Source organism: Mucilaginibacter sp., assembly GCF_036568825.1.
Lineage (GTDB): Bacteria > Bacteroidota > Bacteroidia > Sphingobacteriales > Sphingobacteriaceae > Mucilaginibacter.
Genome location: NZ_DATCRU010000055.1, coordinates 1 through 50,260 on the forward strand (window position 1 = coordinate 1; position 50,260 = coordinate 50,260).

The 50,260-nt window shown below is 43.7% G+C and carries 37 protein-coding genes; 21 read left to right on the forward strand and 16 right to left on the reverse strand.

Annotated features, from left to right (window positions below; translation table 11 throughout):
• From VIM89_RS10305 to VIM89_RS10355, 11 genes are all read left to right on the forward strand, one after another.
• Positions 1 to 1,079, forward strand: a 1,079-nt coding sequence (locus VIM89_RS10305) for an alpha-D-ribose 1-methylphosphonate 5-triphosphate diphosphatase (RefSeq protein WP_488156063.1), incomplete at its 5' end; no start/stop codon positions are given.
• Positions 1,066 to 1,884 carry a hypothetical protein gene (locus VIM89_RS10310; RefSeq protein ID WP_488156064.1) on the forward strand — a complete coding sequence of 273 codons (819 nt, stop codon included), beginning with the start codon at positions 1,066 to 1,068 and terminating at the stop codon, positions 1,882 to 1,884. The genes VIM89_RS10305 and VIM89_RS10310, both read left to right, overlap by 14 nt.
• Before the next feature lie 19 nt (positions 1,885 to 1,903).
• Positions 1,904 to 2,578, forward strand: coding sequence for an LbetaH domain-containing protein (locus tag VIM89_RS10315; RefSeq protein WP_488156065.1), 675 nt, complete (start codon positions 1,904 to 1,906; stop codon positions 2,576 to 2,578).
• 1 nt (position 2,579) lies between these two features.
• Positions 2,580 to 3,497, forward strand: coding sequence for a phosphate/phosphite/phosphonate ABC transporter substrate-binding protein (locus tag VIM89_RS10320; RefSeq protein ID WP_488156066.1), 918 nt, complete (start codon positions 2,580 to 2,582; stop codon positions 3,495 to 3,497).
• A gap of 3 nt (positions 3,498 to 3,500) precedes the next feature.
• A complete protein-coding gene (locus tag VIM89_RS10325) occupies positions 3,501 to 4,442 on the forward strand; it encodes a phosphate/phosphite/phosphonate ABC transporter substrate-binding protein (protein WP_488156067.1) in 942 nt (313 codons plus the stop codon).
• Positions 4,443 to 4,447: 5 nt separating this feature from the next.
• Entirely contained in the window at positions 4,448 to 5,377 is a 930-nt protein-coding gene (locus tag VIM89_RS10330) for a phosphate/phosphite/phosphonate ABC transporter substrate-binding protein (RefSeq protein ID WP_488156068.1), read from the forward strand.
• A gap of 7 nt (positions 5,378 to 5,384) precedes the next feature.
• A complete protein-coding gene (locus VIM89_RS10335) occupies positions 5,385 to 6,314 on the forward strand; it encodes a phosphate/phosphite/phosphonate ABC transporter substrate-binding protein (RefSeq protein WP_488156069.1) in 930 nt (309 codons plus the stop codon).
• Positions 6,315 to 6,325: 11 nt separating this feature from the next.
• Positions 6,326 to 7,138 (forward strand): phosphonate ABC transporter ATP-binding protein, encoded by an 813-nt coding sequence (gene phnC / locus VIM89_RS10340; protein WP_488156070.1) that lies wholly within the window; start codon positions 6,326 to 6,328, stop codon positions 7,136 to 7,138.
• Positions 7,135 to 7,797 (forward strand): PhnE/PtxC family ABC transporter permease, encoded by a 663-nt coding sequence (locus VIM89_RS10345; protein WP_488156071.1) that lies wholly within the window; start codon positions 7,135 to 7,137, stop codon positions 7,795 to 7,797. The genes phnC and VIM89_RS10345 overlap by 4 nt, the downstream gene beginning before the upstream one ends.
• Positions 7,798 to 7,817: 20 nt before the next feature.
• Positions 7,818 to 8,531, forward strand: coding sequence for a phosphonate ABC transporter, permease protein PhnE (gene phnE, locus VIM89_RS10350; protein WP_488156099.1), 714 nt, complete (start codon positions 7,818 to 7,820; stop codon positions 8,529 to 8,531).
• 56 nt (positions 8,532 to 8,587) lie between these two features.
• Positions 8,588 to 9,250 (forward strand): LbetaH domain-containing protein, encoded by a 663-nt coding sequence (locus tag VIM89_RS10355; RefSeq protein ID WP_488156072.1) that lies wholly within the window; start codon positions 8,588 to 8,590, stop codon positions 9,248 to 9,250.
• Positions 9,251 to 9,273: 23 nt separating this feature from the next.
• Here VIM89_RS10355 and VIM89_RS10360 read toward each other — a convergent pair whose 3' ends face one another.
• Both VIM89_RS10360 and VIM89_RS10365 read right to left on the reverse strand, forming a co-directional pair.
• Complete coding sequence (locus VIM89_RS10360; RefSeq protein WP_488156073.1) at positions 9,274 to 9,552, reverse strand: hypothetical protein; 279 nt, start codon at positions 9,550 to 9,552, stop codon at positions 9,274 to 9,276.
• On the reverse strand, positions 9,512 to 10,282 hold the full coding sequence (locus tag VIM89_RS10365; protein ID WP_488156074.1) for a hypothetical protein: 771 nt from the start codon (positions 10,280 to 10,282) through the stop codon (positions 9,512 to 9,514). Before VIM89_RS10365 ends, VIM89_RS10360 begins: the two co-directional genes overlap by 41 nt.
• Before the next feature lie 140 nt (positions 10,283 to 10,422).
• Here VIM89_RS10365 and VIM89_RS10370 point away from each other — a divergent pair, with 140 nt between their 5' ends.
• The 6 genes from VIM89_RS10370 (at position 10,423) to VIM89_RS10395 (ending at position 26,896) form a co-directional block, all read left to right on the forward strand.
• Positions 10,423 to 11,619, forward strand: a complete 1,197-nt coding sequence (locus tag VIM89_RS10370) for an alpha-D-ribose 1-methylphosphonate 5-triphosphate diphosphatase (RefSeq protein WP_488156075.1) — start codon at positions 10,423 to 10,425, stop codon at positions 11,617 to 11,619.
• Between the two features lie 5 nt (positions 11,620 to 11,624).
• A complete protein-coding gene (locus VIM89_RS10375; protein ID WP_488156076.1) occupies positions 11,625 to 12,383 on the forward strand; it encodes a metallophosphoesterase family protein in 759 nt (252 codons plus the stop codon).
• A 10-nt stretch (positions 12,384 to 12,393) separates the two neighbouring features.
• Positions 12,394 to 13,062 carry an O-methyltransferase gene (locus VIM89_RS10380; RefSeq protein ID WP_488156077.1) on the forward strand — a complete coding sequence of 223 codons (669 nt, stop codon included), beginning with the start codon at positions 12,394 to 12,396 and terminating at the stop codon, positions 13,060 to 13,062.
• Positions 13,063 to 13,561: 499 nt separating this feature from the next.
• On the forward strand, positions 13,562 to 23,203 hold the full coding sequence (locus VIM89_RS10385; RefSeq protein ID WP_488156078.1) for an MBG domain-containing protein: 9,642 nt from the start codon (positions 13,562 to 13,564) through the stop codon (positions 23,201 to 23,203).
• 77 nt (positions 23,204 to 23,280) lie between these two features.
• Positions 23,281 to 26,268 carry a ligand-binding sensor domain-containing protein gene (locus tag VIM89_RS10390; protein ID WP_488156079.1) on the forward strand — a complete coding sequence of 996 codons (2,988 nt, stop codon included), beginning with the start codon at positions 23,281 to 23,283 and terminating at the stop codon, positions 26,266 to 26,268.
• Between the two features lies 1 nt (position 26,269).
• A complete protein-coding gene (locus VIM89_RS10395; protein ID WP_488156080.1) occupies positions 26,270 to 26,896 on the forward strand; it encodes a response regulator transcription factor in 627 nt (208 codons plus the stop codon).
• Positions 26,897 to 27,344: 448 nt separating this feature from the next.
• Here the strand turns inward: VIM89_RS10395 and VIM89_RS10400 are convergent, their stop codons facing one another.
• The 8 genes from VIM89_RS10400 to VIM89_RS10435 form a co-directional block, all read right to left on the reverse strand.
• Positions 27,345 to 28,832 carry a SusD/RagB family nutrient-binding outer membrane lipoprotein gene (locus VIM89_RS10400; RefSeq protein WP_488156081.1) on the reverse strand — a complete coding sequence of 496 codons (1,488 nt, stop codon included), beginning with the start codon at positions 28,830 to 28,832 and terminating at the stop codon, positions 27,345 to 27,347.
• Positions 28,833 to 28,843: 11 nt separating this feature from the next.
• Positions 28,844 to 32,068: a SusC/RagA family TonB-linked outer membrane protein gene (locus tag VIM89_RS10405; protein WP_488156082.1), complete on the reverse strand. Its 3,225-nt coding sequence runs from the start codon at positions 32,066 to 32,068 to the stop codon at positions 28,844 to 28,846.
• Positions 32,069 to 32,547: 479 nt separating this feature from the next.
• Positions 32,548 to 32,919: a VOC family protein gene (locus VIM89_RS10410; RefSeq protein WP_488156083.1), complete on the reverse strand. Its 372-nt coding sequence runs from the start codon at positions 32,917 to 32,919 to the stop codon at positions 32,548 to 32,550.
• Positions 32,920 to 33,097: 178 nt separating this feature from the next.
• Positions 33,098 to 33,967 carry a helix-turn-helix domain-containing protein gene (locus VIM89_RS10415; protein ID WP_488156084.1) on the reverse strand — a complete coding sequence of 290 codons (870 nt, stop codon included), beginning with the start codon at positions 33,965 to 33,967 and terminating at the stop codon, positions 33,098 to 33,100.
• Positions 33,967 to 34,338 carry a VOC family protein gene (locus VIM89_RS10420; protein WP_488156085.1) on the reverse strand — a complete coding sequence of 124 codons (372 nt, stop codon included), beginning with the start codon at positions 34,336 to 34,338 and terminating at the stop codon, positions 33,967 to 33,969. The genes VIM89_RS10415 and VIM89_RS10420 overlap by 1 nt, the downstream gene beginning before the upstream one ends.
• A gap of 260 nt (positions 34,339 to 34,598) precedes the next feature.
• Positions 34,599 to 35,072 (reverse strand): hypothetical protein, encoded by a 474-nt coding sequence (locus VIM89_RS10425; RefSeq protein ID WP_488156086.1) that lies wholly within the window; start codon positions 35,070 to 35,072, stop codon positions 34,599 to 34,601.
• Positions 35,073 to 35,188: 116 nt separating this feature from the next.
• Positions 35,189 to 35,899: a LytR/AlgR family response regulator transcription factor gene (locus VIM89_RS10430; RefSeq protein ID WP_488156087.1), complete on the reverse strand. Its 711-nt coding sequence runs from the start codon at positions 35,897 to 35,899 to the stop codon at positions 35,189 to 35,191.
• On the reverse strand, positions 35,871 to 36,995 hold the full coding sequence (locus VIM89_RS10435) for a sensor histidine kinase (protein WP_488156088.1): 1,125 nt from the start codon (positions 36,993 to 36,995) through the stop codon (positions 35,871 to 35,873). The genes VIM89_RS10430 and VIM89_RS10435 overlap by 29 nt, the downstream gene beginning before the upstream one ends.
• A gap of 196 nt (positions 36,996 to 37,191) precedes the next feature.
• On the opposite strand from VIM89_RS10435, the gene VIM89_RS10440 reads away from it, so the two are divergent.
• Positions 37,192 to 39,630 carry an outer membrane beta-barrel protein gene (locus VIM89_RS10440; protein ID WP_488156089.1) on the forward strand — a complete coding sequence of 813 codons (2,439 nt, stop codon included), beginning with the start codon at positions 37,192 to 37,194 and terminating at the stop codon, positions 39,628 to 39,630.
• Positions 39,631 to 39,633: 3 nt separating this feature from the next.
• On the opposite strand, the gene VIM89_RS10445 is transcribed toward VIM89_RS10440, so the two are convergent.
• The 6 genes from VIM89_RS10445 to VIM89_RS10470 all read right to left on the reverse strand — a co-directional run bounded on the left by VIM89_RS10445 (position 39,634) and on the right by VIM89_RS10470 (position 47,045).
• Positions 39,634 to 43,269 (reverse strand): hypothetical protein, encoded by a 3,636-nt coding sequence (locus VIM89_RS10445; RefSeq protein ID WP_488156090.1) that lies wholly within the window; start codon positions 43,267 to 43,269, stop codon positions 39,634 to 39,636.
• A 149-nt stretch (positions 43,270 to 43,418) separates the two neighbouring features.
• Positions 43,419 to 44,309 carry an ABC transporter ATP-binding protein gene (locus VIM89_RS10450; protein ID WP_488156091.1) on the reverse strand — a complete coding sequence of 297 codons (891 nt, stop codon included), beginning with the start codon at positions 44,307 to 44,309 and terminating at the stop codon, positions 43,419 to 43,421.
• A 2-nt stretch (positions 44,310 to 44,311) separates the two neighbouring features.
• Positions 44,312 to 45,049: a hypothetical protein gene (locus VIM89_RS10455; RefSeq protein WP_488156092.1), complete on the reverse strand. Its 738-nt coding sequence runs from the start codon at positions 45,047 to 45,049 to the stop codon at positions 44,312 to 44,314.
• Entirely contained in the window at positions 45,033 to 45,440 is a 408-nt protein-coding gene (locus VIM89_RS10460; RefSeq protein WP_488156093.1) for a GntR family transcriptional regulator, read from the reverse strand. Before VIM89_RS10460 ends, VIM89_RS10455 begins: the two co-directional genes overlap by 17 nt.
• 2 nt (positions 45,441 to 45,442) lie before the next feature.
• Positions 45,443 to 46,204: a hypothetical protein gene (locus VIM89_RS10465; RefSeq protein ID WP_488156094.1), complete on the reverse strand. Its 762-nt coding sequence runs from the start codon at positions 46,202 to 46,204 to the stop codon at positions 45,443 to 45,445.
• Positions 46,197 to 47,045, reverse strand: coding sequence for an ABC transporter ATP-binding protein (locus tag VIM89_RS10470; protein ID WP_488156095.1), 849 nt, complete (start codon positions 47,043 to 47,045; stop codon positions 46,197 to 46,199). The genes VIM89_RS10465 and VIM89_RS10470 overlap by 8 nt, the downstream gene beginning before the upstream one ends.
• Positions 47,046 to 47,207: 162 nt before the next feature.
• On the opposite strand from VIM89_RS10470, the gene VIM89_RS10475 reads away from it, so the two are divergent.
• The 3 genes from VIM89_RS10475 to VIM89_RS10485 form a co-directional block, all read left to right on the forward strand.
• Positions 47,208 to 48,944 (forward strand): GMC oxidoreductase, encoded by a 1,737-nt coding sequence (locus VIM89_RS10475; protein WP_488156096.1) that lies wholly within the window; start codon positions 47,208 to 47,210, stop codon positions 48,942 to 48,944.
• Between the two features lie 2 nt (positions 48,945 to 48,946).
• Positions 48,947 to 49,819: a sugar phosphate isomerase/epimerase family protein gene (locus VIM89_RS10480; RefSeq protein ID WP_488156097.1), complete on the forward strand. Its 873-nt coding sequence runs from the start codon at positions 48,947 to 48,949 to the stop codon at positions 49,817 to 49,819.
• 23 nt (positions 49,820 to 49,842) lie between these two features.
• Positions 49,843 to 50,260: sugar phosphate isomerase/epimerase family protein (locus tag VIM89_RS10485; RefSeq protein ID WP_488156098.1), on the forward strand; the 418-nt coding region annotated here is incomplete at its 3' end.

Genomic DNA, 50,260 nt, shown 5'->3' on the forward strand with positions numbered 1-50,260 from the left:
GTACAGGTTCGATTCTGATGCCTGGCATTATCGATATCCATACCGATGCGTTGGAGGCAGAAATAGTTCCCCGTCCGGGCGCTGATATTCCTGTTGCCGTAGCTTTACGCGAACTGGAGCGGAAAATGAGCGGATGTGGATTTACCACGGTTTATCATTCGATCCATTTGGGCTACAGCACAGCCGAAGAACATTCACGCAGCAAGATCAGCCGCAAGGAGGTATTTGAAGAAGTTGCCCGTTTGGCACAAGGGTCGACTTTGATCAACAACAAGATACACCTACGATTCGAGCTGACCGGCATACACGCCTATGAAACCTGTTTTGAATTGATGGACCAGGGCTGCATCACCATGCTCTCCGTAATGGACCACACGCCGGGCCAGGGACAGATCAGCAAGGAGCACGCGATAAAATTTTTCCAGTCACTGGGCAAAACCGAGGAAGAAGCTATCCAACAAATGAACGACCGCTTATCAGCGCCTATTATAGAGGGGCAAAAGCTGGAAGCCATGATCGCGCATGCCCAAAAGCTGCATATCCCGGTTGCGTCGCATGATGATGATACGGTTGAAAAAGTAAATTACATGCACAGCCTGGGAGTTGACATTTGCGAGTTCCCGATTAACATGGAAACTGCCGAACGTGCGACTGAGATAGGCATGCACGTGGTAGGCGGTGCGTCAAATGTGTTGCGCGGCGGGTCACTTTCGGGCAACCTGGTTGTAAAGGACGCGATCATGAACAATGTACTGGATACCTTATGTTCCGACTATTATCCACCAGCTATTTTGCATTCGGTTTTTAAATTACATTTTGAAAATGGTATGCCATTAAATGTTGCAGTGAACCTGGCTACCTTAAACCCTGCCAGGGCCGCTGAGATCGATCATTATACCGGCAGCATCGAAAAAGGCAAGGAAGCCGACCTGATATTGGTAAAGCTGGAAGACAACCTGCCAATGGTAACGCACACCATTGTTAAAGGGCAGGTAGTGGCACATGCTACATTTAAAATTAACGAACTAAAAAGTTTAAAGCATAATGATAACTTATCAGTGATCAATGAGTTACAGTAAATTGACTTTAATAAAAGAGGATATGACTGAGGACATGTCCTTCGATGAGTATAACGCGAGGCAGTTATACGAGATATCACCCGAAAGAAACCACGACAGGGCTTTTCGCACCAAAGCTGCGGGTAAATTCTTTTACAGCGACGGCGTGTGGACGCCCGGCGAATACGAGGGTTTTGCAGTTGTATCGATGTTAAATGAAAACCCTGGGAACGAACCCCTGGCAGCGCGCCTGGTAGAAGTGCAGAAAGAACTGCAATACCATTTATTGCCGCGTTATGCTTTTTACTATTTGCCTTCCGAAAGCTTTCATCAAACTATAGCCAATACTTTGTCTGATGATCGTTTCAAAAAGCATATTCTTGAGCAGGGAATCGAAGGCAAATATCCTCTTATGGTAGCCGATGCTTTCAGGAAAATACCTCTGCCGCTTGAAGATGAGCCAATCCGGATGAAAATGGCCGGTCTGAGTATTTTCGGTACTGCAATAGGTATATTGGGTACAATTGAAAACGAAAGCGATTACAGCCGGATCACTGATTTCAGAAATGCATTTTATGCAAATAAAGCCCTGGCCAAACTGGATGTAAGAATGACACGTCCATTTATCGGCCACATTACCCTGGCTTATATTGAGCACTCCCCAAATAAAAATCAAAAGGAATACCTGTCAGTAGTGATCAGCGAGATCAATGAGGCATTGGAAAAAGAGGAGAATTACTTCTATATCTCACAAACCGGTCTCAGGAGATACCATCACCTGGCTGAGTTTATAATGAAGGACAATTATCCCACCCATTTAATATAAACGCTTAATTCTTCGTACCATGCAACATTACGAAAGCTTCCCCGAGGTAACCGAAGAAAAAACTGGGGAAGTATTAACAGCTGAGAAAAAGCCCCAACTGGGCGAAAAACCATATATCCATCCTTCATGCCATATCAAAGACAGCTCTATAGGCCCCTGGACGGCTTTAGGCGCTGATACCTGGCTTGTAGAATCCACTTTCGGGGATTACAGTTACACCGCTGGCAATGTACAGATCATTTATTCAGAGGTCGGTAAATATTGCTCCATAGCAAACAGTGTGCGTATCAATCCCGGCAATCATCCGCAATGGCGTGTTACGCAGCATCATATGACCTATCGCCGTGTGCACTATGGCCTGGGTGAAGAGGACGATGCCGAATTTTTCCAATGGCGGCGCGATCATAAATGTATTGTAGGCCATGACGTATGGATCGGGCACGGCGCTACCATTATGCCAGGCGTGAAGATAGGTACAGGTGCTATCATCGGCTCAGGCGCAGTAGTGACCAAGGATGTCGGCCCCTACGAAATAGCAGTGGGCGTTGCAGCCAAAGTGATCAAAAAACGCTTTGATGATAAGGTGATCGAAAAATTGCTGGCCAGCGAATGGTGGGAATGGGACAGGGAAAAACTGGAAGAAAACTTCAATGACCTGCTGGACCTGGATGTCTTCCTTAACAAATATTGTTAATATGCATAGCACAAGAAAAACATTAATTGTACTTACGGCCATCCTGGGCCTGTTCCTCAGCAGCTGCGGCAGCAAAGGCTCGGTTGACAGCAACGGTATGCCCAAAACCCTGGAGGTTGCCGTTATACAGGCCGAAGGCTTCCAGCAATTCACTGCCGCGCGCGAAAAAATATATCAGTTCCTCGGAAAAAAGCTTGGAATGAAGGTAGAGATGATCACTTCGACAGATTATAATGGTGTGATTGAGGCGCTGAAAGCACACAAAGTGCATATGGCAGACATCCCTCCTTTTGCTTATGTGCTTGCGACACGCTCTATGAAACTCACCCCGATCGTAACATTGGGTATTGGCGGCAAGCCTTCTACTTACAGCAGTGTAATCATTGTGAATGGTCACAGCAACCTGAAAAGCATGGATGATGTAAAAGCGAATTCAAAAAAACTGACTTTTTGCTTTGTTGAACCGGCTTCTACATCCGGTCACCTTATACCAAGAGCTTATCTGAATACCATTGGCCTCAATCCCGACACTGCATTTAAACAAGTGATCTTTGCCGGCAACCATGCTGCATCAGTCATGGCAGTAAAATCGGAAAAGATAGATGTTGGCTGCACCACCGACCTTGTTTTCGGTATCATGACCAAGGCCAACATGCTAAAAGATGGCGATTTAAGGGTGGTATGGACTTCTGCGCCGATAGTAAGCGACCCGGTGGTGATGCGCGACGACGTAAATAAAGATTTTACCAAAAAAGTACAGCAAGCTTATCTGGACATGAATACTGAGGCGCCCGAGCTACTGCAGAACTACATCAAAATATTTATGAAGGACTCGCAGAAGCGGTCGTACATCGTGGCGCAGGATTCCATGTATAATGGTTTACGCTCAATAGCAGGCGGTATAAAAGATCTGAAGTAAGCTATGAAAAGGGGAAGGATGAAAGTGCGGTTGATAGTTTTATGGGGGATGTTTCTTTTATCTTTCGTCCTTAATGGTTGCAAGAGCAACGGAACCCTGAATAGCAAAGGAATTCCTGACAAGATCATTGTCGGGGAGTTTGGCGGCGAAAATCCGGCAAACACACGGGAGGTGCTGGAGCCCGTATGCAAAGCTATGGAACAGGAGCTCGGTATCCCGGTCCAGCTTTACCTGTCTACCGATTACGCTGCAATTATCGAGGCCATTCATGCCAAAAAAATACACATCGCCTACCTGGGTGGATTTTCCTATATACTTGCAGCGCAGCATAAGGACATTGACCCTATTGCAATCCTCGGCCAAAACGGCAAAGAGTTTGCCTATCACAGCAATATTTTTGTTAAATCGAATTCCGGCCTCAACAGCATGGCCGATGTAAAAGCCAGGGCAAAAGACCTGACTTTTTGCTTTACTGACCCCGCATCAACGTCAGGCCACCTTGTACCGCGGGGATACCTCGTATCTATCGGCCTTGACCCATTAACCTCATTTAAGCAAACCCTGTTTGCCGGAAGCCACGCTGCATCTATCCTTACGGTTGCCGCCGGTAAAGTCGACGTAGGCTGTGCGACAGATGACTACGGCATTGATATGCAGGTAAAAAAAGGGCTGATCAAAAAAGGCGAACTCAAGGTTTTATGGGTGTCAGATCCAATCGTGGGTAGTCCTATCGTAGTCCGTAAGGATATTAACCCGGCATTTACTGAAAAGATTAAACAGTTCTACTTTAACCTCTCTAAAAAACACCCGGAGATATTCGACAATTATCTCCGTTTTCTTTATGTAAATGCTCCCCGCGGCCTTTGTTATATACCGGCACAAGATTCGATGTTTAACGGTGTCAGGAAATTGGCGGCAAACATCAGGGACCTTAAAACCAATTGAGATTTATGGCACTGAAAAAAGCAAATATCGCCTTTGTCCTGTTGCTGATGACGTGTTTGGCTTTTTTGGGATGCCGGAACAAAGCGGCATTAGATGCCAATGGCGTTCCGGGCAAGCTTGTTTTTGCCATGTACCAGGGCGATAACCCGGGGCAAACTAAATCTGCAATGGAGCCTTTGAGGCTATATCTGCAGAAAAAGCTGGGCATGGATGTAGAGTTTATTTACACAACCGATTACAGTGCGGTTATAGAGGCTATGCGTTCAAAAAAAGTTCACATAGCTAATTTAACTCCTTTTGCATACATCATAGCCACACGTCAGCCCGGGTTTACTCCCATAGCAACACTGGGACTGAACGGCAAGCCAACAACTTATCATAGCATCATCATGACTAACCCGCAAACCGGGCTAAAAACCATGGCCGATGTAAAGGCCCGCGCCAAAAACCTGACATTATGTTTTGCCGACCCGGCATCCACGTCGGGGCACCTGGTGCCGAGGGCTTACCTTAATAGTATCGGCCTTAATCCCGATGTCGCTTTTAAACAAGCCATTTTTGCCGGTAACCATGCTGCTTCGATCTTAAGTGTTACATCGGGCAAGATCGATCTGGGTTGTACTTCCGGGGACCTGTCTCTTGATAAACTGATCAGGGAAGGCATCGTGAAACGGGAGGAGGCTGTTATTCTATGGACATCGCCGCCAATTGCAAATGACGTGATAACCGTGCGCAGCGACCTGAACAAAGATTTTATTAAAAAGATGCAGGACGCTTTCCTGAGCGTAGCCCACGACGATTTTGCTGCTTTATACCCCTACGCCAAATTATACTATCCGAATGCAACGCAAATATCCTATGTGGCTGCGCCGGATTCGCAATATAATGGTTTACGCCATTTGGCCGGAAACATTAAAGATTTTAAACTCAACTAATAACTATATGAGAGCGCTACTGATAAGCCTTGTTTTTGTTACTGTGCTTACTGTATTTACCGGATGCAGACCTAATGGTAACGCGCTCGATTCCAATGGCATGCCGGGTAAACTAATGATAGCCATTTATACGGGTGGTGACAATCCACAGGGAGTGAAGTCTGTATCTATAAAGCTGAGTGACTATTTCGCAAAGAAGCTGGGTATGGATGTCAATTTCTTTTATGCCACCGATTATACAGCGGTGATCGAGGCGTTGCGGGCCAAAAAGGTTCACGTGGCTTATATGAGTCCCTTCTCGTATGTTCTGGGATCGAAAACACACGATATTACGCCTATCGTTACCATGGGCGAGAACGGCAAACAGCACCTTTATCACAGCGTCATCTTCACTAATAATTATACCCACCTCAATTCGATAGATGATCTGAAAGCACGGGCTAAAAGTCTGACGCTTTGTTTTGCTGATCCTGCATCAACATCAGGTCACCTGATCCCAAGAGCCTACCTGGCTACTATCGGCTTAAATCCAGATAGTTCCTTTAAGCAAACCATCTTTGCGGGTACGCATCCCGCGAGCATATTATCAGTGGCCTCAGGCAAGATCGATGTGGGCTGCTCGGCCCAGGAATATGGAATTGACCTGCTGCTCCGAAGAGGGGTTCTGAAACCGGGCCTGGTTAAGATACTCTGGAAATCGGACCCTATCGTCTCCTCGCCTATTGTGGTAAGGAACGACTTGAATAAAGATTTTGCCAAGAAGATACAAAACCTTTATCTCAACATGGCAAAAGACAACCCCAGCCTGTTCAGGACCTATACCAAACTTTATTACACCCACTCCGAAAATTTATCCTATATGCCTGTACAGGATTCAATGTACAACGGTTTACGGAAAATAGCCGGGGGTATTAAGGACATTAATATTGGTAACTAAATATCAAGGACATGATAGAAGTAAAAGATCTGACCAAAACATTGCCCAACGGTCGCAGGCTGCTTGATGGCATCAGCTTTAAAGTAAAAAAGGGTGAGTTTGTAGGCATCCTGGGGCCAAGCGGTGCAGGCAAAACGCTGACACTGCGCTGCCTGAATGGTTTGCTGAAACCCGATTCCGGTTCGGTGATCGTTCAGGACGAACACGGTAAAAAACACGACATCTGTCAAATAGGCAAACGTGAATTACGGCAGGTGCGGCAGCGTATCGGGGTTATTTTCCAGGGGTATCACCTGGTTAAGCGCGTGTCGGTACTTGAAAATGTGATGATCGGCAGGCTGGGTCAGATGAATACGATGCGCAGTTTATTTTATGGCTTTACCGACGATGAGGCCGAAGAAGCGGTAAAGGCGTTAGACAAAGTAAAGATCGCGCATATGGCCGGTAACCGCACAGGCAGCCTGAGCGGCGGCGAAATGCAGCGCGTGGCCATAGCCAGGGCCATCTTCCAGTCGCCAACATTGTTGCTTGCTGATGAACCCATCTCTAACCTCGACCCGAGCAACGCCAAAACCATTATGAAGCTGATTAGGCCCTTGTCTGAAAATATTCCTGTGGTGGGTGTTTTCCATCAGCCCGAAATGACTGCCAAATATTGCACCCGTGTTATCGCTATAAAGGATGGTAAAGTGATCTATGACGGCGACCCTAAGCTTTCCAACAAAAAGCTTGAAGAAATTTACGGTGAAGAACTGGGCCAGCTCGATCAGTATGAATACAACGGGCAACCCTCTATGGTTGAAGCTGAAATGCGTTTATTATGAATCTTAGCAAGTATAGTTTTAAACGATACCGCAAACTGATCATACCCATTGTGTCACTACTTATAGTGGCTGAAGGGGCTGCAATTGTTTGCGGGGCAACCTTTGATAAGCTTTTCACCGGTTTGACCAAAGGCTTTTCTTTCCTGGCTTATATGTTTCCCCCTAAATGGGACGCATTCTCCGAAATGATCGGGCCGGCCCTGCAAACCATCCTCATCGCTTTTCTTGGAACGGTGTTCGGTACCATCATGTCTGTATTTTTTGCTATGCTGGCTGCATCCAACATTTCGCATAAGTGGGTACGCAATATAGCCCGCTTCTTTATCGGCTTTGAGCGTTCCGTGCCCGAGATCGTGATCATTTTATTGCTCATTGCTGCTTATGGCCTCGGCGCCATGTCGGGCGTTGTTGCGCTTGCGCTGGGTTGTATAGGAATGGTTGGCAAATTGCTTGCTGATACGATAGAAGAGCTTGATAGTACGATGCTCGAATCCATAGAGTCCGTTGGGGCCAATAAGTTGCAGGTCATCAACTTTGGCGTTATGCCGCAGATCATGCCTAACCTGATCTCTTATACCTTGTTCCGTTTCGAGATCAAATCCTTCCTTCGAAAAAATTTAAACAAAGAGGAACGATATTCAGCATTACGGCTGTTGTAGTTACTGTCGCCTGTATTTGTATTAATTTTAACCCGCTGGCTATTTTTACCGAGTTCCATTTTGTGCGCGATCTGTTAGCCGAAATGTTCCCGCCCAACTACCAGTCGCTAACTGAGAACTCATCAACAGGTTATGCCATTTTGGAGACACTATCCATGGCTTTTTTAGGGACGCTTTACGGTGGTTTAATAGCCATTCTTCTTGCGTTCCTATCTGCGTCCAATACCATGCCATACAAGTTTGTGCGCCTTGTAACGCAAGCCATTATATCATTAATTAGGGTAATGCCTACGCTGGTAGTAGTACTGGTGTTTGTAATTGCCGTGGGACCAGGAGCTTTTGCCGGTATGCTGACCCTGGTTTTTACCATCATCGGCACCTTTGGAAAACTGTTTGTAGATGTTATCGAAAATGCCGAACAAGCCCCGGGAGAAGCCATCTATTCAGTAGGTGCTTCACGCATGCAGGTGATCCGGTATTCTATCATTCCGCAGATATTGCCGTCGCTTATCGCAAGCCTGCTGTATTCTTTTGATGTGAGCATGCGCACAGCTATCAGCCTGGGCATTTTTGGCGGAGGCGGTATCGGTTTCAAATTTCAGTTGGCTAAAAGTGTGTTGCATTATAAGGACATGACGGCTTCTATCAGCATTATCATTGTTTTGGTGGTGCTGACGGAAAGACTTTCCGATTACCTCCGCCGCCGTATCCTGGGTGATGAAAAGCTGAAGTAAAAAAGATTTGGAAAAATATTTAAGTTCGGGATACGATCCGATTATAATTAAACGCTATGATATCAATTGACCACGGCGAATTTGCCGACCCATGGCGCGGTCCGCGCCCGATGACCGAAGCACCCTGGATACACGAAACAGCATTGGTTAAAGATAGTCGCATGGGGGCCTGGACGGTAGTCGGGCAGCACTGCGAGGTTTTATCGTCTGATATTCTTGATTATTCCTATATGATAAGGGATGCGGAAATATTCAATGCTGAGATAGGGAAATTCGCCAATATCGCTTCGCATGTGCGCATCAATCCTACTAATCACCCTATGTGGCGCGCTTCGCTGCATCACTTTACCTATCGTTCCAAATCGCACTTTATGGCACATGACGATGATACCGAAGTAAGCGACTGGCGCAACCAGCATCGCGTAGTTTTAGGGCCCGATGTTTGGATAGGCCACGGCGCTATTGTGATGCCCGGCGTATCTGTAGGAACGGGTGCAATCATTGGTTCGGGTTCCGTGGTGACTAAGAATGTACCCGATTATATGATCGTAGCAGGCAATCCTGCAAGACCGATCAGGCGGCGTGTATCAGAGGAGGTCGAAATGGCATTAAAACGAATTGCCTGGTGGGATTGGAGCCGCGAGCAATTGATAGATGCCCTGTATGATTTCAGACACTTAAACGCCGAAGATTTTTCGCTGAAATATGATATAGATTAATAACTGTTTCTTGGCGGAAGGCTTTAGCTGGTCAAAGCTTTCACATGCTCTGCAGGTAAGTTGAATTGAAACGATCTTTTCCTGAGTTTATATCCCAATCTCTTATTTAAATGAATGATTGGGGTGTTGACACTATAACAATTTGTCTCGATCTTTTCTATTTCCGGAAAACGCGCAAACGCTTCTGACGTAATAATTGCTTTCAGATAAGTTGCCAGCTTTTTATTCCTGTATGCCTTTATCACGCCGGTCATTTGCTGTTTAGCAACCGCCGAACCGGGATTGAGCTGCAATATCGACATACCAATCAATTTTCCGTGGGGGATCAGACAATAGGAACGTCAGCATTTTGACATTGTTTTTTCTGAACTGTTCCATCTTATTTTTAACCCCTTCAGGCGTTTCTATGAACTTTTCGCTACTATCTTCCCTGGCGATATCATTCATCAGCTCCGTCATTAGTGATGCAAAGGGTCCGTATAAATTTTCCGGGACATAATCGTGCCGATCCACCAACAGGCCCAGACGGGTCGGGCTGTTACCCAGAATCCAATGATTCAATAAGTTTTGATTAACGCCTTGACGCGAGAACTCGTAAAAGTTCAATGTATTGCATAATCTCGCTCCCATTGATACCATTATCTCTTGTATGGCAGGATTAGTGACGGTTATCCGAAAGATATCGGATGAATGAACATCGCTAAACCGGGTTAATGTTCCGCTAAGCAATACTGTAAATTTTTCCGGCAACTTGACAAGCCCGCAATCGATCACAACGGAGGCTATAACGCCATCATCATTTCTCTTTTTTAAGGCGAACTCCATGCTTGCTATCAGCACATTTCGGTCGTAGACCAATTTATACAGGTAGTTTTTTTCTTTTGCGCGATTAGTCAGCCAAATTCTGAATTGGCCGAATTCGGATTGTTCTTCTGTCACTGATATCATGAAATCAAAATACGCTTCCCAGTCCTGTTCGCCGGCTGTAAACGGATCGAAATCAATTATTTTGAGCGTGCTGATATCGGTCATATTGCAAACCTACAAGGTTAATATCAATTGCAAATTAAATTCCGGTATCCTTACCAGAAATTAAAGCTATCCTTATAGATGCCTAATATCCCGCTAATATTTGAGGCCTAATTTTACATGCGATAAGTTACCTCTTCCGCATGAATTCACACCTGCTCACAAACGCCCGGATTGTTACCCCTTCTGAAAATTTTACAGGTACAGTCGAAATCGAAAACGGCATCATCGTAGCCATAACCAGGGACAAAACCTATGCCGATGGCATCGATCTGAAGGGCCGGTGGCTGGTTCCCGGCTGTATCGACATACATACTGATTACCTAGAAAAGGAATTGCAACCACGGTCAGGCGCATCGTTCCCGCTGCCTTTTGCCCTGCATTTTATGGATGCGCGTGCGGCCTCATGCGGTATCACCACGGTATTCAGCGCGGTGAGCTTTACTGATAATGAGAAAAAAGGCCGCAGCCTGCCTGAGGCGCTTAGTCTTTCGCAACAGATCGATAAAGCCAGGCACTCATTGCTGGTACGCCATTTTCTGCATGCCAGGATCGATCCGAATTGCCAGGCCATCCTGGATTACCTGGAGTCGATGAAGCAGCTGGAAAGCCTTTATGTGGTGATCTATAATGACCATATCCCCGGCGAAAGGCAATATACAATGGAACAACAGATCGAGATGCGCATGCAATCATTTGGTATCAGTGCGGAAAAAGCCCTTGAGTTGCTGAAACAACAGATCGACCTGACCAGAAATATCAATAACCGTGCGCCGATCTATGAGGCGTTTAAGGATAAATACATACTTGGCAGTCACGATGACACTACGATCGCCCACGTGGAAGAAGGCAAAGAATACGGAGGATCACTATCCGAAATGCCCACCACGCTTGAAGCAGCGCGCAAAGCCAAAGAGCTGGGCCTTTGGGTGTGCATGGGTGCGCCAAATTATTATCGTGGCGGTTCGCATTGCGGCAACCTGTCTTGCGTGGAAGCCTTGGACGAGGACCTGGTGGACATTTTGTGCAGCGATTACCATTTCCCCACAATGCTGGGCAGCGTGGTTAGGATGATAGAAAATGGCATCAGCCCAAGCAAGGCCATCAATATGGTGTCGCTCAACCCGGCAAAACTGCTGAAATTCGATCATGAAATTGGCAGTATCGAGGTCGGTAAAAAGGCAGATATTATTGTGTTCGACAGTAAAAAATCGTTTGCCGAGGTATCTTATGCCTTTGTGGACGGTATTAATAAATTTACTGCAAACTATGCAGAACATATCCCATACCTGCAGGCCGAACACACGGCAATGGAAGTATTGAGGACAATTGATAAATAAAGCATATGAAAATCGGCATCATCAGCGATATTCATGAAGATATAGAGGCCCTGAAAAAAGCATTTACCCTGCTTGAACATGCCGGGTGTGATGAAGTGGTGTGCCTTGGCGATATCGTCGGGTATAAAGTGAATGCTTATTATTACCTCGATACCCGCAGCGCACATGAATGCATTGCAATGGTAAAAGCCAATTGCAGTACTGTGGTGATCGGTAATAACGATCTGTTCCAGGTAAAACGTTTGCCGGTTTATGACGGTGGTTTCAATTTTCCTGAGAACTGGTATGAGCTTGATTTTTTCGAGCGCAAAGCACTAAGCGATAACCGGGTTTTTCTATACGAGGATGTGCAGTTGAATGCATTGATGACTGCCGCAGATAGAGAATACCTCTTATCACTTCCGGATAAGGTGGTACGCGAATTTAACGGACATAAAGTATTCTTTTCACATTTCGCGTTTCCTGACCTGCATGGGGTCATCACCTGTTTTCCTCAAATGGCTGAAGAATATCACAATCACCTGAATTTTATCAGTCAGCACGGTTGCCGGATGGGTTTTTCGGGGCATATGCACTTTGAAGGTGTGAGCATTTGTAATTACGATCGCATTGCCAGGAACCCCTTTGGGAAATACAAATTACCAGGAGATCTTCAATGGATCTATGGACCCTGCGTCGCACGCAGTCAGTTTAGCAACGGCCTGCTCATTTTCGATGCTGAAAAATTTGAGGTTGAGGCAGTGCCCCTTTTGTTTGACCACTAATACTCCTGACATGGATAATGAAATTTTTGAAAAAGTAGATGATTATATCGCCGGGCTTTTGGGCCGGGAGGATGAAGTATTGAAAAATACAGTACGATCCATGGAAGAAGCTGATGTGCCGCCTATGCAGGTATCGGCCAACCAGGGTAAATTTCTCCAGGTTTTGGCCAGGTCAGTTAATGCAAAAAAGATACTCGAACTGGGTACCTGCTGCGGTTATAGTACGATCTGGCTGGCACGGATACTTCCGGCTGATGGCAAATTGATCACACTTGAATATGAACCTGCATACGCTGCTATAGCTAAACAAAATATAGCAAATGCCGGGTTGGAAAATATTGTTGAAATACGAACCGGCCGGGCTTTGGACCTGCTGCCTCAAATTGAAGCTGGAGGAACAGCACCGTTCGATATGATCTTTATCGATGCTGATAAGCCCCCTTATGCCGGGTATTTTGAATGGGCGCTAAAGCTGTCGCGCCCGGGAACTATTATTGTGGCCGACAATGTGATTCGTGAAGGTAAAATACTGGATGAGAACCACGAAGACGAAAAAGTGCAGGGCGTGCAGCGTTTGAACAGGCTACTTTCGGAAAAGCAAAATATAACAGCCACCATCATACAAACCGTAGGCAATAAATACCATGATGGAATGGCGATGTGCGTGGTTGAAGAATAACACGTTGTAAGATAAATCCTGGCACCTCCCGTCCTTAAAAGCTATCAAACAATACCAAAACAGCTCATCAATGATTGAGCTGTTTTTACACCATATCTCTCATTTCGCGTCAGGTTTTCATGAACGGCTAAAAGATTACTCTCTAAAAGGAAAAAGACGATTATCTCATTTTTTTATTTATCTGACAATCAATTAAATCCATAGTTAAATTAAGGTTGATTTTTGTTAGTAACTCGCTTATAAATGTGACTAACTTCCCGGTTGATTTGTTTTGTATGTTATCAGGAATATCTAATTTCAAAACATAAAAACGTGTTGAAATACAGCCGATTAAGTAGATAATACCCCGAGTCTGCAGGAAAAACAGCGGAAAAAGAATAACTAACCCGGATTATCTTATCAGGGCATTTTTGTGTGCGCCTGATGTACCCGGAATCCCTAAGTGCTATTGTTTAATTTGTGATGAAAGGGCAGCGATGCCGCTTTGGAGAGAAATGATATGAGATACCTTATCTTTCTTTTAATCCTTCTACCGGTGTATTGCTTCGGGCAATCTATACCCGGTTGCTACAACTACGTGGCCCAAACCCCTATAACCGCAACATCGAACTCAACAATATCCGGATACTCCATTAATTGTAATGGCGCTGCAACACCGGGCATAACAATTCCGGCAGGTGTGCATGATGTGCACATCACCAAATGTAAAATACTAAACTCAACTACTTCCAACGGGCTTATCTATATAAACTCAGGGTGTTATAATATAACCATTGATACCTGTTTTTTGCAGTCGGGATACCGGGGTATATATGCGGTTGGGGCCACGAACAATATCCATATCTGGTATAATTTCTTTTATAATATCATCGACCCCAATGTGACAGCCACATCAACTGATGGCGGCGGTAGTTCTGTACAATTGAACGGTTGCACAGGAACGAGTATCCAGGTTTTAGATAACAGGTCATTTCATGATGTTTCAAGCGCAGGAGTTGGAGATCAGTTTTCGCTTTATAAATGTAGTGGTACTGTTGCTTCGCCCATACGGATTTGCCGTAACCAGGCATTTAACGGCAGTACTAATCCTCCAGGCACAGGTTATGCCGGTGCGGTCGCCGGAGATTTAGGAGGAGGTTATCAAAGGGTCGACTCGAATATTTTTGTAAATGTGGGAGCCGTAGGTGCGCAGATACAAGGCGGGCACGATATCGAAATGTCTTACAACACTATTTTTCTTGCCCAGGCAACCTATACTTCGGTAGGTATGGCGTTCGGTAATTATTCGGGTACATCGTCAACAAACATTACGATGTCCTATAACAATGTCCGTTGTATTCAGCCCTCCGGCAGTATTTTCAACTATTGGTTTGACTCGAAGACCGCTTTTCAGCCTACCGGATGGTCAACGAACACAACCAGCACCGGGTTAAATGCCAACATACTGCCGAATCCATTATGGTCGGCGTGTACGCTCACGGTGTTACCCCCTAATATTGTTTATTCCCCATCTTCGTATACTTTTACAATGGGGACGGCTATAACACCGTTTACCCCATCCAATTCAGGCAGTTTAGCAGCATTTACGGCAACTCTCCCGCCCGGATTAACCATTAACCCAAGCACCGGTACCATCAGCGGAACACCGACTATCGGATCACCTCCGGCAAACTATACCGTTACGGCCATTAATACGGCCGGCAGTAGTACCGCCACCATCAATATCGGGGTTATTTCGACGGATGCATCCCTAAGTAGTTTTGTGCTCAGCAATGGTACCTTGAGTCCGGTATTTTGCGGCTGCACCAGTAATTATACGGCCAGCGTGGCTAATTCCATTTCGTCCGTCACGATAACACCGACTGTAAACCAGGTAAATGCCACGGTTACTGTGAATGGGATACCAGTCACATCGGGCACTACATCCGGGGCGATCAATCTTGCGGTTGGTACCAATGTCATCAACACCGTAGTAACTGCGCAAAGTGGTTCAACTAATACTTATTCGGTAACTATAATTAGAGCGCCTGCTACGGATGCTACATTATCCTCGCTTGTTGTTAATGGAGCCAATTTATCTCCGCCTTTTTCAAGTGGTATTACCAGTTACACAGATACCGTAAATGTTGCATCTATTAATTTAACGCCAACCGTAAATCAGCCTAATGCAACAGTAACAGTGAACGGAGTCGCTGTTGCTTCCGGCCAATCAATTCCGGTCAATCTGGTTTTAGGTGTCAATACGATTACAACCGTTGTCACCGCCCAGGATGGCATAACCACCAATACTTATACGCTGACTATAACAAGGCTACCCTCTCCGGACGCAACACTATCTTCACTTACTTTTAGCGGGGGTACGTTGAGCCCGGTGTTTAATAGCAGCTCTTATAGCTATACTTCAAGCGTAGGCAGTACCATCAGTTCAGTTACTTTTACGCCTGTTGCAAACCAGGCTAACGCTACGATTACCGTTAATGGTGTGCCGGTTAGTTCGGGTGGCACATCCAATCCCATCAATCTTGCTATTGGTACCAATATCATTACGGTGATTGTGACCGCGCAGGACGGATCAACGACACAGACTTATACTGTAACTATAACCCGCGGAGCGGATGCAACATTATCTTCGCTTACTACCAGTAGCGGTACTTTGAGTCCTTCATTCGATAGCAATACGACAAGCTATACAATGAGTGTGGACAATAGCATCAGCTCCATCACACTTACGCCGGTTGCAAATGATCCCAATGCCACAGTTACTGTAAATGGATCGCCGGTTACACTGGGTAATTCGTCTAATCCTATTAATTTGGTAGTTGGCGACAATACCATCAGCACTGTTGTGACCGGGCAGGATGGTGTAACTAAAAAAACTTATACGGTAACAGTAACCAGGCAACCGGCTACAGATGCAACCTTAGCTTCACTTGGCATTAATAACGGCACATTGACTCCTTCGTTTGATAGCGGTACCACAAGCTATACGGTTAGTGTAGATAACAGTATCTCTTCTATTACCCTAACACCCTCAGTAAATGATGCCAACGCTAGCGTTACTGTAAATGGCCTTCCTGTTTTATCAGGTAATGCATCCAATCCGGTTAATCTTCTTGTAGGTAATAACACCATCACCGTTGTTGTAACCGCCCAGGATGGCACAACTAAAAAAACTTATACCATAACTGCAACAAGGGCAAAGGCAGCAAATATTATCAGCTTTAATGCTTTAGCACCTGCAACTTATGGCAATTCACCAATCACACTTACGGCAAGCAGCAATAATACCGATGCCGGGGCAAGCATTATTTACAGCAGTGATAATCAATCTGTGGCAACCGTTTCGGGTAATATCGTAACGATTGTTGGAGCGGGGACGGCCAATATTACAGCCAGCGAGGCTGCTACTGCTAATTTTAATGCCGCTCAAAATGTAACTCAAACGCTCACAGTAAATCAGGCTAATCTTACTATAACCGCAAAAGATCAGCATAAAATATATGGCTCCCTGTTTACTTTTAATGGAACTGAGTTTACAACAAGCGGACTTGTAACAGGTGATGCGGTGAGTTCTGTAACACTGCAAAGTGATGGCTCTGCTGCATTGGCAAATGTTGGAACCTATCCGATTACCCCGAGTGCGGCAACAGGTAACGGGTTAACCAATTATACTATAACTTACGCGCCTGGTACTTTTACCGTTAATGGGGTAACGCTCACTTTTGCAGCAATTCCGGACCCGGTTTATGGAACACCCGATTTTGATCCGGGAGCCACCAGTGGGTCTTCAATCAGTTACACAAGTAGCGACCCGACGGTAGCAACCATTGTGAATGGCAATATTCATATTGTTGGCGTGGGTACCTCAACTATTACTGCAACTGCAGTTAACGTCATTCAAACGCAAACACTTACTGTTACGCCCGCACCATTAACTATCACGGCAAAAGATGCAAGCAAAACTTATGGCACAAGCTTAACCAGTGGCAATCCATCGAACGCATTCAATGCTTCCGGTTTGCAAAGCAATGAAACTATTGACAACGTCACTATAAATTACGGTTCGGGCGCAGATGCCGGGGCAGCAGTTGGAACTTATCCTGGCTCGGTGACCCCAATAAATGCCACAGGGGCAACTTTCAATCCCAATAATTACAGTATTAACTATGTTCCGGGAAATATCATAGTTGGAAAGACGGCGCTAACCATAACAGCTAACAACGGTACTAAAGTATACGGCACAACGCAAACATTTGCAGGTACAGAGTTCATAGCGACAGGATTAATTAATGGCGATGGTATTGATGGGGTTACTTTAACCAGTGCGGGTGCACCGGCATCAGCATCAGCAAATAATTATCCAATCATTCCTTCGGCACCGGTACCTTCGCAAGGTACTGACCTGTCTAATTATACTGTTCAACTTGTAAATGGTAACGACGCAGTCGGACAGGCATTGTTAACGATAACAGCGGATAACCAGAGCATGATTTACGGTAGTGTGATGCCTGCTTTGACAGTAAACTACAGCGGTTTTGTAAATAATGAAACGCCGGAAAGTTTAACACATTTGCCGTTGGCTACCACCACAGCAACTTCGGGCCCGGCAGTAGGAGTTTATCCGATAACAGTGAGCGGAGCTATAGATAACAATTATACCTTCACTTATGTCGGGGGGACATTATCAGTAACACAGGCAGATTTAACTATTGCCGCTAATAATTTATCAAAAATACAGGGACATGCAAACCCGGCTTTGACCTTAACTTATACCGGCTTTGTAAACGGCGATACTAAAAATAATTTAACCACTCAGCCTACCGTTACTACCACAGCAACTACTGATTCCCCAGAAGGCGACTATCCAATCACTGTTGATAATGCGGTGGATGCTAATTATAATATCAGCTACACACCAGGTACTTTAACAGTAAGCGGTCTTGCCCTCACTTTTGGCCCTTTACCAACCCAAACTTATGGTGATGCTGATTTTGATCCCGGTGCTGATAGTTCATCACCCATAACTTATACCAGCAGTAATACCTCGGTAGCAACTATTTCAAATGGTTATGTACATATCGTTGGCGCAGGCAGTACAACTATTACTGCTAATGATGGTAAAACCAGCATTGACCAGGGTTTAACAGTTTCGCCCGCACCGCTTACGGTTAGCGCCGATAATCAAACCAAAACATACGGTGCTGATAACCCGCCTCTGACCATAAGCTATAGTGGTTTTGTAAATAGTGAAAGTGCCGCAAGTCTGAATACTTTGCCAACCATATCAACTAATGCTGATAACAACTCAATAGTAGGAAGTTATACTATCACGGTAAATGGGGCAGCAGATCCAAACTACAGTATTACATATACTAATGGTACGTTAACCGTAACGCGGGCTCCTTTAAAGATAACAGCTAATAACCAAAACAGGATGTATGGCAATCCTAACCCGCCATTGACTGTATCTTACGATGGTTTTATGAACAGTGAGACAGCGCTCAACCTGAATACGCAGCCTGCAGTATCCACCACAGCCGATATTAATTCGCCACCGGCTAATTATCCGATCACAGCGAGCGGAGCAGTGGATGCTAATTATAGCATGACCTATGTGCCGGGTACCATGACCGTAAATGCTATACCAATTACGTTTAACCCTATTTCCTCCCAGGCTTATGGCTCAGGTGATTTTAGCGCAGGTGCAAGCGGTGGAACAATCACCTATACCAGCAGCAACCTGAATGTCGCCACCATTGTCTCAGGTAATATCCATATAGTTGGGGCAGGATCTACAACCATCACAGCGAATAATGGCAGTACCAGCGCACAGCAAACGCTGACTATAACACCTGTACCTCTCACAATTACTGCAAATGGTCAGTCCAAAATTTATGGTGCGGTTAACCCAACTTTGACTGTGGGCTATAGTGGGTTTGTGAACAGCGATGGCCCTGGTAATTTGACCACGCCGCCATCGATAAACACTGTCGCTGCGAGCGCTGCTGTAGGAACATATCCGATTACAGCAAGTGGTGCGGCAAGCCCTAATTATACGATCAGCTATGTAGCGGGAACCTTGACTATTAACCAGGCGTCATTGACAATCAAACCGAACGATCAGGCCAAAGTGCAGGGTACTGTCAATCCAACATTGACCGTAAACTATAGCGGATTTGTGAACGGTGAAACAAGCGCTGCTTTAACTACGCCGCCTACAGTAAGTACTACTGCCATCACCAGTTCACCAATAGGTACTTACCCAATCACTGCCAGTGGGGCAGTTGATGCGAATTATATGATCAGTTATACGCCCGGAACGCTGACAGTCAACGCCCCGGCTTTAACTTTCAACCCGATATCATCTACCGCGTATGGTACTGCAGATTTTAGTCCGGGAGCTACAAGTACATCATCTATTACTTATACCAGTAGTAATCCTGCTGTCGCGACTATCGTCTCCGGCAATATCCATATTGTTGGTGCCGGTACATCAACGATAACAGCCAACGACGGTACCACCAGTTTACAGCAAACACTGACGGTAACACCTGTAGCATTAACAATCACTGCTGCTAATAAATCAAAAACTTATGGCGTAGTTAACCCAACGCTCTCGGTAACCTATAGCGGATTTGTAAATAATGAGACCAGTTCTGTCTTAAGCACTCAGCCTACTATTGCCACAACTGCGGTTACCGGCTCATCGGTTGGAACTTACCCGATCACAGTAAGTGGCGCGGCGGCTAATAATTATACGATCAGTTACGTGGCAGGAACTTTGACTGTTAACCAGGCTGCTCTAACCATCACCGCAGCCAATAAATCAAAAATCTATGGAGCAGTTAATCCGACACTGACTGCGACCTATAGCGGCTTCGTCAACGGCGATACACAAACCAGTTTAACAACACAACCAACAATAGCTACGACAGCGGCTACCGGCTCATCCGCGGGCACTTATCCCATCACAGCAAGTGGCGCAGTAAATAGTAATTACAGCATCAGTTATGTAGCGGGAACATTAACTATCGGACAAGCGGCACTAACCATTACAGCTAATAATCAATCTAAAACATACGGTTCAGTCAATCCAACATTGACCGTTGGTTATAGTGGTTTTGTAAATGGTGATTCACAAAGCAATTTGACAACACAGCCAACTATCGCAACGACGGCACTTACCGGCTCGGCCGTAGGAACATACCCGATCACAGCAAGCGGCGCGGTAAATGCTAACTACAGTATCAGCTATGTAGCTGGTATATTGACTGTCGGACAGGCGGCATTGACCATCACTGCCAACAATCAAACCAAATCACAGGGTGCAGCCAATCCAACTTTGACCGTTAGTTATAGTGGTTTTGTAAACAGCGAAACCAATACAGCTCTGACAGCGCAGCCAACAGTAAGTACTACTGCAACCTCAAGTTCGCCTGTAGGTACCTACCCGATCACAGCAAGTGGTGCAGTTGATGGCAATTATAGCATCAGCTATGTAGCCGGTACTTTAACCGTAAGTGGTATGGCCCTGAGCTTTGGTCCGATACCATCGAAAGTCTATGGTACTGCTGATTTTAGTCCTGGTGCGTCGAGTTCCTCACCTATAACTTATAGCAGCAGCAATACATCAGTTGCAACAATCGTTTCGGGTAATATTCATATCGTAGGGGTGGGTACTTCAACCATTACTGCCAATGATGGCTCGACGAGTTTGCAGCAGACCTTAACCGTAACTGCTGCAACATTAAGCATTACTGCCAACAGCGTAAATAAAACGTATGGCAGTACTCTTACGGGAGGAACAGGCTCAACTGCCTTTACCTCATCAGGCTTAGTGAACGGCGAGACGATAGGTAGTGTTACCATCACTTATGGTACAGGTTCGGCTGCAACGGTTGCCGTTGGCACTTACAGCGGATCGGTTACTCCATCTGCTGCAACCGGTGGTACATTTAAAGCGGGAAACTACACCATTACTTACAACTCCAATAGTATCGTTGTTACGGCCGCACCGCTGACAATAACAGCAAGTAACAGAACAAAGACTTACGGAACTGTAATTACCGGTGGCACGGGCTCAACTGCCTTCACTTCAAGCGGCCTTGTGAATGGTCAAACCATAGGGAGCGTTACTATGGCCTATGGTACAGGGGCTTCCGCTACAACCGCTATAGGCACATATACAAGCCAGATAACTCCATCAGCAGCAACCGGGGGAACATTTAGCGCAAGCAATTATTCCATTACCTATAATAAAGGCAATATCACCGTATCGGCTGCTGCGCTAACCATTACCGCCAGCAATGTAACCAAAACTTACGGAGCAACGCTGACAGGCGGCACTGGTTCAACAGCCTTTACTTCAAGTGGCCTTGCTAATGGGCAAACTATAGGCTCCGTTACTATAGCTTATGGAACAGGCTCGGCGGCAACTACAGCCGCGGGCTCTTATACCGGCTCAGTAACTCCATCCGCAGCAACCGGTGGTACTTTTACAGCAAGTAATTATACCATTACCTATAACAAGGGTAACATCACCGTCAATAAGGCCGCGCTCACAATTACAGCCAATAATCAAACCAAAACACAGGGCGTTGCTAATCCAACATTAACTGTTAGCTACAGCGGTTTTGTAAATAGCGAAACCAATACAGTTTTAACTACCCAGCCAACCGTAACTACTACTGCGACTACTAGCTCACCTGCGGGCACTTATCCAATTACAGCCAGCGGTGCTGCTGCGGCCAATTACACTATTAGTTATGTAGCAGGTACGCTTACTGTAACGGCAGCCAATACTTTGACATTTAATGCGATCCCATCCAAAGTGTATGGTGTCGCTAATTTTAGTCCGGGTGCAACAACCACAACGGGAACTATTACCTATACCAGCAGTAATACTTCGGTAGCGACTATTGTATCCGGCAATATCCATATCGTTGGAGTGGGTACATCAACTATCACCGCAAATAATGGTACAAGCAGCAAACAACAAACCCTTACGGTAACTAAAGCATCATTGACCATTACGGGCGGTGTGACCAAGACTTATGGATCGTCCTTAACAAGCGGGACGGGTTCAACAGCATTTACCTCCAGCGGATTGGCGTACAGCCAAACCATAGGCAGCGTTACCATGACCTACGGTACAGGATCGGCGGCAACCGCAGCTGTGGGTACCTATACCGGTACTGCTACTCCATCTGCAGCAACCGGGGGAACGTTTGTTGCCGCTAACTATACAATAACCTATGTCGCCGGAAATATCACCGTGAGCAAAGCAACTTTGACCATCACCGCTGCTGGTGTGACTAAGAATTATGGTACAGCAATTACAGGGCGGACGGGTTCAACTGCCTTTACCTCATCCGGTTTGAAGAATAGTCAAACCATTGGCACTGTGACAATTGCCTATGGAACAGGCGCTACCGCAACCTCAAAAGCAGGAAGTTATTCCGGTTCGGTAACGCCATCAGCAGCAACCGGCGGTACTTTCATAGCGGCCGACTATACTATTACTTACGTTACCGGTAGTATTACCGTAAGTAAGGTGCCGCTGAAGATCACGGCTAATAATCAAACCAAAATTCAGGGAAAGGTTAATCCGACACTAACAGTAAGCTACAGCGGTTTTGTAAATGGTGAAACCAATTCTGCATTGACAACTCAGCCAACAATAACTACCACTGCCACCACCAGCTCGCCTGTTGGAACATACCCTATTACAGCGAGCGGGGCAGTTGACGCTAACTATACGATTACCTATGTAGCAGGAACGCTAACGATCAATCCGTCAACAGCCGCGCTTGTGTCTGTTGTTAATCCTCTGCATGAAACCTATGTGCCAGTAGACGAGCCTTCAGTAAGGCCGGCACTATCGCCAAATGGCGATGGGATAAATGATGTATTGCATATTGATAATATCGAAAGCTATCCTGATAATAAAGTCACCTTAATGAACCGAAATGGTAACACGATATTCGAGATAACTGGCTATGATAATCAAAATAAGGTATTCGATGGTCATTCAAACATCACCAAAGAAATGCAGCGGCCCGGTACTTATTTTTATGTTCTTGAATATAAGGTAAATGGCGAGCTCAAACGTAAAACAAGCTACTTTGTCATTAAATATTGATAGTTCAAATACCCCCTTTAGGGGTATTTATTTTTGTCACCGAAGTGTTAAATTTACATCTCTCATAATTGGCGACAATGATCAAATCGATACCGATAGCCCCGGACGGTAATGAAATTCCTGTACATTTTTCAATCATACCCAGACTTTTTCTGAAGTTATTTTTATTGATATTCCTGATTTTTTGTTCTTCCGTCTTGTACGCTCAGAAGTACAATTTCCATCATTATGACCTGACAAATGGCTTAGCGCAATCACAGGTTTTAGCGATTTGCCAGGATAAGGAGAAACAAATATGGCTTTCCACTTTGGGAGGCATCAATAGTTTTGATGGAAAGAAATTCAACACTTATTCTATTGAAGAAGGGCTGATGTCCAACTCTAATTTCGTTATCACCTGCGACCATAAGGGTAACGTTTTTTGGGGCGGAAACAGGGGATTAACTGCGTTTACTAACAAAGGAATTGTCAATTATAAATTTAAGGACAAAATCAATGTCCGGACCATCTATAAACTGGTGGTTGACCGAAATAATGACATATGGGCTGTAGCAGCTTCCAAGGTGTTTAAATTAGTTGACAGTCAGCTTGTTGTTCAGGATATCATAGCTAAGAAGGATCTGGTAACTGCATTGCAAACTGATAAGCAAGGAAATTTATATGCTGCTCTTTATCATTCAGGAATATATAAACTGGACCAGACAGGTTGGCATTTAGTATTCAATGCAAAAGACCAATACGTTAAAGATTTTGTTTTTAGTGACAGGGCACCGGGAGCGGTGGTGTTTGTATCTGATATGGGTTTATTTCAATGCGACAGTAACCAGGTAGAAAAAATAAACATTCCATCCTATTTTTCCGAATTTAATGAGCTTACCTGTATCGCGCAGGATCACCATAAAAATCTATGGATCGGGACAAATAAAGGAGCCTTGCTAATTAATGGGCAATCGGTTAAATATTTTAACGAAAGCAATGGGCTTACCAACGAGCGGGTTTTTAACATCTTTTGTGATGAGGATGGCCGTACATGGTTCGGCATAGACGGGGACGGGCTATACAGTTATGAAAATGACGATTTTGTTATCTACGACAAATCACAGGGATTGAATAATGAAGCCGTAATGAGCATGGCAAAAGATTCAAAAGGTAAATTATATTGGGGAACCAACGGGGGCGGGTTATGGTCATTTGCAAGCCATAAGCTTAGACAGGAGATCATTAAAGGCAAAGAATCCTCCAAGCTTCGTGTTAATTGTTTACTTAATGACAGTAAGGACAACTTATGGGTCGGCACGGACAACCTGGGATTGTGGGTAAAATATGCAGGCAAATCCAATTATACTCCTGTTTCAGTAAAAAACCCTGTGATATATAATCACATGGCCGAGGGCATGGATAACACTATCTGGATGGCAACCAGCTATGGTTGTTCTTATCTGGAAAATGGAAAAGTGGTCCAGGTTCCTAACCTGATGCAGTATGCCTCCGCAGTAGCAGCAAAGGGCGCTGATTCTGTATTTGTTGCTACACTGAACGGTGTTTTATTGGTGAAAAACAAAAAATGGGATACTAATTTTATGTTGAAAGCTGTGGCTGGCAAAAACGTAGAAACACTATGCATCCACGGCTCATTTCTTTTAATAGGTACAAATGATTACGGCCTTTTCATATGGAATACCAAAACCAATGAGGTAAATAACATCAACACAAAAAATGGTTTATTATCAAATACGATATATGGTATTGATATCATAAAGGATGCATTATGGCTCGGTACAGGCAAGGGGGTAAATAAATTTAAGATCACCGATCATAGCCGGATGACACTGGTTAAGGAAAGTATTTTTAACCCGATAGCGGAGTGTAACCAGAATTCCATACTGCATACGGACACTAATATTTTGGTGGGCACAACGCGTGGCGTATTTATATATAAAACAAACAAGGACGAAAAAGCCGTTCCTGTTCCCAACACGGTTATTCAGAGCGTTTGGCTGCCTATGAAAATTAAGGACAGCGTAAAGTATGCCTACCAAAAAGGATATAAACTGCCGGTAAATTTATCCCTGTCATCTGATAAAAGCCATATCGAGATCGAATATCAGGCTATTGACTTTTCTGACAATCGCGACATCTTGTATCAACATCAATTGGAAGGCCTCGATACAACTTACGGTAAACCAGAACCTCGTGATTATGTGGAATATCCTAATCTTCCGCCAGGACATTATACATTTAAAGTGAGGGCGGTAAATAGCGATGGTTATTACAGGGCCCCGGCAACTTTCTCATTCACCATAACGCCGACGTTTATTCAAAGTGCGACTTTCAAAATATTAATTATCGTCATTTTCCTTTCGACAGCTTATGGCATCTACCGGTATAAGATCTATCAAAATAACCGGAAAGCGGCATACATCGAGCAATTAAAACTCGAAGAACAAGCCTTTGTACGCCGGCAAACCGCCGAAGATTTTCATGATGATCTGGGAAATAAACTCACCCGGATAAACCTGTTATCGGAGCTTTTGGATAAAAAGATCACCAAAGATAAAGCTGACGAGAAAATATTGATACAGAACATAAGGACCAGCGTGGACGAGCTTTATTCTGGTACCAAAAACATTTTGTGGGCACTTAATCCGGACAATGACAACTTGTATGATGTGTATGAGTTGATCATGAATTTTGGGAGAGAATTATTTAGTAGTTCTGATGTTTCCTACCAGGCTTCTGATAATGACCCGGTATTTAAAAAGATACGTCTGCCGCTGGGTACGGGCCGCAATATTATTTTGATCTGCAAAGAACTTTTGCATAATATTTTACAACATTCGGGAGCAAAAAATGTAACACTTGCCATAGAGATAACGTCTTATAAACAGATTTGTATTACGATATCCGACAATGGCCGTGGGTTTGATAAAGAGCACTTATTACCAACAGGCAACGGACTTCGGAATATGCAGAACCGGGCTAAAAGGCTAAACGGGAAATTAGACATCGATTCTAATATAAACGTGGGCACTACCAGCCAGGTGATATTTCCAATCCCAGGGTAAGATGCATGGATTTATACGCGTAGTTATTATTGAGGACGATAAGATTTTGCTCCAAACTTATAAGCAATTGATAGAGGTTGAAGAGGGGATAACTGTAGTTAATGGCTACACCTCTTTTGAGCATGCTGAAAGATATATCGCAAACGATCAGCCGGATGTTATCCTGATGGATATCCAACTGCCCGGCATGAGCGGCATTGAAGCGATACCGCTTGTTAAGAAGCAACTCCCCCGAACACATGTATTGATGCTAACCGTTTTTGAAAGCGAAGAGCAAATAATGCAGGCACTTTCAAACGGCGCATCCGGATATATCACAAAAGACTCTTCTTCACAAAAAATAATTGATTCTTTATATGAAGTGCGGGACGGGGGCGGCCCAATGAGCAAAAATATCGCCCGGATGGTGATCAGGTCGTTCCAAAAGAACCAGGAATCACCCCTTTCTAAACGCGAAACAGAAATTTTGCGCATGGTTGCCGATGGCAAAAAACGAAGCGAAATAGCCGAAGACTTGTTTATCGAACTGGAAACAGTGAAAACCCACATTAAAAACATCTACGTCAAATTGGATGTGCACTCCAGAGCTAATGCAATCCAGATTGCACGTAAGAATAAACTTATCTAAAGGAAATGACATAGTTGTTTGATTACTTCCGTCTCAGCAGGGTCTCCTGAAAGGGACCCTGCATTGTGTGCACTACTTTTTCGCAAACAGATATGGTTCCTGGTTCCTTTAACGCAGGGTCCCCGGTGGGAGACCCTGCTGGGACAGTTTTTTACGGCTTCTGCAAACAAAAAAAGTCAACTACCTCGCGTAATTGACTTTTTTAATTAACTATTAACTGACCAAATGTCTTAACGATAAACTATCCGGCCATTACAAACATAAAATTTAGTATACTTCCTCAATGTGCGAAAATCGCCTAAAAGGGATCCAAAACCCGGATTTTGAACTATTTTCAGGATAGTACTTTCTTTGGTTCAACCGTATAAGCAATTGAAAATATCCCAGTGTAAAAAAAAGAGTCTATCCCTTTCGAGACAGACTTTTTTAATTTCACCTATTTCTAAAATTATGGGTTCGCTAATCCCCACCAAACTGGTGTAGTAATCGGAACAGTTCCCGGATAATTCAAATTTGAGGTTAGTTCCGTGTTAGGATAAAGCATACGCAATGGCTTTTGTCCCGCGGCAATTGTTGTCGCAGCCGATTGAACCCAGAAAACAGGGTAACCTGTTCTTCTCCATTCTGTCCATGCCTCAAAACCCTGGAAACCACACATGGCATAATACTTTTGGGTAATGATAGCTTTGACCTTGGCGTTAACGGAGGCGGCGCCGGTTAAGGCTACTAATCCGTCCGGCGCTGTGTTGATATAGGTTGTAGCATCGCCTGCGCCTGTAGCGTCAAAGCTTGCTTGTATACCTTGTGTATATAAAGCACTTGCATTGCCCGTAGCCCACCCTCTTGCAACAGCTTCAGCCTGTAAAAAGTAGCTTTCGGCAGCCGATAGCAGTTTAACGGGCGCTGTAGCAGAAGTTGGGTCATTAGCCCGGCCCCCAACTAGTGGAGACGGCGTAGAGACTTTCTTATTGGGATACTGAATATAGCTACCTTGCGGAATAGATTCGAGAGAGTCGACAGGACTAACTTTATCGATAAACAGCGTATAAAATTTAGCTAAACGGGGGTCATTGTTTCCTGTAAAAGCGTTTACAGCAGTTGAACTCGCTACCACATTTTGAATTTTACCTAATGTAGGACTGGCCGCTTCGTTATAAAATGGGTTCTCGTTACCACCCGTAGAGGTATAGGTAATCGTTGCATCTTCCGTTAAGAATGTCGGATTAGTTTGGTACAATGCCGCGATACCCGCCTGAGCAGTATTTGGATCAATATTAGACAATCGTAAATATGCCCTAAGCTCAAGCGTGTTGGCAAAAGCTATCCACTTGCTCATATCACCTTGGTAGATCATATCCTGTCCGCCCGGCGACACGGCATTTGCATTAAGCAAGGGTAATGCTTTATGAATGTACACGAATATACTATCATAAACTGCCTGCTGCTTATCGTATTTAGGGTTTGGATATACAGTTGGCTGCAACGCCTGCGAAAGAGGTATGTCTCCAAAAGCATCAGTGGCTAACTGAAAACTATAAGCTTTCATCAGGTAGGCAATACCTTTAACATTGTCTAATCCGGCTTGATTACTTTTTATGATCAAGTCCGAGTTTACTAATGCGACACGGTATAAATTAAGCCACGGGTTGTCAAAGTTGGTTGCTATCGGAGCATATTGATCCATAGACTTGTATTGCGATGCAACAGGGCTCTGGGTCCAGTATTCGGCCCATATATTACCAAATACCTGGAAGGAATTTCCTACTACCTGGCTAACTGCTGCCTGTGTGGTAGGCAAAAGCAATGTAGGGTCTGCATGATCCGGGTTATTTGGATTTTGATTGACATCCAGGATCTTTTTGCATCCTGAAAATCCAAATGCAGCAACAAGCACTATAAACAAGGCCCGTTTTAAATTATTATATTTTCTTTTCATGATAGGAGCTATTAAAATGAAACTTTTAAATTGAAACCATAGTTCCTCACTGATGGCGTTCCGGCAAAATCAAAGCCTTGCTCGTTTCCGGCGCCGCTTGAGTTTACTTCCGGATCTACGTATGCATTGGATTTCGGTGTCCATAAGAACAGGTTGTTACCAAATACGCCCACGGTTACCGCACCAAACGGCAGGTTTCTTAATTGTGCTTTGTTAAAAGTATAAGATATGCTGGCGCTGCGTAGCTTAATATAAGAAGCGTCTACAATGTCCATACCTGGTGTATTGCTTATCACGCTTGTAAAATAATTATACACGGAGTAAGGTATATTTGTATTTGGAACGCTTCTGCCGTTGGCATCCAGGTAAACGGAATTAGGGAACGGCTGGCCAAATCTTGGGCCGCCGGTTTCAATACCTGTACCTACGAAATCAACAAGGGATTTGGTGTCTGAAAATAATACGCCGCCATGTTTAACATCAAATAATGCATTCAGGCTAAAGCCTTTATATCTAACGGTTGTCCCCAATGACGCCTGATATTTAGGCTGATATGAACCTAAGTATTGGGCTGTTAATGTAGGTTTCGGTTGCCCGGTAGCAGGATTGATAATCGTTCTTCCCTGCGCATCTGTTTGGTTTGTTGTCGCGTAAAATTCTCCGTAAGGATAACCTTTAGCTGCGACTATACTCATGCCGCTGAAACCTCCTATTACAACCTGTGAAACTCCGTTTGGCAGGGCCAGTACATCACTGTTATTTTTGGTGAATGTGCCATATAACTCCCAGCTAAAGTCGCTGGTTTTAATTGGGGTGCCGCGCAAACTCAACTCTATACCTTTATTTTGAATCTCCCCTGCGTTTACCGTATTAAAGCCATATCCGGTTGAGTTAGGGATCGGAATAGATAGGATCTGATTTTTTGAATCGTTAACATAGTAGCTGAAATCGAGAGAAAACCTGTTTTGTAAAAAGGCTAACTCTGTACCTACTTCAAATGATCTTGTTTGCTCTGGTTTCAGTGTAGCATTGCCAAGTACCGATCCGACCTGCAATGCGGAAACATTACCGAATGGAAATTTGGTATTGCCAAAAGATCCATTGACAGTGGTTGACCCATAAGTGGTCAACAATTGATACGGATTGGTATCGCTACCTACCTGCGCAAAGCTCGAACGCAGTTTACCGTAACTTAAGAAGTTACCAATGGCAGTATTCTTCAGCAATTCGCTGAATACAAATGATCCACTTACGCTTGGATAGAAATAAGAATAGTTATTCAATGGCAATGTAGAAGACCTGTCGTTTCTTAAGGTACCCTCTAAAAACAGGAACTCCTTGTATGAAAGATTTAAATCAGCATAAAAACCCACCGTTCTTTTTATGGATATAAGATCTGTAAGTACGTCTACCGGTCCATTACTATTATTAAGGTTATACCAGCCAGGAACTACCAAACCACCGCTGGTATTGGTACTTGTTAAATTAGAAGTGGTAGAGCGTTCCCTGAAATTATTTCCCAGCAATAACGATGCGGCAAAACCATTATCAAACTTGTGGCTTGCAGTGATCATCAGGTCATGTACCACTTCGTTTACATTATATTGGTCTATCTCATAAGATCCGTTATTCGTTTCGTCAATCCATAATCCTGATCCTGATTCATCCGCCGGGGTAAAATCATATTTTGGTGTAATAAGTTTCCTGCGGTCCGAATACGAATCGACACCTACGCGTTCTACTATACTTAACCATTGAGCAGGTTGATAAGTCAGATTAACATCGCCTGTAACACGGTTAATGTCATCCAGGTTGCTGAAATTTTGAAGGACCCAATACGGGTTTAAAACAAAAGCACCATAAAAACCATAGGTATTGGTAATTGGATTATAGCCATTGTACTTGTTGCCTAAGTCTCCCATCTTGTTAATAGGAATATCCCTTGGCGTTTGCATTAAGGCATTCCATATACCGTTTGCATTCTGCCCATTTGAAGGCGTATTGCCCTGAATTTTATTGTAATTAAAATTAATGCTCGCAGTAAAATTGTTTGAGAGCTTAGTTTTGCCATTAAAACGTACCCCGTATTTATCATAGATATCGCTGTTGCCCGGATAGATACCGTTGGAGTTTAACGAGTTTAAGGCCATATAGAAGCTGCTTTTATCATCACCCGATGCAATACCAACGTTATTATCTACGGCAAAACCGGTCGAGAAAAAGTCCTTTATATTGTTTGGCAAAGCCGAATAAGGCTTCATTTGGTTAACGCCATCAATTTGTTGCCCCCATGGCTGTACCTGGCCGGTAAAAGGCGCGCCCCAGCTAAAGTTGTCACTGGCGTCATCTATACCTGTAACATACCCGGCGCTGGTAGCGGAACCTGACATGTAACCCTGGCCATACTCATTTTGAAAAGTAGGTAATTTGAGGACCGATGATAGTGTAACTGCAGAGTTAAGCGTTATTTCCAGCTTTTTTGCACGGTTCGTGCCTGATTTTGTGGTGATCATCAAGGCTCCATTAGACGCTCTTGAGCCATAAAGCGCTGCAGCAGCAGGGCCTTTTAGTGCGGTGACAGATTCTATGTCATTGGGGTCGATATCATTACCCCTGTTACCGAAATCGACCGCGGTTAAGCTGTTTGCGCCACTGACAATACTTGAGTTATCTATAGGAACGCCATCAACAACTATTAAAGGCTGGTTGTTACCTGTAATAGACGACCCACCGCGAAAAACTACCCTTGTTGAGCCACCCGGAGTGTTTGAAGTCGACGTAATGTTTACGCCGGCAACTCTGCCTGTCAATGAAGTGAGAACACTTGGGTTTTCGCCTTGGGTCAACTCATTGGCGCTCACAGTGGGTGCAGAATATCCCAAAGTCCTTTTTTCTCTCCTGATGTTCTGGGAGGTTACAACAACCTCATTGAGCCCCTTAATTTCAGTGGAGAGTACAACATTCAACACACCCGATGCGGGAGCGGATTGTTCGGTTGAAGTATACCCAAGGAAGCTGAAAACAAGTATTGCATTTTGTGGAACCGTTATAGAATACTGACCTTTTATATCAGTTTGGGTTCCTGTTGTGGTACCTTTTACCTTTATCGTTGCACCGGGAATTGGTAATCCATCTTCTTTTGAGGTTACGGTACCGGTAACCTTCAGATCTTGCGCATATGCTTGTGCTACACATAATAAAAGCAGAAGCAGACATGTTAGTATATTTTTTTTCATTTAGCTGATATTTGAATCTTGCATTTGATTATTCGATTTTAGACAGTCGGGAATGCCAGGCATTCAGGTACCCGATGAAGGGTTTGTTAACTGTCTGATGATAACTACATGCAACTAGCCGTCTTCAATGAATAGTTTAGACAGGCTGACTATTTCCTTGTTGTATGAAAAAAGGAATAGGTCATAAACTGAATAGTTCAAGTCGCGTTGCATATTAATTATCATCAGTTAATTACACCTCCATCATGTGAGAGTGTGATGGAGAATTATCGATATTGCCTAAACCAATCTGGGGGATATCTATAAAAAAGGTGTGCTTTTCATACTACCCATTAGCCAGGCTAATGTCTAAAGGCAATTTTAACTGTTAGCGGCTGGAGGGGATATGCGGGAATCGCCACCCGATATGCGAAAACCGCCTTTTTGAGAATTTTAGCACATCAGGGTTAAAAAACGATGAACTGATGCGGTGGAAATTGTTAAGCCAGGCTGTTATAACTGCGCTCCTCTATTAACAAATATTGATTTCCGGATGGGTCAGAAAACTCGGCGCCTAAACCCATTGGCAAATAATGCGGTTCATTAGAAAAGACAACGCCGGCCATTTTTAAGTTGTAATAATCACTTAAACAATCATGGCTATTGATGATGATCTGGCTCCTGGCGTATGACCCGTCAGGGGCTGTCATTACAACCATAAAAAGATCGGGGCTATTGGTTTTTATTAATACGCCTTCCTGGTCGGGTAAAAGGTTTTTCTTGCCGAAAACCTCAAACCCTAAGATTTCGGTAAGAAAAGCTACTTGTTTTTCAATGTCATTAGTAAATACAGGTATGTATTTGATTTTCATTTTATAGTGAAATGCAGAGGTTATGGGTTTGCTATGAGCAGCAATTGATGAGAAGATCAGTCGGGCAAGAAGCTTACCTGCAACAATTTTAAATAATGGGAATAGAGAGCGATATGCGAAAATCACCATAATTGTGTGACTTTCGCATATCGGGAAGGCTATCAGCCGGATAGCCTGTTTAAAAACTCAGCCTGTATTTCATAGGCGTGGTTTTAAAGCGGTCTTTAAAAAGACGTATAAATGAGCTGGGGCAATCAAAGCCAACCATGTTTACAATTTCGTTTACCGGATAGTCAGTGTTTTTTAATAGATCTTTCGCCCTTTGCAACCTGATCTGCACCAAAAACTGGTGAGGTGTTTGATGAAACGCCTGCCTGAAAGTGCGCAATAAATGGGTGACCGATAAGCACGCATATTCGGCAAGTTCATCCAGGCTGATGTTGGTATTGTAATTAGAATACAAATATTCTTTAGCCAGGTTAAGCCTCCGCAGAATCTCAATTTTGGTGCTTTTGCTCAAAAAGTTTAGCCGCTGCGCTTTTTGAAAGATCTCCTCATTAAATATCTGGAAATAGTTGATCAAGCAATGATGCAGGTATTCGTTTATTAGTAATTCATCCTGCAAGCCACGATCGAGGTGATGTTTCAGGTGGTTTATATTGAAAAATAAATCGCCTTTGAAAGGGTAAATAGTTTCATCAAACTCATGCTCATACCTGTTGATAAAGGGGTACTTGTTCAAATCCAGCAAAGTATCGTCCTTAACTTGCCAGCCATTCTTAAAATCCTGCAGAAATTTATCGTCAAAACTTATCCCGAAAGATTGCACCGGGATAGCGCTCTCCACCGTACTGGTATAATGGGTGCCCTTATTCAAAATCAAAAATGAATCGGTATAGATAGAAAGCTGCCTTTTTCCAATGTTATACCGCTCGTTGCCACTAAAAACAAACCGGATACTGAAATCAGACGTGGTTTGCTGATTAGTGTTATTGCGCGTACCGCTGTATATAACATTATTGTTCCGTAGTGTTCTTAAATATTCCATCACGTCAGATCGTTATAATTTCGCTCCTCAATTAATAAACAACGGTTACCGGATGGATCGGCAAATTCGGCCCTCAGCCCGGTTGGGGTATATTGCGGTTCATTATAAAACTGTATTCCGGCTAATTTTAGGTGGTGATAATCGTTCAGGCAATCGTCTGTGCTGACTACTATATTACACCTCCTGTTGTCGTAACCGTAGTCTTTCGCTACAAGAATGAAAATGTCGGGGCTCGAAGTTTGCATGATGACGCACTCGCGTGAGGTAAGTAAATTTTTCTTATCACACACTTCAAACCCGAGGTTGTCGATGAAAAATTTTACCTGGCCTTCCAGGTCGTCGGTAAAAATGGGTATGTATTTTATTTTCATAGTAAATTCACTGTAATAATTTGGTTATTGGTATCGGAAAACGCTAGTATCAGCAGGTACGCAAGTGTTAACCGGGTAATGGTGAGAGATCAGTTACTACCAAAGAATAACCAAAGATAACAAGGCAAAAGGGGATGCTGTATACCCCCAATTGGGTGAATTTTTATGAAAAAATTGGTATTTTGAGGAAATAATAAGGTTTTTAGGCATAAAGTCACCCCATCAAATGGGGTGACTTGTGAGAGATTGATTGTAAATAGTTAATTAACTTTATTCGCAATTACTTTTGGCTCGGTCATGCCGGGCTCTTTGTCATTAAATACTTTATATACCTGGGCGATCTTCCATTCTTTATCATTATTCTTTTCAAGCACCAGGAAATTTTGCTGAACGCAATTGTCATAGCAGAAATCAACCCGAACCATAACTAATGCGCTGCTTTTTGCAACTACTTCATATTTGGCTTCGCAATTTTGTTTAACGCCGCCATCCGTTTTCATCGCGTCGACAATGTCCGGTTTGGTTTGGACGATGACTTTTTCTGCCCGGGGAATGCTGAATGTGGCATCATTATTCATGATCTTTTTCAGTATCTTATAATTCCCGTTCATGTGGCTGTCGATATACTCCTTTACAACGCTATCGTAGTCGCCCTTGATGGGGCCGGAATATGCTGAAATGCTGAAGGCTGCCAATATCCCTACCAGGCATACCTTTAAAATTGTGATTTTCATTTTTCTAATTCTTTTACTCAAATTTCAGCAAGCGGCGCATAGGATAATGTGCAAATTGAGCCATTAGATATGCCGGAATGACCATTTTAATGGATTAGGTTGAAGAATGAGTAGGATTACCTTAAAGTCCTCAGCATGCGTATCACATGTTCCTTATAGCTTTCGCCTATCGGCAACTCAGTCTTGCCGATTTCTACGTCACTTGCGGTAAAGGCAATAATGTGTTTCAGGTTGATGATAAAAGACCGGTGAATTCGCAGGAAATTTTTAGCGGAAAGATTGCCTTCCATATCGCTGATCTTGTATTTAGTTGTGACAGGCCCGTTCAGCGTATATACTTTCACATAATCTTTTACACTTTCCATATACAGGATGTCATCAATATTGATCTTCACATTCCGGTATCCCGATTTCAGAAAAATGCTTTCTGTTTCAATAGTTATCTGTGGAGTGGTCTGGGTTTGCTGGTCGGCATTTCTGAGATAACGCTCTATAGCTTTAAAGAATCGATCAAAGGTGATAGGCTTTAGGAGATAATCTACAATATCCAGGTCATAGCCATCCAGCGCATACTCGCGATATGCTGTTGTAATGATCACTTTCGGTGGATTTCGCAGCATCTTTAAAAAGTCGATGCCATTGATGGCAGGCATACTGATATCGAGGAACATCAGGTCGACCTCAGTTTTTTTAAGTATTTCCAGGGCTTTCAATGCATTCGGACAGGTTGCGGTTACCTCCATAAAATCGAGTTGCCCGATATGCTTTTGCATGAGTGCTATGGCCAAAGGCTCATCGTCAACTAATAAGCACCTGGTCTTTTTCATCTTTGGTAACTTCTTTTTTTAGCCTGATGGCTAATTGCACCACAAAGTGTTTATCCTCCCTGGTCACGTCAAGCATATAATCATCCCCATAAATAAGGTCCAACTGCCGCCGCAGATTACTCAATCCTATCCGTTCGTTAGAGGCTCTCTCAGGAGCAGTGTTCTGTGCTGCAACCGTATTTGATATTTTAAAGATAAAGCTTTCCTCGCTTGCAAACAGGTCGATATTAATAACGGGGGCACCTGCATCATCACTGGCGCCATGTTTAAAAGCATTTTCTACCAGTGATAGCAAAATGAGTGGTGCAATATCAGACTCATATTCAACCTCTGTTTTAAAATTTACGGTAAGGCGGTCATCATACCGCAGTTTTTCGAGTTCGATATAATTGTTTACTAGAGCGATCTCGGCTTTCAGGGGTACATACTGCCCGTTGCACCGGTAAAGTATATGATCCAGGATATCGGCAAGCCGGGCAATAGACGGTGATGTAGCGGGTGAGGATGTAAAAGACAAAGAGTAAATATTATTAAGCGTATTGAACAGGAAGTGCGGATTGAGCTGTGTTTTTAGCAGTTTCAATTCGGTTTCTGCTTTTTCCTTTTCAAGTACCAGCGCCCTTTTTTGTGTTTCAAACTGATCCTTTAATAGCTTCAGAAATATGAAAATAGCGGATGAAGACAGGATATCAAACAAATACACATATAGCAGTTTGGGGATATCTGTCAGTATTTCCAGGTAGGTTTCGAATGCTTTAGGCTTCACCCCGGCCAAAGGCTCACAGATCTTCACGATAAATATCCGTCCTACAACGCAGGACATATAACAGACGATTACGAATTCCACAATGGAAAGAAAATACCTTTTGCGGTAAATAAACTGTGGTACTACAAAATAGGCCAGACTGTACGCGGCTATCATCTCGGCCGAAATATATAATGCATCACTGATGAACTCAAAGCTATAGGTACCTTTTTCTCCATCATGATACTTGCTTGCACTGACGGATATGAGCAGATAAATGAGCCAGTAGACTGTGTGAGTAAGCCAGCGGTGGTTTTTGTGAAACGATAAGAACCTGTCGAATAAGCTCATACACAAGTATAGTTATTTTAGGAATTGGGTGTGCAGATAGTCGACCAAAAGGCAAAAGCCCCCCCTGGATATATCATAAAGGCGTCCGTACAAGTTTTGAAGGCCAATTTTGTCTGTATGTAGTCATCCCGGCACAGTCTGCCCCTCTCTTAATCCGCGTATTCAGTTACCTGCTATAATTGGTTAAAAAAATACAATGAAGCAGGTAAACCGATCTTTGTTATTGATAATCCTAAGCGTACTAATACATCTGCATTTGTTTGGGCAGGGGATTATAAAAGGAAGTGTAACTGACGAAAAAAATATTCCTTTAAGTTCGGTGATTGTCAAATTGCAAATAACGACGGATTCAACTCTATATAAAGCGATATCTACTGATCAATCCGGCAGCTTTACGTTTAGCAATGTACCGCAAGGGAATTATGCTATAGAAATAGACTTGATCGGATATAATAAAGTAACAAAGCCCGGTTTGGTTATTAATAAAACGGATACAGTAAAAGACTTAGGCATAATAGCCCTAATTCCATCAACCAAAACGCTGAGCGGGGTTGAAATAAAAGCACAGGCGTCGTTTATTGAAAAACAGATCGATAAAACTGTTGTCAATGTAGATCAGAATATTGCAAATACCGGAACGAATGCATTGGAATTATTGAAGAAATTACCGGGTGTACAAGTATCTCCTGATGGGCAGATCACCTTAAATGGCAAATCGGGCATCAATGTCACTATTGACGATAAGACTACCTATTTGTCTGCGGAGGACCTGGCAAACCTCCTGACTAATACGCCATCATCGGATATTCAGAAGATCGAGATCATGACCAATCCATCGGCGAAATACGACGCTGAGGGAACAGGCGGCATCATCAACATCATCAGGAAAAAGAATAGTAAAAGCGGACTGAATGGTACGGTCACAGGCGGTGCAGGCTGGGGGCATAACGATCGTTATAATGGCAGCCTGGCGCTTAGTTATAAAAATGACAAGTACAACCTGTACCTCAATAATAATTATGGTTACAGTAAAGCACTGCCAGGCAAAAGTACGGTAGTTGCCGATATAATGAACGGCAATTCTTTACTAACCAAAGAAGTCTCTGATAACAGCCGTGGGAACGTCTACCGCGCTTACAATTCAGTTGCCGGCCTTGACCTGTATTTATCAAAAAAAACCACGCTAACCCTGACAGGCAATATTTCCGACCGGCAGGCAACTGAGAATATCAATTCTTTAGTGACTTCCTTTGATGGAAGTCATAACCAAACCGGGAGTGAGAATTTTGCAGCAATTAACAGGGATAAGCCTTTTAATTATACCACAGGTGTTCAGTTGGTGCATAAACTGGATACTGCAGGCAGGCAATGGTCGGCAGACGCGGATTATTCCAGTTACCGATATAAGCCAGGACAGTACAACACTACTATTAATTATGATCCATCGGGAAATTTGCTAAACCAGGACAATGTTTTTATCGATGAGCGGCGTACACTGCAGATTTTTGGCGCCCGTGTAGATTATGTGCAGCCGTTGCCCAGCGGTGGTAAAATAGAAACCGGCTTAAAGTCGAGCTATGTAAAAACCAATAATAACAGCACTTATTATAATCAGGTAGGGGGGCAAAATGTGGTCGACTCAACACAAAGTGATTATAATGTCAACAGTGAAAATATTAATGCAGCTTACGTAAACTTTAATAGGCAGTACCAAAAATTGACGGTGCAGGCCGGTTTGCGTGCAGAACAAACCGTGATGAAAGGACAGCAGCTATTTACAAATGCAACTATAGACCAAAATTATTTGCAGCTATTCCCGACACTTTTTCTTAGCGATAAGTTTGACGACGAGAATATTTTTAATTTTCAATTTGGCAGGAGAACGGACCGCCCGGACTATCATGAACTAGTACCTTTCAGAAGGCCACTCTCGGCAACGCTTTATTTCCAGGGAAACCCCAACCTAAAGCCCAATCTTGATTGGCACACCGGAATAACCTGGGCGTATCGCAATACTTTTTTTATTACCGCGGAATATGATGTCGTTCGAGATTACCTACGGACATTCCCGTATCTCGATTCTAACAAAACAACCATGACGCGTATACCTACCAACGTTCAAAGCGCGCATTCATGGGATGTACAAATCAGTTATAATAAGGAACTGGCCAAGTGGTTTACAACCAATACTTCGGTTACGATATATCAAAACTCGTTCAACGGCAACGCAAACGGCTTCAGCCTGGATGATCCCGGATTTGCCACCGTCGACGTGGTGTCCAACAATACCTTTCGTTGCAGCAACAAGCTATCATTTGAAACGGATTTTGAATATGAATCCAAACGCCAGTTCGTAGGCTCAATATATCCAGCCTATTTAGATTGGACCCTCGCGCTGAAACAAAAAATACTGCATGATAACGGCTCTATTACCATCAATGCAATTAATCCGATAGCTATCCCAAAATTCGGCAACGGCACCGACCATTATTTCGATCTGAATCAGTATGGCCATTCGACACGATATGCCGGACCAGTTATTGTAACCTTTACCTACCGCTTTGGCAGCGGTAAGCTTACCAAAACGCAAAGCAAATCAGGTTCAGAAGAGGAGCAGAAACGTGCGGGGGGATGATCATTATAAATCTTTTAAGTTGTCATTCGGGTTCCTGTCAATCAAATACCCAAGCGGGTCAATTGCCACTGCTTTTGGTTTGCCTTTAACAATGATGGTCAGTTTGTGATCGCCCCGTTTGAATTTGTATCGTTTCAGATAGGCAAAATTAGCTTTCGTACTGCCGTCCTGGTTCTTGGTATCCTGACCAAAAACGCCGATGTCGATATAATCATTCATGTTTAGTGCCGGCACATCGTCGTTTTTATCATTAAGCCAGGTTTTGTCAATATTTATTTTCAGGTCGATTTTGTATTCATCCTTATTGCCTGTGGGTTTCACCGTAACAGTGTTGATCTTATTGTCATAAAGTGTTACCTTTTGCCAGGTGTCAGTTAGATAATATTGCAATGAATCAGGCGTATGTTTCTGCAGGTAATGATACAGGTCGTTTGCCCCGGCAAAAGGCCCGGCACTTTTGAAAGCATAGGCATTTTTAAATTCACGCAAAGCATTGTTCAGGCTGTCTTCGCCTATTAACTCTCTCAAACCATACATAGCCACACCTGTTTTATCGCCCCATTCAAACCACTTGTCAGCTTTGATAATGGGGTGCTCCTTTTCCTCCATACGCCTGCGGATAAACAGGTAGAACCATAGCTCGTTCAATATAACAGGACGCATATTAGCCTTGCTATATCTTCTCTCGCTCATCACCAGCGCATCATAATTAGCCAAACCTTCGGGTATTACCAGTGAGCCAATAGTACTATTCGGAGCCACCTGGAAGCGCCACCACTGCTGTGCCAGCGCCCTGACCGTGTTTGAATACAGGTAGTCAAACTGATCCGGATTAGTAAGATTGGCGTTCCATCCGTTGAGCTCCGAATAAGTATTCAATGTAGTTGTAGCAGCTTCGCGCGGACCATAAGGTGCAGTTTCAACCTGCCTGATATTGTTAAAAGGATAGTTCCCATAAACACTGCTATAGTATTTTAATCCGTCGTTATAAGCTTTGATATAGCGATCAATATTGACGTCCTGCTCCGGATCATAATAAATATCAATATTGACCTTATGATCGAGCATCACACTGTCTTTCCGGTCAGTATACCTGGCCGAAAGAATACCGAATGGAGTATACATGCCCGGCTTATCTTGAACATAATGGAAATAATTGCGTCCTTTTTCTTTCCATTGCCTTATCAAATCGCCATGTGAGATGGCAACCTGGTCGCCCTCGGTGCTTACTATTACATCGATATTAACCAAGTCTGCCGCTTTTCCTGCTTTCAAATTCATGATACCAACCTGATCATTTTGCGCTATTTCTTCGTCTTCCTTAGGGGGCAATCCTGCTTTCTTACGAACATACGGGCTGCTAATTTCATCATCATCGTCATAACCCAGCCCTGGCAAACCGCCGGTGAAGAATGTACCGTTGTTTAATAAATTGTTGGCATAAAGACCATTGGTAAACCCTTTGTGTACGACCGACGAATTGATCTGCAGTACCGCCGAGTCTCCTGGCGCTAACGGTTTATCGAAATTATAAACCCTGAACTCAGCTGTGTCTTGTTTCGGCCCAAACCAGCTAAAAAATCCGCGCGAATAGAGTAATGGATAGGTAAAAGCCATGGGCTTTCCATTGATACTAATGGAATAGTCGGTCAGTTCGTCGCCATCCAGCAGCATGTTGTATATCGGTTGGCTGTTTTTATTGACGATGGTTACCGTCGCCCTTACAAATTCTTTCTTTTCACGCGGAAAAAGATCAGCATACATTTTAATGCGGGTCACTTTGGGCACTGGCTGGCTTTGAAAATGTTTAAGCGTCTTTTCATAAATGATGGCGCGGTCATCATTTTCATTTTTCGTCCGGTACTCGTTCAAATAGCTTATGTTGTAATAGATATATCCACCTGCTGCCAGGAACAATGGCAGTAAACCGAAAACAAATAGTTTGGTTCTCCCGTCAAACCTTTCAGGAATCAGCTGTAATCTTTCCTTAAATGACGAGTTGACGCCACGGTTATAAAAAAGCGCTGCGATAATGATAAGCAGGACGGCCGCTAATAACCAATACAGGTTAAACCAAAGTATCGGTCTGATCATATGCCCCATGCCATCCATATCCGACATGCCGGATTTAGGCGTGTAAGAATATAAGATCAGGTGATAGTCAAAAGTTCCGGTACTATCCAGGAAGAACATACCTATCCAGAGCGTGACGCCAAATGCATAAGCCGCAAACTTGTTATTGAAGATAATCTGCACCACATAACAGAATACAGCTGCGGTAAGCAATTTTGGCAGCAACGAAACTAATATATAGGTAAAATAGGCTGATAAATTAAAATGAGTAAAGCCCTTAACCAGTTGAATAATTACGCCTACCACCAAAGGCATCAGTGATAGCTCGGTTGCTAAAATCAGCAGCGGGATCAGCTTTGAGCCATTCAACACCCAGTTTGGCGGCGACAGCGAATCATTGATGAAAGCATAACGTGTAAGCTTGTCGCGTTGCAGTGTTTCGCCTGTATAGAACATGATGATAAAAAAGATGAAGAACGGAAAGGCATCGGCGAAAATGCCAAGCAGTAATACCGTTCGTGGCAATTCGGGTATCCCGAAGTTATTATCTCCCAGCCAGAATACAAATCCTAGAAAAACGCTGCCGGCGCCCACGATTATCCAGAAATAATTGTCGCGGATGATATTAAGTAATTCCAGTTTTATAAGGCTTTTCAATGTGATTTTATTGTATTTGCCCGAAAAGCTTACAGCCGGGATTTTGAGTATTTTATTTGATCGCACACCGACTTCATCAATAGTTGCCTTATCACGTTTGCCGGCAAAGAATCTTTCAAAATTGAATCTCAGGTAGGTTATTATCAATACTACCAAACCAAGCCCCGGCCATAGGAAACGGTTTATAGCCATAGGACCGTTCATCGCTATTAAAGAATTATTGTGTTGTACTGCGCTCGAATTATTCATCTGGTATCGTACACCATTTAGACCGAACGGGTCGGAAATACCAATAACCGTGGTGTTAGTGGTATGGTCGAGAAAGAACAAGGCGATGAAATAGAATAAGAACAGCAGTATTCCGCCAAAATAGATCACTTTAACATTCCGGGTAATTGCAACCAGGCCAAAGAAAAAGGATGAGGTAAAGAATACATTAGGTATTGCAATAAGCAGAAATGGGTACAGGTAATAAATGAGCCTGTTGGGGCCGTACTGCGCAGGGACAGTTTTCCCTGTTAATGGTCCGATATAGGTACTTAGGTAAATGGCAACAGGCACGGCAAGGGCAACTAATATCATGAATACAAAAGAACCAAGATATCTGCCCCAGAAATAGCCGCTTTTAGTGATCGGATAAGTGAGGTAATAATCTTTGGTCTGATATTCAATGTCCCGGTATAATGCTGTGCCCATTACCGATGAGCTGATGAGCATCATCATCATCGTCATACCGCAGCACCAGAACGTGATCAGGTAGGGAGAATTGATATGTTCCTTTTCACCCACAGGCAACGAACCCGTAGAGAATGCGAACATGGTGAACAGCAGTACAGCTGCAAAATATAGGTAAACGGCGGGCCTGCGGATCCGGTTTTGGATCTCGAACAGAAATATTTTCGAAAACATAAGTTATTGGTTTATAGCAGTTTTTAGTTTAAAAGGTTGTAAATGTTGAAAAGGTTGTAAAGGTTATGTTCTGGGTTGCTTTTCATAGTCAATAGCGAATAATCAAACTTCTTCAACCAATACAACGACTACAACCACTTCAACCTATTTTACATAGTATTCACATCTACACGTGTAGCAATATTACTGAAGTAAACATCTTCCAGGTTTGGAGCAGTTGAAATAAAGCCATCTTGTGGCTGATCCTCTTCCTTTAATACCCTGATATGCAGCTTCCCGGATTTAAGCTGCGTGGATATTACATTATAAACATCCCGGTAATATTGTATCTCGGATTGGTTTATCGCTTTTGTATAGACCTTGCCTTCCAGTTCTTTCACCGCTGTTTCAGGATCACCGGCATATAGAACTTCGCCAAGGCAGATGATAGCGAAGTTGGAACAAAGTGTGCTCACATCTTCAACAATGTGTGTTGAAAGAATCACGATGGTATTTTCGCCTAACTGGCTGAGCAGGTTATAAAACCGGTTGCGCTCAGCAGGGTCGAGGCCAGCCGTCGGTTCATCAACGATGATCAGTTTTGGATCGCCGATAAGTGCCTGAGCTATGCCGAAACGTTGTTTCATGCCACCTGAATAAGTACCCAAATGTTTCTTGCGGTCTTTAAACAGGTTCACTTTTTCTAGCAAGCCAAGTACCAGGTCCTTTCGTTCACCGGCATTGCCTACACCTTTTAATTGTGCGATATGATCAAGCATACGCTCGGCGGATATTTTGGGATACACACCAAACTCCTGTGGCAGGTAGCCAAGCAGTTGTCTTACTTGTGTTTTATTCTTTAATACATCCAGGTCATCCAGAAAAACACTGCCCGAATCTGCCTCCTGCAGTGTGGCAATAGTTCGCATGAGGGAAGATTTACCTGCTCCATTGGGGCCAAGCAGGCCAAACATGCCGTTGGTAAGCGTCAGCGAAACATCCTTTAAGGCTGTCACACCGTTAGCATACGTTTTAGAAAGAGAATTGATCACTAATTTCATAGCTATTTAAGATTTAATAGATGTTTCGCCTCTGCGCCGTTGATGATAAGACTGGCGCTATCGGCCAGATGGTAGTTTATATTATTGAAATTTGTTCCTCTGATCCATAAATGGCTACGGTTCAGAATAGTCAGATCTGCCTGGTCAAACTTGTTGTTTTGACCGACAGTAAGTATTGACCTGCTTTGGTCGCTTACACCAACGGTAGCAGTAAGATGCTTGATCCTATTGTTTTGAAGTGCCACATTCGAGGCATGATCTTGTTGTATATTAAGACTATCGGCAGTAAATCCATTGATCATGGTTGGACGCCAATCAGCATCTCTTGCAATGGTATCTGTTACTTTGGTATCATCTATCATATAGGATGCATCGGCTTTAAAAGATGACAACGAGGGGCACGAGATATAAATAGCATATTCCGGGCCTATACCACGCCAATGATCCGGAAACTTTATACCGATGACAAGGCGATTCTTTTTCTGCCTTATATCAAGAAAATCCATAGCCCCTGGACTTGCGGCGACCTTAAAAGGCCCCTGTACCAGCATAATATTGACAGCTGTGGACGACTCAAGCTCCACCGCATTAAAGTTTTTATAATCCAGTTTTACAAACTCACGATAAGCATCTGTATAATCTTTCTTTTGATATTCAGCCTTAAGCCTAAAGTCGTAAAATGCCAGGCTGATGGTAAGCAAGGCGAATGATGCGATCAGTATTTTATTGCTTGTTCTCATGTTGGTCTCCGTTTAGTTTGATAGCCTCCTGCTTCGCTGCGAAATCTTCATATTGCTGCCTGATCTCATCCATTGAAATACCCAGCAGGTACATATTTTTAAAGAGTTCGGGCAGGTTTTGCTGTACAAAATTTTGTTTCCGGTAGGCTTTTACCTTCTCAAATCCGTCTTCGGCCACAAAAAGGCCAAGTCCGCGTTTATTATAAACGATCTCTAATCCCTGTAAAAATTCGTACGAACGCATCACGGTATTGGGGTTTACTTCAAGTTCCACAGCCAGGTCGCGTACCGAGAGTATCTTCTGCCCGGCCGTCCATTTGCTGGTCAGGATATTCTCGCATACAAATGCGGCAATTTGCAGGTATATCGCTTCGTTATCTTTAAATTCCATCTCTAAACCTGCTTTTCTTTTAATCTGAAATAGGCCGCTGTCCATATCAGCACGGTCACCAGCATTATCGTTATCATTATCGTGAGTGAATCCGGCCCGTCGGCGCTTATTGAATAATATTTTGGACCCTCATTAAAATTGAGAAATCCGTAAGGCATAGCCGGCTTAACGATTGCCAGTCCTGTAATCAGTTTTAGGAATACTGTATTGCATATCAGCAGCAAAGCATAGCTAATAAAAAAGGTAAATCCGGTTTTAATAAAGTGCAGGTTTCTGAAAAGTATGGCGCCGAAAAGGGTGATGGCGTGCAGAATAGAAAAGAGCACAAAAAGGGCCGGCATTTCGCCTTGCTGCAGGCTGAATAATACAAAATGGTGTCTTGTAACGCCCAGGCTACCGACAACGAGGTAAAAAATCGCCGTGTAGACCAGCAGAAAAACAGGATAGGAATATATCCATCCTACCAGGAATTTTTCGAATGCTGTGGCCGGAAGCGTGAGTGCGGGGATAGCTTTATTTTTTTCACCGAAATCCATAAATACTGTACTGGTGAAAATACAGCCCGCAATAAGCATCAGGATAATAAAAGCTGCTGTCTGGAACGCGGTGTCAGGCGGCTCGGGGACGATAAAGAACAGGAACGACCCTCCAAGTAAAATTACGCCCGTCAACACCGCGATCGACATCAGGTAGGTACGGTAATGCTCAACCGTATGCTTAACGAAGAGACGACAGAAACGCTTCAAACTAAAAAAATTATTCATCGTTACCTCCTGTTTTTAGTGTTTCTACTAATTGAACAGAGCCATTAGTCACCCCATTGAAAAGCAGTTCCAAATCCATTTTACTGTATTTGCCCGAAGTGTTGTGTATAATGGCGTGTTTGCCGCGCATGGTTTCTTCCTCGTATAAAACTTTCATTCCTGCGGTATTGTCGAACAGGCCGAATAGCAGTTTGTCGGTCACTTCTTCCACATCGCTGTTAACTACTATTTGGTGATTATCAAGTATCAGGATGGTGTCGATCAGGCTATCTAAATCCCTTACCTGGTGGGTAGAGATAATAACGCATCTTTCGGCATTAAGCATAGAAGCAATCAGTTTTCTGAATTGAACTTTAGAGGGAATATCCAGCCCGTTTGTGGGTTCGTCCATAATAAGTACCGAGGTATTAGTGGCCAGGCCAAACGCGATCATCACTTTCTTTTGCTGCCCGTACGACTGGCTGCTCATCAGCAATTCAGGATCTACATCTAAAGTTTTAAGATTAGCATAAAAATCCGTTAAGCTGAATTTAGGATAGAATAACCCGGTATTTCTTGCAAACTGCTCAGGCGTCAATGCGGGTGCATAAATATCTTCCGGTATAAAGAACATATCCTCCAGCATCGACACCATTCTCCCGGCCGAATTCATTCCATTAACAAGACATTTGCCTGAGATTGGAAAAGCCAGCCCTGCAATAATTTTTAATAGCGTTGATTTTCCTGCGCCATTCTTTCCCAACAGGCCATAAATGTGGCCGGGGTTTAGTGAAAGGCTCAGGTTTTTAAATACCGGCTTTCCTTTTTTATACCAAAAATCAAGATTCTCAATCTGAATCATATTAGTGTATTAGTATAATAGTACACTACAAATGTAATGATGATTTTTATAAATGCAAGAAAATTTTCAGGTCTGTAAAAAAATAATGAAAGCGTCAATCCGACACAAAGATTTTTATTATTAACTTGACAATCGATTTAACCAATATTAACCTCTTTCTCTATGGACGCAACTGATTCGTCAAAAAAACCCAACCTCAACATACGGGCAAAGGGAAAAAATACATATGATGCCATTGTTGTCGGCTCAGGAATAAGCGGTGGCTGGGCGGCTAAAGAACTTTGCGAAAAAGGCTTGAAAACGCTGGTTCTGGAAAGAGGCAGAAACGTAGAACATCTGAAAGACTACCCGACAGCATTAAAAGGACCCTGGGAGTTTCCGCATCATTTGAAAATGCCTTTGTCTGTAACAAAGGATAATCCGGTGGTTTCCCGTTGCTATGCATTTGATGAATCGACCGCGCATTTTTTCGTAAAGGATACGGAACATCCTTATGTGCAGGAAAAACCTTTTGACTGGATACGTGGGTATCAGGTGGGCGGTAAATCCTTATTATGGTGGCGGCAAACCCAGCGCTGGAGCCAGCATGATTTTGAGGGACCTGCAAGGGACGGATACGCGGTAGACTGGCCCATCAGGTATAATGATATCGCGCCATGGTATTCTTATGTCGAAAAATTTGTTGGCATAAGCGGTAATCGTGATGGCTTGGATATATTGCCGGACGGTGAATTCCTTCCGGCCTGGGAAATGAACTGCGTTGAAAAGGATATTGCATCGCGTATTATGCTTAAATATCCGGGACGCCACGTTGTACAGGGAAGATGTGCTCACCTAACTAAGCCCGAACCCATCCATTTGCAGCAGGGACGTGGGCAATGCCAGGCGCGTAACCAATGTGAAAGAGGATGTCCATTTGGAGGGTATTTCAGCTCCAATTCCTCCACCATTCCATGGGCTAAGAAAACAGGCAATCTCACTCTTCGGCCTTTCTCTGTTGTGCGCTCGGTAATCTATGATGATAAGCTTGGCAAAGCCACAGGTGTAAAAGTTATCGATGCTGAAACCATGCAGGAACATGAATATTATGCTGACCTGATCTTTATTAACGCCGCCTGCCTCAATACCAACCTGATCTTGTTAAATTCCACTTCCTCACGGTTCCCGAATGGACTGGGAAATGATAATGGGCTGCTGGGAAAATATGTTGCCTTTCAAAACTATCGCGGAAACATTTTTGCTGATTTTGATGGTCCGCCGGACAAGTATTACTATGGCCGCAGACCTACCCAGCCAATGATCCCGAATTTTAGGAACATACAAAAACAGGAAATGGATTTTCAACGGGGGTACATGATGTTTTATGGAGCTGATCGCCCCCGGGTAAATGCTGAAGGTATCGGCGGCGCATTTAAGGATGCGCTTGGCGAACCGGGCCCTTGGCGCGTGAGTATGTCGATACAAGGAGAAACTATCCCGAAGGAAACCAACCACGTCAGGCTAAGTAAAGACAAAAAAGACAAATGGGGTATTCCTTTGCTGGTTACCTCGGTTGGATATGATGACAATGATGAGAAATTGTTAAAAGATTTCTTCCAAACCGGAAGCGAAATGTTGCATGCGGCCGGTTGTACAAATGTTCAAACTGTCGACACCGGGCAAGCGCCAGGGCTCGACATACACGAAGTCGGCGGAGTAAGGATGGGCAATGATCCAAAAACTTCATTGTTGAACAAATGGAACGCCATGCACCATTGCCCCAATGTGTTTGTGACAGACGGCGCCTGCATGACCTCGACCGGGGTGCAAAATCCTTCCATTACTTTCATGGCGCTTACTGCCCGTGCCGTAAACCACGCGATTGACGAATTTAAAAAGGGAACAAAAACCAATTCATAAACATGACAAACAGGAGAGAATTTATCCAATTGGCAGGCATGGGAATAATGGCCACAGCTATGCCCGACTTTCTAAAACTATCCGGGGCAGGAAAGCACCGGTTAGCCGTTCAGCTTTATACGATCCGCGATGCCATTTCTAAAGATTTAAGGGGAAGCTTAAAGCATTTGGCTGATCTTGGATTCAAAAACGTAGAGACTGCTTTCTGGCCTGAAAATGTAAGCGTTGCAACTGCTGCAGGTACCTTAAAAGAGTTTGGCTTTAATGTGACATCCTGCCATGTGGATATGCCTACAAAGGATAACATTGCAAAGCTGGTAAGCAACGCAAAAGCCTACGGCTGCGATAAACTGATCTGGCACGGGTGGCCTGAAGATAAACGCTATAGCTCGCTGGCAGGCACGAAGGAATTGGTCAAACTATATAATGAAAGCTATAAACTAGCCAAGGATCATGGGTTACATTTTGGGCTGCATAATCATTGGTGGGAATACCGGAATCATGTGGGTGGTAAATTAGTATATGAAGTGTTGAATGAAGAGTTGAACCCGGACATCTTTTTTGAAACCGATGTTTATTGGGTGAAGGTAGCAGGCCAGGACCCTGCCACAATTTTGAAGAAGCTTAAGAACAGAATACGCTTGATCCACATTAAAGACGGCCCAGCGGTTTTTAATGAAAAATTGATCATGGATACGCCTGATCCAATGACACCTGTCGGAAAAGGTACATTAGATATTCCTTCGATAGTGAATGCATGTTCAGACAAGGTGGAGTGGATGGTGATCGAGCTGGATAAATCAGCTATCGATGTTTATGAAGCGTTGAAGCAAAGCCGTGAATATTTGTTGAAGTTTAAGTCAGTCACTGGTTAAGATATCTGGCAAAAAACCTGGTTATGAAACACCCTACACGCCGCCAATTCATTCAGTCCTCATTAATACTCGTGTCATGGTCAGTAATGCCTTTTGCCTTTGGCGCTCAACGCAATAGAGCCTTATTATCCTTTTCTACTTTGGGCTGTCCTGATTGGGACTTCAAACAAACAGTTGACTTTGCCTCCGCACACGATTACCAGGGCATCGAACTGCGCGGAATAAAACGACAGCTCGATCTATTACAATGTGAAGAATTTAAAAGTTCCGAAAACCGAAAAGCGACGCTTCGGATGATGAAAGATAAAGGGTTGAGGTTTGTTGATCTCGGTTCGTCTACCAATTTGCATTTCCCGGAGGGAGCTGAAAGAACAAAAAATCTGGACGAGGCCAAACGTTTCATCGACCTTGCACAAGAGATCGAGTGCCCGTTTATCAGGG

Excerpts from the sequence above, each read along its gene's own strand:
- VIM89_RS10310 (WP_488156064.1), top strand. The coding sequence starts at position 1,066 with ATGAGTTACAGTAAATTGACTTTAATAAAAGAGGATATGACTGAGGAC.
- VIM89_RS10315 (WP_488156065.1), top strand. The coding sequence starts at position 1,904 with ATGCAACATTACGAAAGCTTCCCCGAGGTAACCGAAGAAAAAACTGGG.
- VIM89_RS10320 (WP_488156066.1), top strand. The coding sequence starts at position 2,580 with ATGCATAGCACAAGAAAAACATTAATTGTACTTACGGCCATCCTGGGC.
- VIM89_RS10325 (WP_488156067.1), top strand. The coding sequence starts at position 3,501 with ATGAAAAGGGGAAGGATGAAAGTGCGGTTGATAGTTTTATGGGGGATG.
- VIM89_RS10330 (WP_488156068.1), top strand. The coding sequence starts at position 4,448 with ATGGCACTGAAAAAAGCAAATATCGCCTTTGTCCTGTTGCTGATGACG.
- VIM89_RS10335 (WP_488156069.1), top strand. The coding sequence starts at position 5,385 with ATGAGAGCGCTACTGATAAGCCTTGTTTTTGTTACTGTGCTTACTGTA.
- phnC (WP_488156070.1), top strand. The coding sequence starts at position 6,326 with ATGATAGAAGTAAAAGATCTGACCAAAACATTGCCCAACGGTCGCAGG.
- VIM89_RS10345 (WP_488156071.1), top strand. The coding sequence starts at position 7,135 with ATGAATCTTAGCAAGTATAGTTTTAAACGATACCGCAAACTGATCATA.
- VIM89_RS10355 (WP_488156072.1), top strand. The coding sequence starts at position 8,588 with ATGATATCAATTGACCACGGCGAATTTGCCGACCCATGGCGCGGTCCG.
- VIM89_RS10360 (WP_488156073.1), bottom strand. The coding sequence starts at position 9,552 with ATGTCGATATTGCAGCTCAATCCCGGTTCGGCGGTTGCTAAACAGCAA.
- VIM89_RS10365 (WP_488156074.1), bottom strand. The coding sequence starts at position 10,282 with ATGACCGATATCAGCACGCTCAAAATAATTGATTTCGATCCGTTTACA.
- VIM89_RS10370 (WP_488156075.1), top strand. The coding sequence starts at position 10,423 with ATGAATTCACACCTGCTCACAAACGCCCGGATTGTTACCCCTTCTGAA.
- VIM89_RS10375 (WP_488156076.1), top strand. The coding sequence starts at position 11,625 with ATGAAAATCGGCATCATCAGCGATATTCATGAAGATATAGAGGCCCTG.
- VIM89_RS10380 (WP_488156077.1), top strand. The coding sequence starts at position 12,394 with ATGGATAATGAAATTTTTGAAAAAGTAGATGATTATATCGCCGGGCTT.
- VIM89_RS10385 (WP_488156078.1), top strand. The coding sequence starts at position 13,562 with ATGAGATACCTTATCTTTCTTTTAATCCTTCTACCGGTGTATTGCTTC.
- VIM89_RS10390 (WP_488156079.1), top strand. The coding sequence starts at position 23,281 with ATGATCAAATCGATACCGATAGCCCCGGACGGTAATGAAATTCCTGTA.
- VIM89_RS10395 (WP_488156080.1), top strand. The coding sequence starts at position 26,270 with ATGCATGGATTTATACGCGTAGTTATTATTGAGGACGATAAGATTTTG.
- VIM89_RS10400 (WP_488156081.1), bottom strand. The coding sequence starts at position 28,832 with ATGAAAAGAAAATATAATAATTTAAAACGGGCCTTGTTTATAGTGCTT.
- VIM89_RS10405 (WP_488156082.1), bottom strand. The coding sequence starts at position 32,068 with ATGAAAAAAAATATACTAACATGTCTGCTTCTGCTTTTATTATGTGTA.
- VIM89_RS10410 (WP_488156083.1), bottom strand. The coding sequence starts at position 32,919 with ATGAAAATCAAATACATACCTGTATTTACTAATGACATTGAAAAACAA.
- VIM89_RS10415 (WP_488156084.1), bottom strand. The coding sequence starts at position 33,967 with ATGGAATATTTAAGAACACTACGGAACAATAATGTTATATACAGCGGT.
- VIM89_RS10420 (WP_488156085.1), bottom strand. The coding sequence starts at position 34,338 with ATGAAAATAAAATACATACCCATTTTTACCGACGACCTGGAAGGCCAG.
- VIM89_RS10425 (WP_488156086.1), bottom strand. The coding sequence starts at position 35,072 with ATGAAAATCACAATTTTAAAGGTATGCCTGGTAGGGATATTGGCAGCC.
- VIM89_RS10430 (WP_488156087.1), bottom strand. The coding sequence starts at position 35,899 with ATGAAAAAGACCAGGTGCTTATTAGTTGACGATGAGCCTTTGGCCATA.
- VIM89_RS10435 (WP_488156088.1), bottom strand. The coding sequence starts at position 36,995 with ATGAGCTTATTCGACAGGTTCTTATCGTTTCACAAAAACCACCGCTGG.
- VIM89_RS10440 (WP_488156089.1), top strand. The coding sequence starts at position 37,192 with ATGAAGCAGGTAAACCGATCTTTGTTATTGATAATCCTAAGCGTACTA.
- VIM89_RS10445 (WP_488156090.1), bottom strand. The coding sequence starts at position 43,269 with ATGTTTTCGAAAATATTTCTGTTCGAGATCCAAAACCGGATCCGCAGG.
- VIM89_RS10450 (WP_488156091.1), bottom strand. The coding sequence starts at position 44,309 with ATGAAATTAGTGATCAATTCTCTTTCTAAAACGTATGCTAACGGTGTG.
- VIM89_RS10455 (WP_488156092.1), bottom strand. The coding sequence starts at position 45,049 with ATGAGAACAAGCAATAAAATACTGATCGCATCATTCGCCTTGCTTACC.
- VIM89_RS10460 (WP_488156093.1), bottom strand. The coding sequence starts at position 45,440 with ATGGAATTTAAAGATAACGAAGCGATATACCTGCAAATTGCCGCATTT.
- VIM89_RS10465 (WP_488156094.1), bottom strand. The coding sequence starts at position 46,204 with ATGAATAATTTTTTTAGTTTGAAGCGTTTCTGTCGTCTCTTCGTTAAG.
- VIM89_RS10470 (WP_488156095.1), bottom strand. The coding sequence starts at position 47,045 with ATGATTCAGATTGAGAATCTTGATTTTTGGTATAAAAAAGGAAAGCCG.
- VIM89_RS10475 (WP_488156096.1), top strand. The coding sequence starts at position 47,208 with ATGGACGCAACTGATTCGTCAAAAAAACCCAACCTCAACATACGGGCA.
- VIM89_RS10480 (WP_488156097.1), top strand. The coding sequence starts at position 48,947 with ATGACAAACAGGAGAGAATTTATCCAATTGGCAGGCATGGGAATAATG.